The organism is Flavobacterium ranwuense (assembly GCF_004349315.1).
GTDB lineage: Bacteria > Bacteroidota > Bacteroidia > Flavobacteriales > Flavobacteriaceae > Flavobacterium > Flavobacterium ranwuense.
In genome coordinates, this window is record NZ_SMLH01000003.1 from 288358 (window position 1) to 346028 (window position 57671).

The 57671-nt window shown below is 33.9% G+C and carries 50 protein-coding genes (2 of these 50 only partly in view); 31 read left to right on the plus strand and 19 right to left on the minus strand.

Annotated features, from left to right (window positions below):
- The 5 genes from E0I61_RS07865 to mtaB all read left to right on the plus strand — a co-directional run.
- Positions 1-287, plus strand: partial view of a sigma-54-dependent transcriptional regulator gene (locus E0I61_RS07865; protein ID WP_131992298.1) — the final stretch only. Its footprint begins 877 nt before the window's first position; 287 of the gene's 1164 nt are visible here — the last part of the coding sequence; the start codon falls outside the window, past its left edge; its stop codon occupies positions 285-287.
- A 95-nt stretch (positions 288-382) separates the two neighbouring features.
- Positions 383-1090: a DEAD/DEAH box helicase gene (locus E0I61_RS07870; RefSeq protein WP_132070505.1), complete on the plus strand. Its 708-nt coding sequence runs from the start codon at positions 383-385 to the stop codon at positions 1088-1090.
- Between the two features lie 14 nt (positions 1091-1104).
- Positions 1105-1323, plus strand: a complete 219-nt coding sequence (locus tag E0I61_RS07875; RefSeq protein WP_131992304.1) for a putative signal transducing protein — start codon at positions 1105-1107, stop codon at positions 1321-1323.
- Positions 1324-1344: 21 nt separating this feature from the next.
- Positions 1345-2142, plus strand: a complete 798-nt coding sequence (locus E0I61_RS07880; protein WP_131992307.1) for a Cof-type HAD-IIB family hydrolase — start codon at positions 1345-1347, stop codon at positions 2140-2142.
- Between the two features lie 174 nt (positions 2143-2316).
- A complete protein-coding gene (gene mtaB / locus E0I61_RS07885; protein ID WP_131992310.1) occupies positions 2317-3645 on the plus strand; it encodes a tRNA (N(6)-L-threonylcarbamoyladenosine(37)-C(2))-methylthiotransferase MtaB in 1329 nt (442 codons plus the stop codon).
- Positions 3646-3790: 145 nt separating this feature from the next.
- Here mtaB and E0I61_RS07890 read toward each other — a convergent pair whose 3' ends face one another.
- Positions 3791-4507 (minus strand): 3-ketoacyl-ACP reductase, encoded by a 717-nt coding sequence (locus tag E0I61_RS07890; RefSeq protein ID WP_132070507.1) that lies wholly within the window; start codon positions 4505-4507, stop codon positions 3791-3793.
- A 150-nt stretch (positions 4508-4657) separates the two neighbouring features.
- On the minus strand, positions 4658-5494 hold the full coding sequence (locus E0I61_RS07895) for a DUF6929 family protein (RefSeq protein ID WP_132070509.1): 837 nt from the start codon (positions 5492-5494) through the stop codon (positions 4658-4660).
- 150 nt (positions 5495-5644) lie between these two features.
- On the opposite strand from E0I61_RS07895, the gene E0I61_RS07900 reads away from it, so the two are divergent.
- The gene (locus E0I61_RS07900; protein WP_132070511.1) at positions 5645-6523 is read left to right on the plus strand and encodes a PPK2 family polyphosphate kinase; all 879 of its coding nucleotides are present in this window, start codon (positions 5645-5647) and stop codon (positions 6521-6523) included.
- A gap of 55 nt (positions 6524-6578) precedes the next feature.
- Here the strand turns inward: E0I61_RS07900 and E0I61_RS07905 are convergent, their stop codons facing one another.
- On the minus strand, positions 6579-7133 hold the full coding sequence (locus E0I61_RS07905) for a hypothetical protein (RefSeq protein ID WP_132070513.1): 555 nt from the start codon (positions 7131-7133) through the stop codon (positions 6579-6581).
- A 226-nt stretch (positions 7134-7359) separates the two neighbouring features.
- On the opposite strand from E0I61_RS07905, the gene E0I61_RS07910 reads away from it, so the two are divergent.
- The 5 genes from E0I61_RS07910 to E0I61_RS07930 all read left to right on the plus strand — a co-directional run bounded on the left by E0I61_RS07910 (position 7360) and on the right by E0I61_RS07930 (position 11365).
- Positions 7360-8739 (plus strand): MATE family efflux transporter, encoded by a 1380-nt coding sequence (locus E0I61_RS07910; RefSeq protein WP_132070515.1) that lies wholly within the window; start codon positions 7360-7362, stop codon positions 8737-8739.
- Positions 8740-8814: 75 nt separating this feature from the next.
- On the plus strand, positions 8815-9723 hold the full coding sequence (locus E0I61_RS07915; protein WP_132070517.1) for a prohibitin family protein: 909 nt from the start codon (positions 8815-8817) through the stop codon (positions 9721-9723).
- 76 nt (positions 9724-9799) lie between these two features.
- A complete protein-coding gene (locus tag E0I61_RS07920) occupies positions 9800-10027 on the plus strand; it encodes a hypothetical protein (protein WP_091204000.1) in 228 nt (75 codons plus the stop codon).
- 19 nt (positions 10028-10046) lie between these two features.
- Entirely contained in the window at positions 10047-10286 is a 240-nt protein-coding gene (locus E0I61_RS07925; RefSeq protein ID WP_132070519.1) for a hypothetical protein, read from the plus strand.
- A 320-nt stretch (positions 10287-10606) separates the two neighbouring features.
- Complete coding sequence (locus E0I61_RS07930; RefSeq protein WP_132070521.1) at positions 10607-11365, plus strand: hypothetical protein; 759 nt, start codon at positions 10607-10609, stop codon at positions 11363-11365.
- 32 nt (positions 11366-11397) lie between these two features.
- On the opposite strand, the gene meaB is transcribed toward E0I61_RS07930, so the two are convergent.
- Positions 11398-12486: a methylmalonyl Co-A mutase-associated GTPase MeaB gene (gene meaB, locus E0I61_RS07935; RefSeq protein WP_165930195.1), complete on the minus strand. Its 1089-nt coding sequence runs from the start codon at positions 12484-12486 to the stop codon at positions 11398-11400.
- 469 nt (positions 12487-12955) lie between these two features.
- On the opposite strand from meaB, the gene E0I61_RS07945 reads away from it, so the two are divergent.
- The gene (locus E0I61_RS07945) at positions 12956-13870 is read left to right on the plus strand and encodes an AEC family transporter (protein ID WP_132070525.1); all 915 of its coding nucleotides are present in this window, start codon (positions 12956-12958) and stop codon (positions 13868-13870) included.
- A 54-nt stretch (positions 13871-13924) separates the two neighbouring features.
- Complete coding sequence (locus tag E0I61_RS07950; RefSeq protein WP_131917080.1) at positions 13925-15136, plus strand: MFS transporter; 1212 nt, start codon at positions 13925-13927, stop codon at positions 15134-15136.
- 201 nt (positions 15137-15337) lie between these two features.
- On the opposite strand, the gene E0I61_RS07955 is transcribed toward E0I61_RS07950, so the two are convergent.
- The 7 genes from E0I61_RS07955 to E0I61_RS07985 all read right to left on the minus strand — a co-directional run bounded on the left by E0I61_RS07955 (position 15338) and on the right by E0I61_RS07985 (position 23472).
- A complete protein-coding gene (locus E0I61_RS07955) occupies positions 15338-16219 on the minus strand; it encodes a DMT family transporter (RefSeq protein WP_132070527.1) in 882 nt (293 codons plus the stop codon).
- Positions 16219-16800, minus strand: coding sequence for a GDP-mannose pyrophosphatase NudK (nudK, locus tag E0I61_RS07960; RefSeq protein WP_132070529.1), 582 nt, complete (start codon positions 16798-16800; stop codon positions 16219-16221). Before nudK ends, E0I61_RS07955 begins: the two co-directional genes overlap by 1 nt.
- 61 nt (positions 16801-16861) lie before the next feature.
- Positions 16862-18133, minus strand: coding sequence for an adenylosuccinate synthase (locus tag E0I61_RS07965; protein WP_113665324.1), 1272 nt, complete (start codon positions 18131-18133; stop codon positions 16862-16864).
- Positions 18134-18191: 58 nt separating this feature from the next.
- On the minus strand, positions 18192-18647 hold the full coding sequence (locus E0I61_RS07970) for a Fur family transcriptional regulator (RefSeq protein ID WP_035670620.1): 456 nt from the start codon (positions 18645-18647) through the stop codon (positions 18192-18194).
- A 117-nt stretch (positions 18648-18764) separates the two neighbouring features.
- On the minus strand, positions 18765-20984 hold the full coding sequence (locus E0I61_RS07975; protein ID WP_131992349.1) for a RelA/SpoT family protein: 2220 nt from the start codon (positions 20982-20984) through the stop codon (positions 18765-18767).
- A 100-nt stretch (positions 20985-21084) separates the two neighbouring features.
- On the minus strand, positions 21085-22632 hold the full coding sequence (locus E0I61_RS07980; RefSeq protein WP_132070530.1) for a serine hydrolase: 1548 nt from the start codon (positions 22630-22632) through the stop codon (positions 21085-21087).
- Positions 22633-22686: 54 nt separating this feature from the next.
- Positions 22687-23472, minus strand: a complete 786-nt coding sequence (locus E0I61_RS07985; protein WP_131992355.1) for a TrmH family RNA methyltransferase — start codon at positions 23470-23472, stop codon at positions 22687-22689.
- Positions 23473-23679: 207 nt separating this feature from the next.
- Here E0I61_RS07985 and E0I61_RS07990 point away from each other — a divergent pair, with 207 nt between their 5' ends.
- Genes E0I61_RS07990 through E0I61_RS08005 form a run of 4 tightly spaced genes read left to right on the plus strand, consistent with a single transcriptional unit; the run spans position 23680 to position 27735 of the window.
- A complete protein-coding gene (locus E0I61_RS07990; RefSeq protein WP_131992357.1) occupies positions 23680-24282 on the plus strand; it encodes a trimeric intracellular cation channel family protein in 603 nt (200 codons plus the stop codon).
- A 35-nt stretch (positions 24283-24317) separates the two neighbouring features.
- Positions 24318-25316, plus strand: a complete 999-nt coding sequence (locus tag E0I61_RS07995) for a GNAT family N-acetyltransferase (protein WP_132070532.1) — start codon at positions 24318-24320, stop codon at positions 25314-25316.
- Positions 25317-26459, plus strand: coding sequence for a DegT/DnrJ/EryC1/StrS family aminotransferase (locus E0I61_RS08000; RefSeq protein ID WP_132070534.1), 1143 nt, complete (start codon positions 25317-25319; stop codon positions 26457-26459).
- 1 nt (position 26460) lies between these two features.
- Positions 26461-27735, plus strand: coding sequence for an O-antigen translocase (locus E0I61_RS08005; RefSeq protein ID WP_235832086.1), 1275 nt, complete (start codon positions 26461-26463; stop codon positions 27733-27735).
- A 15-nt stretch (positions 27736-27750) separates the two neighbouring features.
- Here the strand turns inward: E0I61_RS08005 and E0I61_RS08010 are convergent, their stop codons facing one another.
- On the minus strand, positions 27751-28893 hold the full coding sequence (locus tag E0I61_RS08010) for a glycosyltransferase family protein (RefSeq protein ID WP_132070536.1): 1143 nt from the start codon (positions 28891-28893) through the stop codon (positions 27751-27753).
- Positions 28894-28937: 44 nt separating this feature from the next.
- Here E0I61_RS08010 and E0I61_RS08015 point away from each other — a divergent pair, with 44 nt between their 5' ends.
- From E0I61_RS08015 to E0I61_RS08025, 3 genes are read left to right on the plus strand one after another with little or no spacing between them, the layout of a single operon-like run.
- A complete protein-coding gene (locus E0I61_RS08015; protein ID WP_165930196.1) occupies positions 28938-29762 on the plus strand; it encodes a glycosyltransferase in 825 nt (274 codons plus the stop codon).
- Positions 29759-30166, plus strand: coding sequence for a sugar 3,4-ketoisomerase (locus tag E0I61_RS08020; RefSeq protein ID WP_132070539.1), 408 nt, complete (start codon positions 29759-29761; stop codon positions 30164-30166). Before E0I61_RS08015 ends, E0I61_RS08020 begins: the two co-directional genes overlap by 4 nt.
- Positions 30163-31263, plus strand: a complete 1101-nt coding sequence (locus E0I61_RS08025) for a glycosyltransferase family 4 protein (protein WP_132070542.1) — start codon at positions 30163-30165, stop codon at positions 31261-31263. Before E0I61_RS08020 ends, E0I61_RS08025 begins: the two co-directional genes overlap by 4 nt.
- Here E0I61_RS08025 and E0I61_RS08030 read toward each other — a convergent pair.
- Both E0I61_RS08030 and E0I61_RS08035 read right to left on the minus strand, forming a co-directional pair.
- Positions 31260-32150 (minus strand): glycosyltransferase family 2 protein, encoded by an 891-nt coding sequence (locus E0I61_RS08030; RefSeq protein WP_132070544.1) that lies wholly within the window; start codon positions 32148-32150, stop codon positions 31260-31262. The genes E0I61_RS08025 and E0I61_RS08030 overlap by 4 nt on opposite strands.
- Complete coding sequence (locus E0I61_RS08035; protein ID WP_131992381.1) at positions 32150-32833, minus strand: cell division ATP-binding protein FtsE; 684 nt, start codon at positions 32831-32833, stop codon at positions 32150-32152. The genes E0I61_RS08030 and E0I61_RS08035 overlap by 1 nt, the downstream gene beginning before the upstream one ends.
- Positions 32834-33081: 248 nt before the next feature.
- On the opposite strand from E0I61_RS08035, the gene E0I61_RS08040 reads away from it, so the two are divergent.
- The 11 genes from E0I61_RS08040 (at position 33082) to E0I61_RS08090 (ending at position 52795) form a co-directional block, all read left to right on the plus strand.
- Positions 33082-36096 carry a tetratricopeptide repeat protein gene (locus tag E0I61_RS08040; RefSeq protein WP_132070546.1) on the plus strand — a complete coding sequence of 1005 codons (3015 nt, stop codon included), beginning with the start codon at positions 33082-33084 and terminating at the stop codon, positions 36094-36096.
- Between the two features lie 82 nt (positions 36097-36178).
- Positions 36179-37042, plus strand: coding sequence for a PhzF family phenazine biosynthesis protein (locus E0I61_RS08045; protein WP_132070548.1), 864 nt, complete (start codon positions 36179-36181; stop codon positions 37040-37042).
- 50 nt (positions 37043-37092) lie between these two features.
- Complete coding sequence (locus tag E0I61_RS08050) at positions 37093-38901, plus strand: TonB-dependent receptor (protein WP_165930197.1); 1809 nt, start codon at positions 37093-37095, stop codon at positions 38899-38901.
- 160 nt (positions 38902-39061) lie between these two features.
- A complete protein-coding gene (locus E0I61_RS08055; RefSeq protein WP_132070550.1) occupies positions 39062-39511 on the plus strand; it encodes a hypothetical protein in 450 nt (149 codons plus the stop codon).
- A gap of 80 nt (positions 39512-39591) precedes the next feature.
- The gene (locus E0I61_RS08060) at positions 39592-41217 is read left to right on the plus strand and encodes an amidohydrolase (protein WP_131992393.1); all 1626 of its coding nucleotides are present in this window, start codon (positions 39592-39594) and stop codon (positions 41215-41217) included.
- 195 nt (positions 41218-41412) lie between these two features.
- Positions 41413-43029: an asparagine synthase B gene (asnB, locus tag E0I61_RS08065; RefSeq protein WP_131992396.1), complete on the plus strand. Its 1617-nt coding sequence runs from the start codon at positions 41413-41415 to the stop codon at positions 43027-43029.
- A 396-nt stretch (positions 43030-43425) separates the two neighbouring features.
- Positions 43426-45369 (plus strand): DNA topoisomerase (ATP-hydrolyzing) subunit B, encoded by a 1944-nt coding sequence (gyrB, locus tag E0I61_RS08070; RefSeq protein ID WP_131992399.1) that lies wholly within the window; start codon positions 43426-43428, stop codon positions 45367-45369.
- A gap of 123 nt (positions 45370-45492) precedes the next feature.
- Positions 45493-46428, plus strand: a complete 936-nt coding sequence (mdh, locus tag E0I61_RS08075; RefSeq protein ID WP_132070552.1) for a malate dehydrogenase — start codon at positions 45493-45495, stop codon at positions 46426-46428.
- A gap of 226 nt (positions 46429-46654) precedes the next feature.
- Complete coding sequence (gene secDF / locus E0I61_RS08080; protein ID WP_131992405.1) at positions 46655-49627, plus strand: protein translocase subunit SecDF; 2973 nt, start codon at positions 46655-46657, stop codon at positions 49625-49627.
- A 135-nt stretch (positions 49628-49762) separates the two neighbouring features.
- A complete protein-coding gene (locus E0I61_RS08085; RefSeq protein WP_132070554.1) occupies positions 49763-50377 on the plus strand; it encodes an acyloxyacyl hydrolase in 615 nt (204 codons plus the stop codon).
- 141 nt (positions 50378-50518) lie between these two features.
- A complete protein-coding gene (locus tag E0I61_RS08090) occupies positions 50519-52795 on the plus strand; it encodes a T9SS type B sorting domain-containing protein (protein ID WP_132070556.1) in 2277 nt (758 codons plus the stop codon).
- Positions 52796-52851: 56 nt separating this feature from the next.
- On the opposite strand, the gene lgt is transcribed toward E0I61_RS08090, so the two are convergent.
- From lgt to E0I61_RS08115, 5 genes are all read right to left on the minus strand, one after another.
- Positions 52852-53778, minus strand: a complete 927-nt coding sequence (lgt, locus tag E0I61_RS08095; RefSeq protein ID WP_132070558.1) for a prolipoprotein diacylglyceryl transferase — start codon at positions 53776-53778, stop codon at positions 52852-52854.
- Between the two features lie 68 nt (positions 53779-53846).
- Complete coding sequence (gene yidD / locus E0I61_RS08100) at positions 53847-54095, minus strand: membrane protein insertion efficiency factor YidD (RefSeq protein WP_132070560.1); 249 nt, start codon at positions 54093-54095, stop codon at positions 53847-53849.
- Positions 54096-54176: 81 nt separating this feature from the next.
- Entirely contained in the window at positions 54177-55655 is a 1479-nt protein-coding gene (gene cysS, locus E0I61_RS08105; protein ID WP_131992420.1) for a cysteine--tRNA ligase, read from the minus strand.
- Between the two features lie 154 nt (positions 55656-55809).
- A complete protein-coding gene (gene folE, locus E0I61_RS08110; RefSeq protein WP_132070562.1) occupies positions 55810-56481 on the minus strand; it encodes a GTP cyclohydrolase I FolE in 672 nt (223 codons plus the stop codon).
- Positions 56482-56709: 228 nt separating this feature from the next.
- Positions 56710-57671, minus strand: the 3' portion of a protein-coding gene (locus E0I61_RS08115; protein WP_132070564.1) for a pyridoxal phosphate-dependent aminotransferase. It continues 241 nt past the right edge of the window; only the last 962 of its 1203 coding nucleotides appear in the window; its start codon lies off the right edge, out of view; the stop codon is at positions 56710-56712.

Sequence of the window (57671 nt, forward strand, 5' to 3'; positions counted from 1 at the left end):
GTTTCCGTGAGGATTTATACCATCGTTTGGCAGTAATTTTGATTAAAGTTCCATCATTGAATGATAGACGAGATGACATTCCGATGTTGATTTCACATTTTGCAGATAAAATTGCTTCTGAGCAAGGGAATGCAGTGAAAAAGTTCTCTGCGGCAGCGATTCATTTATTACAAGAATACGATTGGACAGGAAATATCCGTGAATTGCGAAATGTAGTGGAGCGCTTGATTATCCTTGGCGGAAGCGAAATTTCCGAGAATGATGTGAAGTTATTCGCATCGAAATAAAATTAATTTAATGATTTGAAAATTTAATGATTTAAAGATTTGGCAATAGTTTTAATCTTTTAATTTTTCAATTTTTAATCTTTCAATCATAAAAAATGAAACTAAAAAAAATAAACGAAGAGTTGCAACAAGCTCTGATTGAAAACGGTTTAACCGAGGCCAATGCAATGCAAAAAGAAACATTTTCAACAATGAAAAGTGGTTCAGATTGTATTATTATTGCACCAAAAGGAAGCGGGAAATCAACTACAATTGTGCTGAATGTAATTCAGAGATTGGCAGGCGCAACCGAAGAATCACCAAGGGCTTTGATTATTGTCGAAGACAAAGCCAAAGTGTTGGAAATGGAATCACTTTTTGAAAAATACGGAAAAAATTCTAATTTAGAAGTTTATGGTGTTCATGATAAAGGAGATATGGAATACGATAAAAATTATATTTCTAGCGGAGTAGACGTGTTGATTGGGACTCCAAATAAGTTAAGTGAAATGTTTACCACAGCTGGATTTAATGTAAACCGATTGAAAATGTTTATTTTGGATGATGCAGATCCAATCTTGAAATTGCGTCATGAAACAAAAATCATGCGTATTTCGAATAGCATTGTCAGAACCCAACGTGTTATTTTCTCGGAACAATTTACAGAACGTATAGAAGTCCTTGCTGAAAAAATGCTAGTAGAACCTTTTGAATTCGATTTTGATGGAGTCGAAGAAGATTTAGAAGAGGAAGAAAACTTTGAGGCAGATGGAGATGATGATTTTGAGGAATTAGAAGGTGATGAAGAAAGCGGTAATAAATAATAAAATACAATAAGATGGGATTAATGAAAGTGTTTTCGGGAAGTGAAATTTTAGCTTTAGCATTACAAGAAAGAATTGAAGCAATAGGAGTAGAAACCGTTTTAAAAAACAATATACAGTCTGCTCGATTAGGAGGATTTGGAGAATTAGGCCAAGCTGTGGAATTGTTTATTCAGGAAACAGAGTTTTCTAAAGCTAATCCTGTTATTGAAGAATTCAGAATGAGTATTTAACGCATTCGAAAAAAAAATAGTATGAAATATAAAATGTTGGTTTTGGACATGGATGACACTTTGTTGACTGATGATCATACCATTTCAAACGAGAATAAAGAGATGTTGTCTAAGGCGCAGGAACTTGGTGTTTATGTTATTCTGGCATCCGGAAGACCAACGCCTGCAATGACTGCTTATGCCAAAGAATTGCAATTAGATAATTCCTATATGATATCGTATAACGGCGCTGTCATTACAGATTTAAAGGAAGATAAAGTCATTTTTGAGCAAACGTTAACTCAAGAACAAATTCATGAATTGTATGATTACAGTTTAAAAAGTAATACACATATTATTACTTATCTTGATGGGAAAATTGTGAGCGAGACAAATTCTGAATTTATCGAAATCGAAAAAAACATCACAGGTTTAGCGCATAATAAAGTTGTGAGTTTTAAAGATGAGGTTCAGTCTTCAGCTGTAAAATGTATTTTATTAGAAGATCCAATTTATCTTAAAGAAGTAGAAAAAGACTTGAAAGTAGCTATGCCACACCTTAGTGTCAGCATGTCAAAACCCTTTTTTCTTGAAGTAGCACAAAATGGAATTGATAAAGGTGCCAGTATAAAATTTTTAGCTGAAAAACTGAATATTCTTCAAAGCGAGATTATAGCTGTAGGAAATGCTGGAAATGATTTAACCATGATCGAATATGCAGGATTGGGGGTTTGGGTCGATAATGTAGATCCTGAATTGAGAGATAAAGGAGATTTTATCGTAGCTTCAAATAATAATCATGGCGTGGCTGAGGTTGTGAGACGATTTATCTTGAACTAAGATTTTAATTCAAAAAATAATAATTTATTATCCGATACTTAATCTTCTAAAAGAGCCTGAGTGTCGGGTTTAGTTTTTAATTAAATGGGTGTTATCTGAAAATTTATAGATTTTAGTTCGTAAATTTGCGGACTTAAATTTTTTGACAACGATTTCATTAGTTTAAGACAAATTATGGAAAACAGAAAAAAAGTTGCTTTTTATACGCTGGGTTGCAAGCTGAATTTTTCAGAAACCTCTACTATTGCCCGTAATCTTCAAGATGAGGGTTTTGATCGTGTCGATTTTGAGGAAGTGGCTGATATGTATGTGATTAATACGTGTTCGGTGACGGAAAATGCAGATAAGCAGTTCAAGCAAGTCGTGCGAAAAGCGATGAAATTGAATGATAAGGCATTTGTTGCGGCAGTAGGTTGTTATGCACAATTGAAACCGGAGGAATTAGCAGCAGTTGATGGCGTGGATTTAGTTCTTGGTGCAACAGAAAAATTTAAGCTTGCTGATTATATTAATGATTTGTCCAAAAATGATTTTGGTGAAGTACATTCCTGTGAGATTGCCGAAGCTGATTTCTACGTAGGAAGTTATTCTATAGGTGACAGAACCCGAGCTTTCTTGAAAGTTCAGGACGGTTGTGATTACAAATGTACCTATTGTACCATTCCGTTAGCAAGAGGAATTTCGAGAAGTGATGAATTGGAGAATGTATTGAAAAACGCCTCTGAGATTTCGAAACAAAATATTAAAGAAATTGTTCTTACCGGAGTAAATATTGGCGATTACGGTAAAGGGGAATTTGGAAATAAAAAACACGAACATACTTTCTTAGAATTAATCCAGGAATTGGATAAAGTGGAAGGTATCGAAAGATTACGAATTTCGTCTATTGAACCGAATTTATTGAAAAATGAAACGATAGAATTTGTATCAAAAAGCAGAACATTTGTACCGCATTTTCACATTCCGTTGCAATCCGGAAGTAACGATATCCTCAAGTTGATGAAACGTCGCTACCAACGCGAAATATATACTGAAAGAGTGAATAAAATTAGGGAAGTGATGCCACACGCTTGTATTGGTGTGGATGTGATTGTTGGTTTTCCTGGCGAAACAGATGAACATTTTCTGGAAACTTATCATTTCTTGAATGATATGGATATTTCATATTTGCATGTTTTCACGTATTCAGAGCGTGATAATACCGAAGCTGCTGTGATGGAAGGTGTTGTTCCTGCTAATGTTCGTGCAAAACGCAGCAAAATGTTACGCGGTTTGTCGGTTAAAAAGCGCCGTGCTTTTTACGAAAGTCAATTGGGAACCAATAGAACCGTTTTATTTGAAAGTGAAAATAAAGAAGGGTACATTCACGGGTTTACCGAAAACTATGTGAAAGTAAAAACACCTTGGAATCCAGAATTAGTAAATACATTGCACGAGATCAATTTGACAAAAATCGATGAAGATGGAAGTGTTCGAATGGAATTTGCTTCAGCTGTGGTTTAGTTTTTAACATATAAGCCATATAAGTTTTTAAACCATTAAGAGATTAAGAAAATTAAGCGCAAAACTTAATGAACCTTGATTCCTTAATGGTTTTTATAGTACCTATCTTTCATTCGACTTTAAGACTTTTGACTTTCGACTACTATTAAGGATTCGTTGACCAAATACTACTATTTTTGATAAAAACGCGTCGGTTTAATTTGAGTTGCGCGATGATTAATTCGGCCATGTCTTCTGCTTGCATGACTTTTTCCGGATTTCCATCAGTCAGTTTTAGTTCTTTGGCCATGTCAGTCGCAACAGTGCTTGGCGTTAAAGCCGTAACACGAATATTATGTTTTCGCACTTCCTGCATCAACGATTCTGTTAATCCTAAAACAGCAAATTTAGAAGCACTATAAGCACTCGTTAAAGCATTTCCGCTTAATCCTGCTGTAGAAGAAATATTAATGATATCGCCCGTTTGTCTTTCTATCATATTTGGTAAAACGGCACGTGTTACATAATAGGTTCCCATAAGGTTTACTTGAATAATGCGTTCCCAATCCGTTGGTTCTAATTCTAAGAATTTTCCAAAAGCTGCTATTCCGGCATTGTTGATTAAAATATCAATAGTCCCAAATTCAGCCAATGCTTTGGCAACAGCAACATTTACCGAATTAATATCAGCAACATCAGCGGTTATTGCTAGTGCTTTTACTCTTAAAGAACGCACTTTTGCCGCTACACTGTCTATTTCTTCCTGTGTTCTGGCGACCAAAATTACATTTACGCCTTCTTTGGCTAAGGCCAAAGCGATTGCTTTACCAATTCCTTTTCCTGCGCCGGTGATTAGGGCATTTTTATTTTTTAAATCTGTCATTTTATGAGTTTTTTTTTATGCCAATAAAAGGCTAAGTTTCCTGTAAAAGTACCTCGTTTTACATTTGAAATCTATTTTGATTTTCTATTTAATCTAAATTTAACGTTCTGTTATTTTGGCTGAAACGAACATTTTTTAATCTAATGGACTTCACTTTAAATCCAAAGTCAATTTATAAATATCCGTTTCTAAAACTTCGGTGTCCTTGTCTTCACAAAGCAGGAACTCTATTTTTTCTTTTGAATTGGTGTATAAAGTCAATCCTTCGAATTTATGGGTGCTGCTAATTTTTTGAGTGAAATCGATTTTCATGGTTTTGAGGTTGATTCTCCCAATAAGACTTCCTAAAACTTCGCCGTCATCATAAGTAGATTCGGTATCTTCGGCTGTGGCCAAAAAATAAATGCTATTATCGACTAAAACTGCGTCTGTAAAACTGCTGCGTACTCCTTTTATTTTTGGGAGTTTGTAGGCGTTAGAAAGAATAGTAAAATCGTTGGTCAGGTTTTTTCCTTCGATGGTGAAAAGGACATTTTTATTGGAACTTCCGTTACCACGATTCAATAAAAACCAACTTTCTCCAGTATAGATGGCGCCTTCGATGTTGAAATCTTCGGGTTTTATTTCTCCAAAATTTTGCATTACTGCATACAAATCGGCTATATCATTTGTGGCAATTACCTTTTTATCGCTGGAGTTGAGTTGTATCATTTTATTCCTTTTTTCGGTGGAACCGGAGCCCAAAACATACAAACTATCACCAAAGTGGGTTATGGCTTCAAAATCAGCTTTGTCTTTTTTAAGGGTATTTTCTGTGGAATTTTCTAATAAGGGATGGCGTTTTAAATTCAGGGAATCCATGTGGTACTCGTAAAGAAAACCGCTGTTGTCACCAATAATCAGTAGGGAATTGTCTTTGTAAATAAGCCCTGATGCTGACCCAATGCCGATGATTTGAAAGAGTAATTCGAGTGTGAATTTTTCCATTGTATTTGTTTTGAAAACGAGAGTCTAGCCCTGATGGAAGCGGTATCCTTTTCCTTTTTTTCTTTTAAAAAGGAAAAGATACAAGTGTACAGCAGGAAATAGCTCCTTAATATTTATTATATTTGAGTTTGCAAAGATAAATTATTTCTTATGAAGTCTATAAATCCCAACGATTTTAAAGTGATTGACAAAATTGAATTGTCTAAAATCCCAACGAACTTGTTTAGCAAAGCTGATGATGAGGATAAAGAAGAAAAACTGGAGAAGGTGCAAGTAAAATTGAGTGAAATACAAGATGTGATGTATGCGCACAATCGCTATGGTGTTTTGGTTTGTTTACAAGGCATGGATACCTCGGGAAAGGATAGTTTGATTCGGGAAGTTTTTAAGGAATTTAACTCACGCGGTGTTGTAGTTCATAGTTTTAAAACACCTAATTCAAGCGAGTTAGAACATGATTATTTGTGGAGACATTATTTGGTTTTACCTGAGAAAGGAAAGTTTACGGTTTTTAACAGATCGCATTATGAGAACGTTTTGGTCACACGCGTGCATCCGGAATATATTATGAATGAAAATTTGCCAGGAATTGAAAAGGTAGACGATATTACGCCGCAATTTTGGGAAAATAGAATGCAGCAAATCAATAATTTTGAGAAGCACATTACGCAAAACGGGACTATTATGTTGAAATTCTTTTTACATATGAGTAAAGAAGAACAAAGACAACGCTTGTTACGCCGTTTAGAAGAACAAAAACACAACTGGAAATTTTCAACAGGTGATTTGAAAGAAAGAGAACGTTGGGATGATTATATGCATTATTACGAAGAAGCAATTAATAAAACATCCACAGCATATGCGCCCTGGTACATCATTCCTGCTGATGATAAAGAAATGGCCCGTTATATTGTAGCCGAAATTATTTGGGAAGAAATGCAAAAACATACTGATATTAAAGAACCTGAAATGGATGAAAAAATCAGAGGGAATATTGAATTGTATAAAGAAATATTGAAGAAAGAATAGACCAAAAAAAATGCGCTGAATTTCAGCGCATTTTTTTAACTAATTCAAAACAGTTTTATAGTTTGAAACCATAAGCAAGACGGACTCCAACTTGTCCTACACCTTTTCCTACTGAACCGTTATTGTTCACTTTTGCAAAGTCAGAATAGTGCTCATAATGTACGGATACGTCAATGTATTTTGAAGCATAACCAATACTTGGTGATAATAATAAAGAAGTTTTGTTGTAATCGTTAGTTACTGCAAAAGCAGCACCAGCTTCTCCCATTACATAAAATTGGTCATTCCATACGAAAGCTTTAAAACCTGCTTTAGCTGGAATAAATCCTAGATCTTCCCCGTCAGCCTTACTTACAAATAAGTTGCTGAAACCAGTTGTTAAAGTTAAAGAGTATCTTTTTGATAAATCGTATTGAACTCTTGCATCAGCTCCTAGTGCTAATTTGTAAGGGTCACTAGTTGAGTACCCTGCATTTGCACCAAATCCTAAACGGAATCCTTGATCGTAATTTGTCGCTGCTTTTGTCGCTTCTTGTGCTTGTACATTGCTAGCAAACATCATTGCTATTGCAAATACAAATACCGTTTTAATTTTTCCTGTCATTTTCATAATTCTATTGTTTTGGTTATTATTCTTTTGTCGTTACTTCTATTTGTTTCTAAACGACTTTACAAATGTATAGCCCTCATAAGCCTGTTTTGTTATAGAATTATTTGGTTTTGTTATAGAATTCCTTGTTGAGTGCAAATAAGCAGTAAAAAAGTAGTGTTATATATGCAATAGTATTGATGCAATTGAAAGCTTCTAATTATCTTTGCCATCAAAAAAACAAAAAGTGAATTTATCTCAATACTTCAAAGAGTTTTCTTATAATATTAAATTAGCCTATCCTGTAGTTTTAGGAATGCTAGGTCATACATTAATAGGTATCGTTGATAATTTCATGGTTGGCAAATTGGGGTCTACTGAATTAGCAGCCGTTTCACTGGGTAATAGCTTTATATTCATTGCTTTGTCTTTAGGGATAGGGTTTTCTACGGCAATCACACCGTTAGTCGCCGAGGCAGATGCCGAAAATGATGATCAAAAAATTCGTTCTACTTTTCATCACGGATTGCTTTTATGTACTGTTTTAGGAGTTGCATTATTTATTTTGACAGTGTTGTCAAAACAAATTATGTATTTGATGCATCAACCCAAAGAAGTGGCTGATATGGCCGCTCCTTATATTGATTGGGTTGCGTTTTCTTTGATTCCGGTGATCATATACCAAGGATACAAACAGTTTGCTGATGGTTTAGCCAAAACAAAATATTCAATGTATGCTATTTTCATGGCTAACGTTGTGCATATCTTTTTTAATTACGTACTGATTTACGGAATTTGGTTTTTTCCAAAATTAGGAATTCTGGGAGCTGCACTAGGAACTGTATTATCAAGGATAATGATGGTCGTTTTTATGCATTACCTGATGAAAAGAAATTTGGCATTGAAAAAATATTTCAAGAATTTCAGTTTCAAAGAAATACGAAAATCAATTTTGAAAAAAATTATCAATCTTGGTTTGCCTTCAGCAATGCAAATGTTGTTTGAAGTAACTTTGTTTACCGCTGCGATTTGGCTTTCAGGTTCTTTAGGAAAAAATAGCCAGGCTGCCAATCAGATTGCACTTATTTTGGCATCGTCAACTTTTATGGTAGCAATGGGTTTAAGCGTTACAGCAATGATCCGAGTGAGTCATACCAAAGGAATGAACGATTACAAAAATTTGATTACTGTAGCACGATCTATTTTTCTATTAGCAATTATACTTGAAACATTTTTTGCGATAATCTTTGTGGTATTTCATAATTTTTTACCGCATTTATTCTTGAATATGACGGATTCAGCTCAGATGATTGATAACGAAGAAATCATCATTATAACTTCAAAATTACTATTGATTGCAGCCATTTTCCAAATCTCGGATGGAATTCAAGTCGTTGTTTTGGGAGCTTTGCGAGGTTTGCAAGATGTAAAAATACCAATGTACATTACCTTTGTGGCATACTGGATTATTGGGTTTCCTATTTCCTATTATTTAGGGAAATATACCGAGCTGAAAGCCGTTGGAATCTGGATAGGACTTTTGGCAGGATTAACCGCTGCCGCTTTATTTTTGTATATTCGCTTTGCGAGATTAACAAGAAAATTAGTTTTAAAGAATCTTAAATAAATAATGTGTTACAATGTAACTTCTAATTTCTTTATTCGTATAATAAGCGTGTAAACCAAACTAATCTATCAAAAAATGATACTATTTATTATTCTTGGAATAATTTTATTAATTTTAAGTTTTACATTAAAAAGCAATGTAAATCCGTTTTCTAAATTTGCTAATGCTCTGAAAATCAGTGGAGGTTTACTAATCGCTTTGGGATTATTTTCTTCAATGTTTAAACAAATTGACGCGGGTAAAGTGGGAGTTCAATCGCTGTACGGAAGTGTACAGCCCGATGTTCTTGAAAGTGGTTTACATTTGATAAACCCATTATTGGATGTTACTGAATTTGATATTCAAACTCAAAACTACACCATGTCAGCAATTCATGGAGAAGGTGCTCAAGCAGGTGACGATGCTATTCGTGTTTTGTCAAATGACGGTCTGGAAGTGATCATTGATTTGACCGTTTTATTCCGTGTTTCTCCAGAATCAGCACCAAAAATTTTCAAACAAATTGGAGTTGATTATTCGGATAAAATTGTACGTCCCGTAACTAGAACACGTATTCGTGATAACGCGGTTTATTATGATGCAGTAGCCTTATATTCTACCAAAAGAAATGAATTTCAGCAACGAATTTTCAAAACTATTGAAACTGATTTTAAAACTAGAGGATTAGTTTTAGAGCAATTGTTAATTAGAAATATCAATCTTCCTACTTCTGTAAAAACAACTATTGAAAGTAAAATAAATGCCGAACAAGATGCACAAAAAATGACTTTTGTACTTCAAAAAGAAAAACAGGAAGCAGAACGAAAAAGAGTGGAAGCTCAAGGTATTGCGGATTATCAAAGAATTATTTCGACAGGTTTGTCAGATAAACAATTACAATACGAACAAATAAAAGCACAAAAAGAACTAGCGGCTTCTGCTAACACTAAAATTATTTTTATGAATGGTAGAGGGAATGCTCCAGTTATTCTTTCTGATAAATAGATTTTAAAAAAGTTTATTCGGTTATTTGTTTAATCGTTTAAGCGAATAACCAAAAACAACGATTAAACATAAAAAAATGGAATTACCAAAATTTTTACTAGGCGACAATACTGATTTTCCGGAAGATATTTTTATCATACACTTAGATTATCCAAGATTCATCATCAATCTAAAAGATGATGAGGTAGAGTTTATGGAGGAAGCAGAGGATCTTGACGAAGCAGAATTAAATGCTGAAATGGAAGGATTAATCGTTCTTGCCAATGAATTTTATGACCGAGAAATTAAACTTTACGAAGAGTAGGTTTTTAACATCAAGTTTTATGAAAAAAATATTTGTAGTGTTTTTGGCTTTATGTGGTGTCGGATTCGTTTTAAAAGGAATATTTGGTTTTTTTCCTTTGAATTTTAGGACAATTTCTGAAAATAATTATTCCTATGATTTAGGACATAATTTTGGTTATTTAATAGCTAAAGTTGCTAAAATTATTATTGGGGTGTTTTTAATTAAATACACTTATGATTGGTTTAGGGATGAAAATAAAATGCAAGAAAAAATATAAACTTAGGGTGAAAGGAAATAATTTGCTGTTTTACAGCAAATTGAAAAATGGATTAAAATAATTTTTTATAATCTAGGTACAGATTTAATAATTTTTGGGCGGCTGCAAAGGGTGAAATTTCATCATTTTGCACCGCCTTTTTGTTTTCCTTTTTTTAATTTTTTTGGATGATTGAAAATAAATTTTACATTTAAAGAAATTAGTGGTAATTTTAACAGGCTAGCTTTTAAGGTGTTAAAATCTAAAAAACAATAAAAATTTGGGTAACAAAAACTAACCTCTATTGATATACAACTATAAACCATTAAATCTAAACCGTCATGAAGAATGCAAAAACAATTTCAAAAGTCCTTCTCTTTATATTTTTATTGGCGCAAAATAGTTTTGCTCAATTAAAAAATTCAGACGGATCTAAAAAAGAGAAAAAGGCACAAACAGACAATTCTTTAAATGAAAAAAGCAATATAAATAGCATAAATGGGGGAATGCCAAATAGAATTTCGATGAATGTTACCGTTCCAAAACAGACTCAAGGGGCAACATTTGGCGAAAAAGTGAATGCGGGTAAAATAAATGTGATTTTAGTTGAAAGAGGTTGTGTCGTTTTATTTCCTTCAAATACAGGATATAGGGTCAATACCGCCAATAATAGTATTGTTGAATTGTCTAAAAATGAGAGTCTCGCTTTTGATGAAAAAGTAAATCAAAGGCTACATGCCGCTGGTGGAGCATTATCGCAAGGTGCTTCGTTATTGGGCGGTGCTTTACCGGGTGGCGCTATTATTTCGGCAGCAGTTTCAAGTGTGGGTAATTTAGCAGGAGGTGCTGGAGGAGGTGCAGCTTCAGCTTCGTATGCAAAAACTGGAAAACTGTTTTGGAAAATGGAAGATAACGATAACGATTCGATGCTGGAATTACAAGAAGGGGATTTCGAATTAGTATTTGTTATTGTTGAAAAACCGACTTCGGGTATAAAAGATACCTTAAAGACTCAGGTTCGCATTGGTTTTACCATAGAAAATAGTGTTTTAAAAACGAAACACGATACTGCTAAAAATTCAGTGGGAAATATTCGTTAAAAAAGGCTTTGTGAAATTGGAGTGATTCAGTACTAAACTTTAAAATACTTTTCTAATAATAGTTGAGCGGCTGCAAAGGGTGAAATTTCATCATTTTGCACCGCTTTTTTGTTTAGTTCCAATGATTTTTTAATTTCCGGATGGTTGTAAAAATTGGTCTTCAATTGTTCATTGATGGTCTCTAACATCCAATATTGATTCTGCTCTTTTCGTTTTGCAAAGAAATAGTTATTGCCTTTTGTCAGCTCCAGGAATTTTTGAATGGTTTCCCAAACATCGGGTATTCCTTGATGGGTAATGGCGCTACAAGCAGCCGTTGTAGGTGTCCAACCTGATTTTTTAGCAGGAAAAAGATGCAATGCTCTCTTGAACTCTAATTTAGCTAAATTTGCTTTTCTAATATTATCACCATCAGCTTTGTTGATGACAATAGCATCAGCCATTTCCATGATTCCGCGTTTAATACCCTGCAATTCATCACCCGCTCCTGAAATTTTTAATAGCAGAAAAAAATCAACCATACTGTGAACGGCGGTTTCGCTTTGTCCTACGCCAACGGTTTCTATGATTATGGTGTCAAAACCGGCAGCTTCACAAAGAGTAATTGTTTCGCGGGTTTTTCGAGCGACACCTCCCAGTGTTTCTCCCGAAGCTGATGGACGTATAAAAGCATTCTTGTCTTTAACTAATTCTTCCATTCGGGTTTTATCACCCAAAATACTTCCATGCGAAATCGTACTGCTGGGATCCACCGCCAAAACAGCTACTTTCTTTCCTAAACTAGTTAAGTATTTTCCAAAAGCTTCAATAAACGTGCTTTTTCCAACACCGGGAACTCCAGTAATTCCTATTCTGACAGATTTGTTAGCATAAGGCAAACAGGCATTTATGACTTCATTGGCTTTTGACAAATGGCTTACACTCGTACTTTCCACTAAAGTAATCGCACGGCTCAGAGCAGTTATATTTTCCGCTAAAATTCCTTCAACGAGTTCTTTTGCCGAAGGTTGTATTTTTCTAAATTGCTGAATATGGCCAACAGCCACAGCGCTGATAATTTCAGGAGGAGAAATACCGGGTTTTTCGTTTAAGGCGCTTGGATGATATTTTTTATTTGGCAAAATAATTTATTTGAAAAGTAAAAGTAGTGAAAACAAAAACAGTTTCAAAAAGCAACTGCCTTATGAAACTGTTTTATTGGTCCCAAAAATAGTTAAAACTTTGCACTTTAGTGCATTTCGCTTTCAGCTTCTAAAAATATTAACCGCAAATTCGCAAATTAAAAACATGAAATAACTAATCTGCGAATTTGCGGTTTAAGTTTTTTGGTTTGGCTTTTAGCCGTGTAGACTTTAAGTCTGCCAACCAAATCTATGGACTTTCAGCCCATAGTGGTTTATTTTATAAAATATACAGAATTAATACGCTGCTGTAAAACGACTTTGATGGTGTTTTGGGGTTTCAACTTCATCCGCAATAACAACTGCCAAATCTTCTACTGATAAAATGCTTCTCTGAATTTCATCAAAAACCGGATTTTCTACTTCTCAAAATAAATTTTAATGGTATTTTTGTATCCAATTCTTAATTATGAGTAACTTCATTCTAATCTTTGTCTTTTTATTTTTAGGCATTGTACTGCAAAATGTAAAAGCATTTCCCGTTGTAAATGTTTACAAGCTATTAAACAAGTTTGTTATTTATATCTGTCTTCCAGCTTTGGCTCTATATTATATTCCAAAAATTGAATGGAATAATAAGTTGCTGTATCCAATCGGCGTAACATGGATTGGTTTTATAGTTTCGTTTTTATTTTTTAGCTTTTTAGGAAATAGATTTGGATGGTCAAAAAAACTTACGGGTTGTTTGATTATAACTGCTGGTTTGGGAAATACTTCCTTTTTAGGTTTTCCAATTATCCAAGCTTTATATGGTGAAGAAGGTTTAAAAACTGCCATTTTAGTTGATCAGCCGGGAACTTTTGTTGTGCTTTCAACATTAGGGATTCTTGTGGCTACTTTATTTTCTACCGGAAGTCCAAGTGGATTTCATATCGCAAAAAAAATACTGATCTTTCCTCCATTTATTACTTTTCTGTTGGCTTGTTTAATGAATGTATTCGATTTTGATTTCTACCATTATATTCAGTTTGGTTTACAAAAAGTGGGAAGTGTAATGACACCTTTGGCAATGCTTTCTGTAGGATTGCAATTGCGATTTGATAAGAAAAGCCAACATTGGAAATTTTTGGGATTGGGACTTTTGTACAAATTAATATTGACTCCGGCTTTAATATATTTATTGTATGTCGTAATTTTAGGCCAAAATTCAAAAACGATTCAGGTATCCATCATGGAAGCTGCTATGGCTCCAATGATTACAGCTAGTATTTTAGCTTCTACTCACGGTTTAAAACCTCGTTTAAGTAGCATGATGATTGGTTTTGGAATTCCATTATCGTTTGTCACCTTGTTATTTTGGTATTTTGTAGTTCAGTTTGTTTAAGTTTTCTAAAACGAATTTGAACCAATAATTATTAATATCGTTTTATTTGAAAATATGAATTCATCTCTTGATAATGTATCAAAAATTGATACAACTCCTATTGCTCAGCAAACGGTTTACTCCGTATTATTCTCTATTGCATTCGCCCATTTATTGAATGATTTATTACAAGCTGTTATTCCGGCAGCGTATCCTATTTTAAAGGAAAATTTCAATTTAACGTTTACACAAATTGGGTTAATCACTTTGGCGTATCAATTGGCGGCCTCTATATTGCAACCTTTGGTTGGTTTGTATACGGACAAAAGACCAAAGCCTTTTTCTCAAATTTTCGGAATGCTGTTTACCTTATCCGGAATCGTATTTTTATCCTATGCTTCCAGTTTTTCGATGATTATAATTTCGGTTGTTTTGGTTGGGATTGGTTCTTCCATTTTTCATCCTGAAGCTTCCCGAATCTCCTTTTTGGCATCTGGCGGAAAGCGTGGTTTGGCACAATCCATTTTCCAATTGGGAGGCAATGCCGGAACAGCAATAGGACCTTTATTAGTCGCCTTAATTGTGGTTCCTAATTCACAATATTACATCATTTGGTTTGTGGTTGTAGCCATTATCGGATTGATTGTTTTGAGTAGAATAGCGCTGTGGTATCAAAACCATTTGAGTTTGAGAAGTACCAAGAAAGCTGTAATCGATTTGCCTAATTTGTCTCAAAAAACGATTGTAATCTCGGTGGGAATTTTGATGGTTTTGATATTTTCAAAATTCTTTTACATGGCCAGTATGTCCAGTTATTTTACGTTTTACTTAATCGAAAAATTTGGTTTATCGGTTCAGGAAGCACAATTCCATTTGGTTTTATTCTTAGCCTCTTGTGCTATTGGTACTTTAATCGGCGGGCCGCTAGGTGACAAATTCGGAAGAAAATATGTGATTTGGTTTTCGGTCTTGGGAGCCGCGCCTTTTACTTTATTATTGCCGTATGTTGATTTATTTTGGACAGGCGTTTTATCAGTCTTAATTGGAACCATAATCTCGTCTGCATTTCCTGCTATTTTGGTTTTTGCACAAGAATTACTGCCTAAAAAACTCGGAATGGTTTCTGGCCTTTTCTATGGTTTTGCCTTTGGAATGGGAGGTTTGGGTTCCGCTTTATTGGGGAATCTTGCAGATCACACCAGCATTACGTATGTGTATTATCTTTGTGCCTATTTGCCTTTGATTGGAATTATAGCGCTCTTTTTACCTAATTTAAAGAAAAAATAACACTTTTTTTAGGAGCTATATCCTGTTCTGTACTGTATCTTTTGTTTTTAAAGAAAAAAACAAAAGGATGCCGTTGCGATCAGGGCTAGGGCATTTGGTTTCCTAATTGCATTATTTTGCATTTTATAATTTCTTCAAATTTTCTCTTAGTCTCATTGTTGGAATTATTAATTGATTTAGCAGTAAAATAAAACTGAATAGTTACTTCTTATTGGTAATTAATAACCCGGAAATAATGATTCCCATGCTTATGATTTGGGTTAGTAAAATGGCTTGATTAAGAAAAAAATACGCCAGAATTCCACTGAATACGGGAATCAAATAATAAATTAATGCTGTTTTTGATGTGCCAATTAATCGAATGGCTTCGTTCCATAAATAAAAAGAAATTAAGGAAGCGCAGATGCCTACATAGATGGTTACCAAGACTGTTTTAGTGTCAAAAATCACTTTTTTATAATAAATATGTTCATACATATAAAAAGGGAACAGTAAAAGTGTACCAATTACAAAAACACTAAACAAAAATACTTTTGGGGTTAAATCATCCGGTTTTTGTCGGACTAGTATCGTGTAATAAGCAAAAAAGAAGCAAGCCACTAGCATTAATAAATCTCCAATGGTAAAGTTGATATGGAGTAATGCTTGTAATGAACCTTTGGAAATAAGCACTAGAACTCCTGTGATTATTGTTGCAATTCCCACTATTTTTATAGTAGAAACGTTCTCTTTAAAAATAATCCTGGAAAGTGCAACAATAAATAACGGAATCGAAATGGCGATTAACGATAAGTTGACTGCGCTCGTTGTTCTTCCTGCAAAGTAAATCAGCGTGTTAAAAATAGTGATGCCTAATACAGCCGTAAGCGTAAGATACCGAATGTGTTTCTTTACGATTTTGAAACTTTTATAAGTGCTTTTTATAGCAAATGGAGCCAAAACAATACAAGCAACTGTCCATCGCCAAAATGCCAATCCAATAGGAGGGATGTGACCTTTTATACCACTGGCAATTACCATATTTACTGACCAAAGCAAGGTAGCTAATAAGGCAAATAAACCCCCTTTAATCGTGTTATTCATTAAATAAGATTGTTAATTCTGGCATATTGTAATAACATAATGGTTTTTGCATCCTGCATTTGACCGGATTCAATCATAGAATATGCTTCGTCGAAAGGCATTTCTATAACATCAATATTTTCTTGTTCGTGTTCTACTCCACCACCTTCACTCACTTTCATGGATTCATCGTATTCGCCAACAAATAAATATAAAATTTCAGTTACTGCACCAGGTGACATATAGGTTTCCATTACTTTTTTTACTTTAGAAATGCGATATCCCGTTTCTTCCTCCGTTTCTCGAATGATACATTGTTCCGGATTATCTTGATCCAGAAGTCCAGCACAAACCTCAATCATCATTCCGGTTTCATTTCCGTTAAGGTACGTTGGCAAGCGAAACTGTCGTGTTAGAATAACTGTTTTTTGTTGTCTGTTATAAAGTAAAATGGCTGATCCGTTTCCTCGATCGTAGACTTCTCTTTTTTGGGTAATCCAAGAATCATCTTTTTTTTGATAGTCAAAAGTTACTTTGTTTAAAATGTACCAATTGTCAGAGAGTAATTCTGTTTTTTGTATTTTAATAGCTGGATTTTTCATTCGGTTGGATTGATTTTTTAACTAAAAAAAACGCTCTGAATTTTCAGAGCGTTTAGTAATCTTATTTTAGAATAGTTTGCTTTCTGTCTGGGCCTACAGAAACTATTTTGATAGGAACTTCCACTTCTTTTTCAATGAATGCAATGTATTCTTTTAACTCTGTCGGTAATTCATCATAGGTTGTCATACCCGTCAAATCTTGTTTCCATCCTTTGAAATCCTGATACACTGGAGTTACATTTTCTGGTTCGATGTTGTAAGGGAAATGAGAAATTTTCTCTCCTTTATAATTGTATTCCGTACATACTTTTAAAGTTTCAAATCCTGAAAGTACATCCCCTTTCATCATCATCAATTGCGTTACACCATTAACCTGAACAGCATATTTAAGTGCTACTAAGTCTAACCAACCACAACGTCTTTGTCTTCCGGTTACAGATCCAAATTCATTTCCTACACGTGCCATAGTTGCACCATCTTCGTCAAAAAGTTCAGTTGGGAATGGACCACTTCCTACACGTGTTACATAGGCTTTGAAAATTCCGTATACTTCCTTGATTTTATTTGGAGCAATCCCTAAACCAGTACAAGCACCAGCAGCAGTGGTATTTGATGAAGTTACAAATGGATAGGTTCCAAAATCAACGTCCAATAAAGAACCTTGAGCTCCTTCACATAATATTGATTTACCTGCTTTTTGAGCTTGGTGTAAATATTCTTCGCTGTCGATGAAATCTAATTTTTTTAGTTCTTCGATAGCTTCAAAAAATTCTTTTTCTAATTCCTCTAAATTGTATTGGATAGCAACATCGTAGAATTTAATCATTGCTTCATGCTTGTCAGCCAAAGCTCTGTAACGATCTGCAAAATCTTCTAATTCGATATCACCTACACGAATACCATTTCTTCCGGTTTTGTCCATATACGTAGGGCCAATTCCTTTTAATGTAGAACCAATTTTTGCTTTACCTTTAGAAGCCTCAGATGCTGCGTCTAATAAGCGGTGTGTTGGTAAAATTAAATGTGCTTTTCTTGAAATGATTAATTTGCTTTTGATGTCTAAATTAAATTTTTCAAGACCTTCGATTTCTTTTTGAAAAACTACAGGATCAATTACTACTCCATTTCCAATGATGTTTATTGCCGTTTTATGAAAAATACCAGAAGGAATAGTTCTAAGAACATGTTTTATTCCGTCAAATTCCAAAGTATGTCCTGCATTTGGACCTCCCTGAAAACGAGCGATAATATCATAATTTGAAGTTAGAACATCAACAATTTTTCCTTTTCCTTCATCTCCCCATTGTAATCCTAGTAATAAATCTACGGTCATTCTATCTGTTATTTGTAGTTAGTGTTATATTGAAGGGACAACTAATCAGTTATCCGTACTATTTTTGTTTTTTTATTCCATATAAATATAAGGAATGGTTGGTAATCTCTATGTCGAATATTTCTTCGATTGTTTTTTTGATACTTTGAATTCTTGGATCACAAAACTCAATTACTTCACCAGTATCCGTCATTATAATATGATCGTGCTGTTTGTCAAAATATGATTTTTCATAATGTGCCTGATTTTGTCCAAATTGATGTTTACGGACTAAAGCACAATCCAATAGCAATTCAATCGTGTTGTAAAGAGTTGCTCTACTCACACGATAGTTTTTATTTTTCATTTTGATATAAAGGTTTTCTACATCAAAATGTTCTTCGCTATCGTAAATTTCCTGAAGGATAGCATAACGTTCAGGTGTCTTGCGATGTCCTTTTTTTTCAAGATACATTGTAAAAACATTTTTTACAATTTCTTGGTTTTTGGTGTTATCTGTGGAAATGAGTGTCATATGCGGGCAAAGATAAATTTTTTAGTTTAAAGTATAAAGTTTAAGGTTTGTTTAGTTTCAAGTTTTTAGTTACAAATTGAACAAACTCAGATTTGAAAAGAAAAACTGGATTTTTTTCTATGTTTTATAAACCCTTGTTACTTTATCGATTCCGTCAATTTTTTTGATGTTATTGATCATTTTTTTCAAAATGGTATTGTTTTGAACAATTACCGCAACTTGACCATGAAAAATTCCTGCATCGGTACTCAAAGAAATACTCTGAATATTAACATGCATATTGTTTGAAATCACCTTTGTTAATTGGTTTGTTAGTCCTAAAACATCCATTCCGGTTATGTTTATAATTGCTTTGAATTCTTCTTGTGAAGAGTCAATCCATTTGGCTGTCATTATTCGGTAGGCATAATTAGATTGCATCCCAAGGGCGTTTGGACAATCTTTTTTATGCACTTTTATTCCTTCGTTGATGGTTACAAATCCAAATACGTCATCTCCAGGGATTGGATTGCAACAAGGCGATAATTTGTAATCCAGTTTGTCGTGTTCCTTGCCAAAAACAAGCATGTCGTAATTACTGCTTATGATTGGTTTATGAATGTCTTCGTCAGCAGTGCTTGGCGAACGTTTCATTTTATTTTTGAAAAAATTAATGAAAGTATTGCTTTTTTGTGCTGCGTAATCTTTGAGTTGCTGGTTTTCAATAGCGCCAATTCCTACTCTATAAAATAAGTCTAAACTCGTTTTTAGTTTGAAAAAGTTAACCAATTCGTTAACCACTGATTCGTTTAACGTTATTTTTAAATGCTTTAGTTTTCGAGTAAGGAGTTCTTTTCCTTCCTCGCCAATTTTCTTGGTGTTTTCGTTTAAAACATTTTTTATTTTCGTTTTGGCTCTGGAAGTAGTTACATAATCAAGCCAGTTGATTGTAGGTTTTTGATGTTGCGAGGTGATAACTTCAATTTGATCCCCACTTTTTAGTTCAAAATTCAAAGGAACTAACTTCCCATTGACGCGTGTTCCTCTGGTTCTAATTCCTATTTCTGAGTGAATACTGAAAGCAAAATCAAGAGAGGTGGCGCCTTTAGGCAACGATTTTATTTCTCCTTTTGGAGTAAATACAAAGATTTCTTTAGAATATAAATTCATTTTGAAATCTTCCACAAAATCTACTGCATTCGTTTCTGAACTTTCCAGGGCTTCTTTTAGTAAGTTTAGCCAAACATCGAGACCACTTTCTTCAGTAGCGCCATTTTTATATTTGTAGTGTGCTGCGTATCCTTTTTCGGCAATTTCGTCCATGCGTTCGCTTCGAACCTGCACTTCAACCCAGCGGCCTTTTGGCCCCATTACCGTGATATGTAGCGCTTCGTAACCCGTAGATTTTGGTGACGAAATCCAGTCACGCAAACGACTTGGGCTTGGTCTATAATGATCGGTTACGATAGAATATATCTTCCAGGCAATAAATTTTTCGTCATGAGGATTTGATTTGTAAACGATGCGCAAGGCAAACTTATCATACACTTCGTCGAAGCTTACGTTCTGCGCTTTCATTTTTCGACGAATAGAGTAGATAGATTTTGGACGACCTTTTATAATGTACTCAACTTCTTCTTCATCCAAAGCTGTTTTTAGAACTGCTGTAATATCAGCAATGTAGGCATCTTGCTCTTCTTTGGTTTCTTTTATTTTGCTTACAATATCATTATAAACTGCAGGTTCCGTATATTTTAATCCTAAATCTTCCAGCTTAGTTTTTATGTTATATAAACCCAATCGGTGCGCTAATGGGGCATATATATATAAAGTCTCCGATGCAATTTTGGTTTGTTTGTCTTCCTGCATCGATTCCATAGTTTGCATATTGTGCAAACGATCGGCTAGTTTTATCAGAATTACACGAACGTCATCATTCAGCGTAAGAATCATTTTCCGGAAATTCTCGGCTTGTAATGATGCATTCAAATCCTTTTGAACCAAGGATATTTTGGTCAAGCCTTCAACAAGTTGTGCTACTTTTGGATTAAACAAACGTTCGATATCCGGAACCGTCATTAGCGTGTCTTCGACAACATCATGCAATAACGCAGCGGCAATGGATGTGGCTCCCAAGCCTATTTCTGAGGCAACAATTTTTGCAACAGCAATAGGATGAAAGATATAGGCTTCTCCTGATTTTCTTCGTTGGTCTTTATGCGCATCTACTGCAACATCAAAAGCCTTACGAATAAGTTTTTTGCCTTCCGGAGTTAAGGTTTGGTAGCTTATGCGAAGTAATTCTTTGTATTCTTGAGCAATTGCTTTATTTTCTTTTTCTAAATCTATTTCTGTCATAACGGCATGGTTCAATTCCTAAAAATAACAATAAGTTGGGAGATATGCAAGTTAAAAAGGGATTCTAAATGTAAATCACAAAATTGATTTTTTAACAAGATTATTGCACTTTACTAAAACCCAAATCCTGAAAATCATAACTAAAATCAGTCAACTCAGAAATTGGTTTCATGGTTAATTTAACCACCTTTCCGGTTGCATCACATTCAAAAAACAGATGCGCATCTGCATGGAAATAGGCGTTATCCCATTTAACTACATAATTTGTGTCTTTGTAGAAAAAAACTTCACCGGAAAGTTGAGGAGAACGTTTTGAAGCAAAGTATAATTTTCCTTTTTTTTCCGAAAGTACTGCATCTCCAAACCAATTGTCTGTATAAGTTCCAACGAAACTTTTGAAGTCTATTTTGAATTTTTCTTTTTTGTTTTTGGCTACGGTTGCCCAAACATCATCCGTTATTTTATCAGCAGAGGCTACATTCGCTTTTATTCTATTGCTATAAATGGTAACGTAATCCTCCGATTGAATTCCCAAATAACTATCTTTTATCGTGTTGGTAATCGCTCTGAAAGCGGCCCCCGATTGCTGATTGGTCAATACAATTATCCCTAAATTTAATTCTGGTATCAAAGTCACTTGGGTAACAATTCCTTCTAATCCGCCAGTGTGAGTGACTTGTTTATACCCTTTTACATCACTTAAAAACCAACCTAGTCCATAGGAACTAAAATGGGTATTGTAAGGAGCTGTTGTGTTTGTTGGGATTATCGTTTGTGGAGACCACATCTCATTATGCTCTTTTTTAGAAAATAATTGTTTGTTCTCTGAGCCATATTTTCCATTGTTCATTTGCATAATCGTCCATTTGCTCAAATCATTTACGCTGGAATAAATTCCGGCGGCAGCATCAAAAAGTTGATTTTGGTAGCGTTTGATTACTTTTAGTTTTCCGTCAATAGGAACGTGAGGCGCAATGATATTTGTGGTGTCTTTCAGTCGTAAAAAAGAAGCGACGCTATTATTCATTTCTAAGGGCTTCATCATCCGTTGTTCTACAAAATCACACCAGCTCAAACCACTTGCTACGCGAATTACTTCTCCAGCAACAATGTACAGTAAATTGTCATAATCGTATTGCGTTCTAAATGCCGAAACCGGTTTTAAATACTGTAAATTCTGAATGATATCTTGTGTGGTAAAATCGCTTCCATCAGGCCAAATCATTAAATCTCCTGCGCCAAGACCTAATCCGCTGCGATGTGTCAATAAATCCCGAATCGTAAATTCATTCGTTACATAGTCATTATACATTTTGAAATTAGGAAGGTGTTTAATGACTTTGTCATCCCATTTTACTTTTCCTTCATCTACTAAAATCGCCAAAGCGGCGCTGGTAAATGCCTTACTATTGGATGCAATTCCAAAAAGGGTATTTGCATCTACTTTTTCGTTAGTTAAAATTGATTTAACTCCATACCCTTTGGAGTGGATTACTTTTCCGTCTTTTACAATGGCTACAGCAATTCCGGGAACATTGAATGTTTTTAGCGTACGATCTACTAATTCATCGACTTGAGTCGAACTGATTTGTGCAAAAGAAATAGTGGTTGAAATTAATGCTATTGCAACGAATAATTTATTTTTCATACTATAAATTTATTTTTTTTAAAAATCTGAAATCATTAATCTACAATCAAAAATCTAAAACCCTCTCTGTCTTTTGGCTTCAAAAATCAAGATGGCTGCTGCAACCGAAACATTCATAGAATCGATCTCGCCTTGCATTGGAATAATAATATTTTGAGTCGCTTCCTTTCTCCATTCTTCTGTCAATCCAGTGGCTTCCGTCCCTACGACCAAAGCGGTTGGCGTGGTGTAATCTTGCGTGTGATAGGAAGTGGAGTTTTGTAAAGTCGCACAATAAAAATTGATTTTCCTTTCTTTCAAAAAAGAAATAATTTCTGATGTTGTTCCGGTAGCAATTTGATTGGTAAACAAACAACCTACACTGGAGCGCACAATATTTGGATTGTATAAATCGCTTTTTGGATTGGCAATAATTACCGCATCAAGATTAGCAGCATCGGCAGTTCTTAATAAAGCGCCAATATTTCCTGGCTTTTCGGGGGCTTCAGCAACAAGAATCAATGGGTTTTCAGATAATTTTAAATCCGATAATTGCAACGATTTGGTTTTGGCTACAGCCAAAATACCCTCAGTAGTATCTCTATAAGCCAGTTTTTGATAGACTTCCTTATTGATTTCTATCAGTTCTGCATTTTTAGATAATTGACGGGCTTCGGCTTCGGAACAAATTTCAGGTAAAAATAACAGCGTTTCTATTTCATAACCTCCTTTGATGGCAATAGAAATTTCACGTTTTCCCTCAATTAAAAAAGTTCCGGATTGTTTACGTGCTTTTGCTTTTTCCTGCAATTGCACTAAAGATTTTATATATGGATTTTGTATCGAAGTGATTTGTTTCAAGAGGTACAACTATTTAATTTATAGGAAACAAAGATACATAGAGAAAATTCAGTTTTCTATATTTGAATTCGAATATTTATTTGGCAGGAATAGATTCATTAAATTGTGGGGGGTCAGGCTGGTTACACGAGTATTTTCTTTATTTTTGCCTGAATTATAGTCAATAGATAGCATTCTTATTATCCATTTTTAAATCCAAAAAACATCATGTTTTATTTATTAGACATCATCGGCACATTGGCTTTTGCCATGTCAGGCGCATTGACGGCAATGAATAAAAAGCTCGATCCATTTGGCGTGTTTATCATTGCTTTTGTTACGGCTGTGGGTGGAGGAACGTTGCGTGATGTGATGATTGGGCGAACGCCCGTGGGATGGATGCGTGATTTGAATTATGTTTATGTTATAATCATCGGGTTTGTATTGGCCTTAGTTTTCAGAAAAAAATTCGACAGATTGCGAACTTCTTTGTTTTTATTTGATACCATTGGGTTGGGCGTTTTTACTTTAATAGGTCTCGAAAAAGGAATAAATATTGGACTTCATCCGGTCATCTGCGTAGCTTTAGGAACTATGACAGCTTGTTTTGGAGGTGTAATCCGTGATATTTTATGTACTGAAATCCCTGTAATTTTCAGAAGGGAAATTTATGCTACGATTTGTATTTTGGGTGGAATTATTTTCTTCGTCCTTCGGGAATTTAATTTAGAAAATGATATTTTATACTTAGCGACATCCTTAGTTATCATTTCGGTACGCTTGATGGCAGTGAAATTCAAATGGTATTTATCCCCTTTAGAAAATAAATAAAAAATGCTTAATTTCACGAAGTCTAAAACCAAATAGTGAAAAATTATTCCGTCAAACAATACCAGAAAAGCGATTATACAAACTGGAATGCCTTTATTGGTCAAGCCAAAAACGCTACTTTTTTATTTCACCGTGATTTTATGGAATACCACAAAGATCGATTCGGGGATTTCTCCTTGATGATTTTTGAGAACGAAAAATTGGTTGCTGTTTTGCCGGCAAATAAAGTTGGGGAAATAGTTTATTCACATCAAGGCTTGACGTATGGCGGACTAGTTTCTAATGAACAATCCAAATTGACGACTATAATTAATGCTTTTAGGTCTGTTTTGTTGTTTTTGGAAGATAATAAGATAGAAAAACTGCATTTGAAAACAATTCCATCGATTTATCATACTAAACCTGCCGAAGAAATTCAATATGCTTTATTTTTGGCGGAAGCCAAATTAGTAAGACGAGATAGTTTGTCGGTGATTGATTTATCACAAAAATATGATTTTTCAAAAATCAGAAAAAGAGGCATTAAAAAAGGAATGACAAAAGGATTAGTTATTAAAGAAGAAACTAATTTTGAATCTTTTTGGGATGAAGTTTTGATTCCGAATTTAGAAGCCAGACATAATGCAAAACCGGTTCATTCCATTGCTGAAATGAATCTTTTAAAAAGCCGTTTTCCTAATAATATACGCCAGTTTAATGTGTATCATAACGATCAAATTGTGGCGGGAACTACTGTTTTCGAAAGTGAAGCGGTTGCGCATTGTCAATATATTTCTAAATATGAAAATGTGGAGAATCTTGGAAGTTTAGATTTTCTATATCATTTTTTGATAACAGATGTTTTTGTTGATAAACGATTTTTTGATTTTGGGATTTCCAATGAAACTCAAGGGAAATTATTGAATGATGGATTGTCTTATTGGAAAGAAAGTTTCGGAGCCAGTACAATAGTCCACGATTTTTATGAGGTAGAAACCGCTAATTATGTCAGACTAAATTCATTTTTAATTAAATCAAAAAAACATACTGACTAAATGATTCCATTTCTTGATTTAAAAAAAATAAACGAACCGTATGAAACCGCTTTTCAGGAAAAATTGAAAGTAGTTTTAGCCAATGGTTGGTATGTTTTAGGAAATGAAGTCAAGGAATTTGAAACCGGTTTTGCCAAGTATTGCGGTGCAAAATATTGCATCGGGACAGGAAATGGTTTAGACGCTTTAGTGTTGATTTTTAAAGGCTATATTCAACTTGGGAAATTGCAAAAAGGCGATGAAGTGATTGTTCCGGCAAATACTTACATTGCCAGTATTTTGGCTGTTTTACAAGCGGATTTAATTCCAGTTTTAGTCGAGCCAAATTTAGAAACCTACAACATCGATCCCGATTTAATTTCAGAAAAGATTACCCCAAAAACCAAAGCGATTCTGGCAGTTCATCTTTACGGACAATTGGCAGAAATGGATACGATAAATGAAATTGCTGTTGCAAATAATTTGTTGGTTGTCGAAGATGCGGCTCAGGCTCATGGTGCAATGAGAAATCAAGAATCCACACCCGAGACCGCAGATCGAACTGAAGAAGTACTCAAAAATCAAAAATCAAGCGTAGCGTATAGTTTTTATCCTGGGAAAAATCTAGGCGCATTGGGCGATGGGGGAGCAGTTACCACAAATGACTCGGAGTTAGCTAAAACCATTCAATCACTTCGTAATTATGGTTCGGAAACGAAATATTATAATGATTACATTGGAGTAAATTCAAGATTAGATGAATTGCAAGCGGCTTTTCTTAATGTGAAATTACCGTATTTAGATATTGAAAATGAACGACGTAGAGTAATTGCAAAACGCTATTTGTCTGAAATTAAAAACGATAAAATAATATTGCCAACTGTGACATTGCTCGGAAAGAAGCAATCTAATCATGTTTTTCATTTATTTGTCATTCGAACTCAGAATAGAATAGAGTTACAAGACTATTTACATCAAAATAATATTCAAACGGTAGTACATTATCCCGTTCCGCCTCACAATCAAAAAGCGTTATCAAACTGGAATCATTTATCTTTTCCAATAACCCAAAAAATTCATGACCAAGTGTTGAGTTTGCCTATAAGCCCAGTTTTGACAATGGATGAAGTGAGTTTTATTGTTGCAATTTTAAATAAATACTAAATTGGGATTTATTAGAAAAATTGCCCAAACACAACTGTTTAAGATTTCATCTTTAAATAGTTTAAGCGTTATTTTAAAGATTGGAATTGGGTTAATAACTTCAAAATTATTAGCAGTTTTTGTAGGGCCAAGCGGAATGGCTTTGGTTGGGAATTTGAGGAATTTTTTAACTTCATTAGAAAGCATTTCAACTTTAGGTTTTCAAAACGGAATTATAAAATATGTTGCTGAAAACGAAGAAAATGAAAATCAGCTTAAAAAAATAATTACCACAGTTTTTATTAGTTTGGTTTGTATTGCTACTGTTTTAAGTGGCGTTTTATACTTTTTTGCATCTTATTGGAACAGTCAAATATTTGGAAATGATTTCGAATATACTATTGTTTTTAAAGCACTGGCTTTGGCTTTGCCTTGGTATGCAATTTCTGTTTTTTTGTTATCTGTAATTAATGGTCTAGGGCAATTCAAAAGTGTAATTTGGGTTAATATAATAGGCAATGCCATTGGTTTATTAGTTTCTATCAGTATGATTTTGAATTATAAAACCTTGGGCGCTTTATTTTCCTTGGTGATTTCCCCAGCTTTGTTGTTTTTTGTGACATTTTATTATATAAATAAAGAAATTAATTTTTTTGAAACGATTCGGTTTCATCAGTTTGATTCTCAAGTTCTAAAAAAATTATCGTCATATTCTTTAATGGCTTTGGTTTCAACGGTTTTAGGACCTTTGGTGTATCTCTTAATAAGAAATCATGTTATTCAGAATGTTGGACTGGAACAAGCCGGTTTTTGGGAAACAATGACACGTATTTCGACGTATTATATGTTGTTTGTTACCACAATTTTGACTGTTTATTTTTTGCCAAAATTGGCTGTTGCCAAAAATAATCTGGAGACAAAACGTGTTTTTTGGAGTTACTTCAAAAGTATTTTACCCGTTTTCATAATTGTATTAACGGTGCTTTATTTTTTGCGTTTTTTTATTGTCAATTTGCTTTTTACCAATGCATTCCTACAAGTAACGACTTTGTTTGTTTGGCAGTTGGCAGGTGATGTTTTAAAAGTAGCTTCTTTGATTTTAGGGTATCAATTTTTTGCAAAAAAATTAACTGTAGCATTTATAGTTTCAGAGTTGTTTTCACTTCTTGTTTTGTATTTTTCAAGTGTTTATTTAATTAATTTATTTGGAATTCAAGGAGTTGTGATGGCTCAGGCTTTTGATAATTTTATTTACCTGGTGGTGTTGGTTGTTTACTTTAGAAAGAGTTTGTTTTAGTTTTTGGATAAAAATTTAAGCTTTATTCCAAGTTTCTAAGTATTGATTAGCGATTTTTATATAATCATGCTCTTTTTCGATAAATGCTCTGGCACGTTTTCCAATTGCTATAATGGCTTCAGGATTTTCGATCAAAAAAGACAATTCTTTTACTAAATAATTCACATCAGGCAAAGCATTTACAGCAACTCGTTCTGATACATTATAATGTTGTACAAACTCTTTCTCGGCACCAGTGAAAACGACTTTTCCTTTTGACATAGCTTCCAAGGCATTGTAACCCTGATCGTCAGCATAGATTTGATCTAATACGATTTGTGCGGTATTGTATAAATTTATATAATCGGCATAAGGAAGATTTTCGGTGATAATCACAGCTACTTTTTCAGCATATTTTTCCTGTATAATTTGCAATGCTTTTTCAAAATAAGTAATTCCTTTTTTGATGTAACTGGAGCGATTTATCCCAAGAAAAATAACGATTTTGTCATTGTTTTTTTGTTCTTGAAATTCAATTTTTAGGGTGTTAATTGGATTTGGAATGAAATGAACCGAATATCCCATTTTCTCCATCGGAATTTTATAATCTAAATCGGAGACAATTAGGTTTTGGCAGTTTTCGACCAACCAATCAAAGGTTTTTCGATAGTTTTTTGTGGCGTATTTTAATGGATATTCAAAATGTTTTTTTAACGAATTATCCTCGAAATAGGGAGTCAGAATGCTATAGTCAGACTCTTTTTTGAGCAAATAATCAATAATTGGGGTTTCATCACCACAGATTAATAAGCTCCGATTTTTAATTTTTTTGAATACCTTTTTATAGAGTATCCGAGAGAGAAAAGGAAACGTTTCAATTGCATCCGAATTAATGAGCTGTACGTGATCAAAGTTCTTTAATTGGGCTAATAAAAGGAAAAAACGAAGTCCTCTTTCTGCTTTCTCTAAATCGATACCCGTGAGTTTATAAAGGGCATTTTTGATTTTTAGAGGCAACCAATAATCAGATAAAAAGGCGGAATGAAAGGAATAATCAGTGTCGAATTTTTTGAAATGATCTCCCGATGACAACAAAATTACCTCATGTCCCAGCACTATCAATCCTTCTTTTAAAGAATTATGCAATCGACTGTATTCGCCCATCAAAAGTATTTTCATTTACAAAGCTGAATTATTTATATTTGTGTAAATATAATAACAAATTGATAAAAGAATTTAAAAAAGGAGATCTTGAAATAGTAATGGCTACGATGAATAGAGATTCTTTGGATTTTTTGATTCCTATGTTTCCCTTCTGTCATTTTTCAGAATTTTCAATTTTAATTATCAATCAAAGCCTAGAGAATAAACTATTAGTTTCAGAATTTCCTTCCATTAGAGTTATAAATTCATTTGAAAAAGGGTTGTCGAAAAGCAGGAATTTAGGTTTGCAAAATGCAAAAGGGAAAATTATCTTAATAGCGGATGACGATGAAATTTTCAAGGAAGATTTTGAAAGCAGTATTCTTGAAGCCCACAACAATTATCCTGAGGCAGCCAGTATTTGTTTTGCAATTGAAGATTCAAATGGCTTATTATTTAAAAAATATCCTTCTCAATCAAAATTGCAATTAAATAATCTAGATATTTTTAATATTTTATCGATTGAAATAAGTTTAAAAAAAGCGGTATTCGACCAACTGAAGATTAAGTTTGATACTAATTTTGGGCTTGGAAGTTCATTTAAGATGGGAGAAGAAGCTATTTTTTTGTCGGATTTGAAAAATCAAAATCAAAATATAATTATTGTGCCTAAGGTTATAACAAGTCATCCGTCGATTTCAACAGATGATAAATTAAATTTGGAGCAAAGATATTATGTACAAGGCGCTTTCTTGACCAGGGTTTCAAATGATGGTTACTTCAAAGGAGTTTTTATGAAACTTTTTTTTGATATTAAACAAAACAAAATTAAAATAAACCAAGTTTTTGTAGCACTAAAAAGCGCAAACAAAGGAAAAGAAGATTTTTTACAAATTACTAAATGAAAACAACCCTTAACGCCATACAATTACTAAAGATCCCTGTTGTGGAAGATATACGTGGGAATCTGGCATTTATTCAAGAGAATGTTTTGCCATTTGGATTCAAGCGAGTGTATTACCTTTTTGATGTGCCAAGCAATGCTTATAGAGGTGGACATTCGCATATTGCTCAGCAAGAAATCTTGATTGCTTTGAGCGGAAGTTTTGAAGTTGTTCTTAACGACGGAATCGAAAAAAAATCATTTTTCTTGAACAAACCAAATATTGGATTGTATATTCCAACGGGTATTTGGAGAGAATTGCAAAATTTTTCATCAGGAGCAGTTTGTTTGGTTTTGGCATCTGATGTGTTCAATGAAGAAGATTATATTCGGGATTTTGATGAATTTTTGATTTCAAAAAAATGAAACTTTTATACATTGTTCCTAACATAAATAACGAAGGCGGTGTAGCCAGAGTCCTTTCTGTAAAAGCCAATTACCTAATTGATAAATTAGGATATGAAGTTCATATTCTGACTCAAAACGAGGGTTTTTCTCCTTTGTTTTATTCTTTTGATTCCAATATTATTTTTCACGATATGAGACTGAAAGGCAATGTATTTCAGTTTTTTAATTCTTACAGGAACGCTTTAAAAACTAAAATTAAAGCAATTCAACCCGATGTTATTGTTGTTTGTGATAATGGTTTAAAAGCGTATTTTATTCCTTTTATTTTAAAAAACAAAGTTCCACTAGTTTTAGAAATGCACAGTTCAATGTTTATTGAAGAAAGAAAATTAAAGAATAATTTTTTGACGAAAGTTAGATCTGGTTTTTTTCATTTTTTTAAAAAAATTGGAATAAAGAAATACGATCGATTTGTTGTTGTGACGAGCGAAAGCATTGCAGAATGGAAGATAAATAATGCAATTGTTATTCCAAATCCCTTATGGTTCACTTCGGAAAAATCCAATGCTTTAGAAAATAAAAAAGTCATTGCTGTTGGTCGGCATACGTATGAAAAAGGATTTGACAGAATGTTGCAAATCTGGAAAAAAGTAGTTGCCAAATACCCGGAATGGATATTGGAAATTTATGGAAATTCATCTGAAAATATTAATTTAAAATTGTTGGCTGAAAATCTGAATATTTCAGATAATGTAGTTTTTTATGACGCAGTTCAGGATATTGATAAAAAATATTTAGAAGCTTCATTTTATTTGATGACGTCTCGATTTGAAGGTTTTGGAATGGTTTTGATTGAGGCGATGGCTTCCGGATTGCCTTGTATTGCTTATGATTGTCCGTGTGGACCAAGAGCAATAATTTCTCAAAACCAAGACGGATTTTTGATCGAAAATGGGAACGAATCAGATTATGTAAAAGCAGTCGAGACTTTAATCGAAAATGCGACATTAAGAAAAGAAATGGGTAAAAAGGCAAAATTATCCAGCGAAAAATACCATATCGATGCTATTATGGAAACTTGGGATCAATTATTTATTGAAATCAAAAAGAATTAATTTTTATAACTTATCGAGCACAAATAGCCAATCCGAAACCAATTAAAAAGGAATAAATTAGGATTGTTTCCAGTCAAATTTTGCAGTAGATATTTCTCAAAAACGTTATGTGTATTTGAAATGATAAAAGTAGACTTTGTTCTTTTTAAAAAATGATACAATTGAATCAGTCTTACAAATTCAATATCAATTTTTTCTTCTTCGTATAACGAAATCAAGTTTTCTAAAGATTCTTTGGTTTTGTTCAGATAAACCAAATTAGAGTCAATATCTCCGTGCTCAACAGGGTTTTCTATATGATTTACTTTAGATTTTAATAGACTCAATTGATACGAAAGTTGGGTGTCGTCATGACCGTATTTCTTTTTGTTTGTATCAAATTTTACTTTGTTGAAACAGTCTTTTTTAATTACGGTATTATTGAAAAGTAGCGATTGACAGGGTTTTTTCTTTCGGTTTTCTGCAGATTTGTCCTCAATAAATTTTCCGTATTTCCAACGTAGTTTTTGGTTATCGGAGGGACATTTTTCAGGATGCAATCTACCGCCATAAACAACATCAAAATCATGAAGATTATCAATGTATTTTTTTATGTAACGGGCATGAATAATAATAGAGTCGCCGTCGATGAAAAGCAAATATTCAAACTTTGCTTGTTCGGCAAGGGAATTTCTGTTTTTACGATGCGCCAGATTTTCTTTTAAGGAGACAAAACTGCAATTTGATAATGCATTTACATTTTCATTAAATGCATTGAAATTTGATTTTGAAGCGTCATCTTGACATAAAATTTCAAAATTGATTCCGCAATCCATACATTGTTTGTGTAACTCTAAAACAAGAGGATAAACATTGTAATTGTATATTGGAACAAGAATGGATAGCATTATGCCGTTCTCTGAACCACTTCAAATATTTTTGCATCTTCACATTTCAATGTTTTCGAAGGGAATTTCATCAATAATGCATAATCGTGGGTTGCCATAATAATGGTTTTCCCATTAGCATTAATATTTTTTAATACTTCTAAAACTTCGGCACTGGTTTGTGGATCAAGGTTCCCTGTTGGTTCGTCAGCAAGGATTAATTCGGGGTCGTTCAGTAAAGCTCTGGCTATGGCAACACGCTGTTGTTCACCACCTGAAAGTTGATGCGGCATTTTATTGCCAAATTCTTTCATGCCTACTTTGTCTAAAACTTCATCAATTTTTCGTTGCATTTCGTCATTGTCAATCCAGCCTGTAGCTTTTAGAACAAATAGCATATTGTCTTTTACCGTTCTGTCCGGTAGTAATTTGAAATCTTGAAAAACGATTCCAATCTTTCTTCTCAAAAACGGAATGTCATCTTCTTTCAGGGTTGCTAAATCAAAATCTACTATATGGCCTTCTCCTTCCGTTAAAGCTAAATCAGCATATAAAGTTTTCATTAAGCTACTTTTTCCAGAGCCTGTTTTTCCAATAATATAAAGGAATTCACCGTGTTTTACCTCCAAGTTTACCTCTGTTAAAATAGATTTCCCCTCTTGATAAATATTTACATTTTTTAAAGACAGTACGGATTGTGACATAATTTGCATTTGTTTATTGGGTAAAAGTAATAAGATAACGGTTCTATTCAAAATAAATTCTATTCAATTAGATAGAATTCTGATAATTATAAATAATACGTGAAAGTAGTTGAGTTTAGAGGGATGAATAATATAGTATTGAAAGTTAAATTCTATGGTGTTTAAAAAAATGTTCATAATAAAATCCAATAACGATTCGTTATAGACTTCAGAATATGATACATTTGAATTATTAAAATAAAATTACAATGCGTAAAATTTCTTGGCTCTTCTTTATTCCAATTTTCATTATAACTGCCACTATTTCGGCACAAAAATCAACCATTTACACGCACGATTCGAAAGATTTCAATAAAGCGGTTTCTTTGTTTAAAGACTCGCAATATGCATCGGCGCAAATTATTTTTAATAAAGTAAAGGAAACAGCTACTACTGAAGAGCTAAAATCAGATTGTGCGTATTATGCTGCGAATTGCGCCATTCGAACCAATCAATCGAATGCTGATGAATTGATGGAGCAATTTGTTGCTGATTATCCTACGAGCGTAAAACAAAATCAGGCATACATTGAAGTGGCACATTATCATTTTAATCAAGGAAATTTTCCGCAAGCGTTACAATGGTTTGATAAAGTGGACGAAAGCAGTTTAAGCAGAAATGACCAAGATAAATTCAATTTCCAAAAAGGCTATAGTTTTTTTAATGCCAAAAAGAAAAAAGAAGCCACCGTTTATTTGAATAAAGTCGTGAATTCTGCCGAATATGGTTCTCAAGCCAAATATTATTTAGGTTTTATGGCTTATGAAGGCGATGATTATAAGCAAGCCACAAAATATTTTGATGAAGTTTCAGGTGAAGAAAAGTACAAAGAAAAGCTTTCGTATTATCAGGCGGATATGAATTTTAAGTTGGGGAATTTCCAAAAAGCAATTGATTTAGGTCAGAAAGCAATGGCTAAATCAAATCCTTTAGAAAAATCTGAACTGAATAAAATCATTGGCGAAAGCTATTTCAATTTAAAAAAATACGACACAGCAATTCCATATTTAGTTGCTTATAAAGGAAAAAAAGGAAGATGGAATAATACGGATTTTTATCAATTAGGATACGCGTATTACAAACAAAAAGACTACGAAAACGCGATTTCTCAGTTTAATAAAATAATTGGAGGAAAAGATTTTGTAGCGCAAAATGCCTATTATCATTTGGGAGAAAGTTACCTGAATACCGATAAAAAACAACAAGCTTTGAACGCTTTTAAGAACGCTTCTGAAATGGAGTTTGATCTGGCCATTCAGGAAGACGCTGGTTTGAATTATGCAAAATTAAGTTATGAATTAGGAAACTCGTATCAAAGTGTACCCGCAGTTTTACAGGCTTTTTTGAAAAAATATCCAGATAACGCTAACCGTTCAGAGGTTGAAAAATTACTGATAGATTCTTATATTTCTTCTAAAAACTACAAAGAAGCCTTAGTTTTATTGGAAAAAAATAAATCACCAGAAAATAAATTAGCGTACCAAAAAGTGCTTTTTTATAGAGGTCTAGAATTATATACCGATGGGAATTATCCAGAAGCCTTGAAAATGTTCACAAAATCCATAAGTGAACAAAAAGATGCTGTTTTTACGGCTCGTGCTACTTTCTGGCAAGGAGAAACAGAATATGTTTTAAATGATTTTAAAAACGCTTTATTAAGTTTCAAGCAGTTCATTGGTTTGAACCAAGCAGCAACAACACCAGAATTTAAAAACAGTAATTACAATATTGCTTACACGTATTTCAAATTGAAAGAATACGATCAGGCAGGGAATTATTTCCAAAATCAAATAGAAAAAGCACCCGCCGACAAAGTACGTTTGAATGATGCGTATTTGCGTTTAGCGGATTGTCGTTTTGTGACTTCAAAATACGGTCCAGCTATGGATGCGTATGTTAAAGTGATAGAATCTAAAAGTGAGGACGCGGATTATGCCTATTTTCAAAAAGCAATTTGCTACGGATTTATTGCTAAAAATGACAAGAAAATAGAGGAATTAAACGCTTTTTTGCAATTGTATCCAAAATCAGAATACAGAGACGATGCGCTTTTTGAACTTGCCAATACCTATGTTGCCGAGAGCAAAAATGACCTTGCCGTAAAAACGTATGAACGATTAAATACTGAATTTAAAAAAGGATCTTTCACTTCCAGGTCAATTTTGCGTCAGGGATTAGTGTATTATAACACGGATAAAGACGATCAAGCATTGTTGAAATTTAAAAAAATTGCGGCTGATTTCCCTAGAACTCCGGAGGCTTTAGAAGCTGTAGCCACCGCCCGATTAATTTATGTGGATAATGGAAGAGTAGATGAATATGCAACTTGGGTTCGTACGTTGGATTTTGTCGCTGTAACAGATGCAGAACTTGATAATGATACGTATGAAGCTGCTGAAAAGCAATTTCAACAAAATAACAGCAAGCAGGCAATCGCAGGATTTAGTGGATACGTAAATCAATTTCCTCGAGGAATTCATGCTTTACAGGCTAATTATTATCTTGCTCAATTGTATTTTTCTGAAGGATCAGAGAGCAAATCTATTCCTAATTATGAATATGTAATTGCACAATCCAGTAGTGAATTTACAGAACAATCTTTGTCACGATTGGCTCAAATTTTTCTCAAAAATAAAGAGTATGACAAAGCAATACCGGTTTTATCCCGTTTAGAAAACGAAGCGGATCTTTCGCAGAATAAAACTTTTGCACAATCGAATTTGATGAAATCGTACTATGATAAAAAAGATTATCCAAATTCAGTTATTTATGCGGAGAAGGTTTTGATGAATCCTAAAACGGATGATAATGTAAAAAGTGATGCGCAAATCATCATTGCACGTGCGGCAATTGAAACGGGTGATGAAGCGAAAGCAAGAGTTGCCTACGCAAAATTAATGACGATTGCCAAAGGAGAATTAGCTGCGGAAGCTTTGTATTATGATGCTTATTTTAAGAACAAAGACGAAAAGTTTGAAGCTTCTAATACTGCGGTTCAAAAATTAGCGAAGAATTATGCCAGCTATAAATATTTTGGAGCCAAAGGATTAGTTTTAATGGCAAAAAATTTTTACGGACTGAAAGACAGCTACCAAGCAACTTATATTTTAGAAAATGTAATCCAAAATTTCACTGATTTTCCGGATGTAGTTTCAGATGCGCAAAGAGAATTGGATACTATAAAAGCAGAAGAATCCAAAACAAATTCATCGATTACTAAGTAAAGAAGTCGGGGAATTGGATTAAGAAAACAAGAAGAATCGGCATGAAATTTTTAAAATAATCGAAAGCCAAAAAACAAAGAGAATGAATTTATCTTTTTACATCGTTGATGTTTTTACAGAGAGAAAATATGCAGGCAATCAATTGGCTGTTTTTTTAGAGGCTGGTGTCTTAAGTGACGAACAGATGCAAAAAATTGCCCGTGAAATCAACTTTGCGGAAAGTACCTTTATAACTAAGCTTGAACCAAAAATTAGTGCTGCGGAAATCAGAATTTTTACTCCGGAGCACGAAATGAAGTTTGCGGGACATCCAATCATAGGAACTTCTTGGGTTCTCATGAATAAGATTTTTGAAAATCAATCTGAAAAAATTGCGTTATCGGTTCCAATTGGTGAAATTCCAGTTCATCAATCGGGAGATTTGGTTTGGCTACAGGCTGCTCAACCAGAATTTTTAGATACTTTTTCAGCAGAAGATTTTTTAACCTTCAGCAATTTAAGCAGTGCTGATTTTGATGATGCTTTTCCCATTCAGGAAGTGACCACCGGAAGCGCTTTTGTAATTGTTCCTGTCAAAAATAAAAAGGTATTGGAGAATTTAATTCTTGACAAAAATAAAATGGATGAATGGTTGCATGCTAATTGTAAAACAAATCATAGGGCCTTGTACTTTTATTGCTTAGAAGAAACAGAGCTCATCAGTAGAATGCTATGTATTGAGAACAATCAACTTATAGAAGATGCGGCTACTGGTAGTGCCAGTACTTGTTTGCAGGCTTTTCTTTTAAAATATTATTCACCTGAAATTCAAATTATCAATCATCAGGGAGATTTTATAAATAGATCTTCTCAAATTTATTTTGATGGAAAATTGACTGAAAATCATTTTGATATAAAAATCGGGGGGAAAACGCAATTCATTGCAAAAGGCGAATGGGAAGTATAAATGCAAGGTTAGAAGGGAAGAGTTATAAATAAGAAGTAAAAAAATAAAACATGACATTTAAAGATTTAAAGATAAAATCATTCACAAATAAGGCAGCAACGTTTTCGGCACCCTTCGCTTCGTGGAGGATTGGAGCGGGGATTTTGTTCTTCTTCGTTTTTCAATTTTCGTTTGCACAAAAAAAAGAACAAATAGGAACTGAGACCGTAAATGTTGTAAAACCTTATACGCCAAAAATTTCGGACGCTTTCAAAGTAAAAGAAATTCCGGAAATGGATGAAGAAGGAAATGCTAAAAAAGAAAAAATAAAATACACAATTTTCTCTTTTCCGGTGGCATCGACTTTTACACCATCCAAAGGAAAAGCTGAAGGAGTAGAGAAAGAAAAACAAGCGCATTTATTTAAAAATTACGCCACTTTTGGGGTGGGGAATTACGGAACCTTTATTGGGGAATTATTCGTAAATCATGATATTAATGACACAGATTATGTTGGCGGAATGTTTCGTCATCATTCGTCTGAAGGAGGAATCAAAAATGTGAAATTAGAGGATGGTTTTTATGATACATCGATTGACTTGATGTATGGTTCAAATCAAAAAGACGTGTCTTGGAATCTGGATTTAGGGTATCAAAACCAAATTTATAATTGGTACGGATTGCCTGCTAATTTTGGCAGCACTTTGACTCCTCAAGACAGAGCAACTTTGATCAACGGAATTAATCCTCAGCAAACTTACGGTACTATATCTTTAGGTGGAAATGTAGCATTTAACGGAAGTATTTTAAATAAAGCAAGTCTTAAATACAACCATTTTTCTGATGCTTCAGGATCTTCTGAAAATAGATTTTATGCAAAACCAACAGTGGAATTTGATATAATGGAAAGTGCTGTGAAAACGAATATAATTGTTGATTATGTTGGTGGTAGTTTCAAGAAAAATTATTCAAATACGAATACTGAGCGTGTAAAATATGGTTTTACAAATTTTGGAATTGTTCCCAGTTTTGTAATGCAGGAAGATGATTGGACGTTGAATATCGGAGTTGGTTTGTTTTATAGTTTGGATAATGAAAACAGCAATAATAAATTTTTAGTGTATCCGCAGTTCAATGCTTCTTACAAAGTTGTTGGTGATTTAATGATATTCTATGCTGGAGCCGAAGGAAATTTGGAACAAAACTCATATATGGATTTTGTCAATGAAAATCCGTTTTTATCGCCAACATTGAATATTGCACCAACAGACAAACAGTATGATATTTTTGCCGGATTAAAAGGGAAACTAACTAACAATGTGAGTTATAATATTAAAGCTTCGTATGCAAACGAAAGAAATAAAGCCTTGTTTAGAAGCAATGATTATAATGAAGATGCGGGTAACGATGATTATGCGTATGGAAATTCCTTTCAAGTGGTGTATGACGATATGAAAACATTGAGTTTTTACGGAGAATTAAAAGCTGATTTTTCTGAAGATGTATCTTTTGGAATCAACGGAACTTTCAGTAGTTATACCAATGATTTTCAGCAAGAAGCTTGGAATATGCCAACTATAAAAATAAATTCAAATCTTGATTTTAATATTACGGAGAAATGGTTTGCTGGCGCAAATGTGTTTTACGTAGGCGAGCGAAAAGATTTTCAGATAAATACTGGCTCCACGGCCAATTCTGCTGCTGAAACTTTAAAGTCTTATTTTGATGTAAATGCAAATGTTGGATTCAAATACAGCGAGCGATTGACTGCGTTTGCAAGAGCCAATAATATCACTAATAATGCCTACCAAAAATGGTTGAATTATCCAGTTCAGGGTTTTCAGGTGATTCTGGGAGTGAACTATAAATTTGATTTTTAAAACAGGTTAAAAAAGGCAGAGGTACAAAGAGATACAGGGGGCTCAAAGATAAAAAATTTATCTTTTTTAGTCAGATAACTCAAGACATCAAAACTTTTGCCTCTTTATCTCTTTGTACCTCTGCCTCTTTGTTTCTTTATAACTTTTCCTCTTTCAAAAAATGACTTTCAAACAAAAAACACATACTCATTATCTACAATTAGTTCAGGATAGAATCGATGTTTTCAAAGACATGATTGCCGCACTTACTGAAGATTCTAAGAACGACGCCAAGGGTTCTGCCGGAGACAAACATGAAACGGCATTGTCAATGATGCACCTTGAGCAGGAGAAACTCAATCGTAAATTGAGAGAAGTGATGGATCAAAAAATAGTTCTGGATAAAATTGACGCTGCTACAATTGCTGAAACTATCATTGTGGGAAGTTTGGTTAAGGCGAACGGAATCTATTTGTATCTGAGTGTGGCACTTCCAAAAATTACTATTGAAGGTGTCAATATTATTGCATTATCACCGCAATCCCCTTTGGGAAATAAATTAATGGGAAACAAAGTGGGATTTACTTTTGAAATCAATACTACAAAATATACTATAGAAGATATATTATAAGTTTCTTCTTTCTAAATTAATTCATAGTTTACTATTATTTGGGTTTCTTTTTTTATATTAGCTCAACTAAACTGTCTATTATGAAACGAATTACACTTCTTTTTGCTTTATTTTTATTGATTTCGTGTGATCAAAAAAATAAAATTTCCGTAGATACTATTATTACAGATGCGACTATTTACTCGGTCAATAACTCTTTTGAGACGGCTTCAGCTATGGCGATCAATAAGGGAAAAATTGTGGCTATTGGTACTAATGGTGAAATTGCCAAAAAATATGAATCTAAGAATACGATAGAAGCCGAAGGAAAATTCATTTATCCGGGTTTGATTGATGCGCATTGCCATTTTTATAGCTATGGATTAAGTTTGCAGGAAGTGGATTTACGCGAAACCAAAAGTATGGACGAAATAATTACACGTTTAAAGACTTTTCAAAAAGATAAAAATCCAACGTTTATTGTTGGGAATGGTTGGGATCAAAACGATTGGAAAGTAAAAAAGTATCCTACAAAAGCAGAATTAGATGCTGTATTTCCTAATATTCCAGTAGTATTGAATAGAATAGACGGGCATGCAATTATTGTAAACAGTAAAGCGTTGAAGTTAGCAGGAATTACAAAAGATACAAAAGCTGTTGGCGGTCAGATTGAAATTGCAAATGGTGAACCAACAGGAATTTTAGTAGATAATCCGATGGAATTAGTTTTTAAGATAATTCCGAAACCAACTCGTAAAATACAAATTGCCGCTTTGTTGGATGCCGAAAAAGTAATGTTTGATTATGGATTGACAACTGTAAATGATGCGGGATTAGATCCTGATATTATTCATTTAATGGATAGTTTGCAAAAAGCTAAAGTGATGAAGCTTAATGTATATGCTATGATTACAGCAAATCAAAAAAACATCGATTTATATCTAAAAAAAGGAATTTATAAAACGGATAATCTAAATGTACGTTCTTTTAAAATGTACGGAGACGGTGCTTTGGGCTCTCGTGGCGCTTGCATGCACAAACCATATTCTGACATGCCAAAACAGTATGGTGCTTTATTGTCATCTGTTTCGGAATTAAAAGCGGTTGCAAAACAAATTTCGGCTTCTAAATTTCAATTAAATTCACATGCTATTGGCGATTCGGCAAATACAGTTTTACTTAAAATATACGGCGAAGTTCTAGCAGGTACAAAAGACCGAAGATGGAAAATTGAGCACGCCCAAGTTTTGCGGGAACAAGATTTTGATTATTTCAAATTTGGGATAATTCCTTCTGTACAACCTACACATGCCACATCCGATATGTATTGGGCTGGCGATAGATTGGGGAAAGAAAGACTGAAAAACGCGTATGCTTATAAAAAAATACTTCAAAAAGCAGGGATGATAGCTTTAGGAACGGACTTCCCTGTAGAAGAAGTGAATCCGATGCTGACCTTTCATGCTGCTGTAGCCAGAAAAGACAGTAAAGGATATCCAAAAGGTGGTTTTCAAATGGAAAATGCTTTAACCAGAGCCGAAACTTTAAGAGGAATGACAATCTGGGCAGCCTATTCTAATTTCGAAGAAAAAGAAAAAGGAAGTCTGGAAGTTGGAAAATGGGCTGATTTTGTAATGTACGATCAGGATTTAATGAAAGTGGAAGAAAATAAAATGGTAAAAATGAAACCAACAAACACATATTTAAAAGGCAATAAAGTAAAATAATTGAATTGTCAGTCTTTGATAATTTACAATTGTAATCGAATGTTTTAATTTCCGGATGTTTAAATTACATTTTTGCTGTAAAAACGATTTTTTGGTTTTAAATTTAAACTAAATAGTATGTTTGTGTTTTGTATTTGTAACTGGTATCGCATCTTTGCCTTATCAAAATAAACAAAATATTTAAAATATATAGTTATGTGCGGAATATTAGCCATTATAGGAAAAGGAAAAGATGAAGAGTTAGTAAAAACACTTTCAAAAAGAATGTCACACCGTGGCCCTGATGAAAGTGATTTACACGTAACAGAAAACGGACATATTTTAAGTCATGAACGTTTGTCTATCATCGATTTGTATTCAGGAAGACAACCAATTCAAGGAACTTCAACTGCTTGGATGGTTCATAATGGCGAAGTTTACAATCATCAGGAATTAAGAGATGGTGTTTTGAAAGGACATACTTTTAGAACTAAATCAGATTCAGAAGTTATTGTGCATTTGTACGAAGAGTTTGGTTATGATTTTTGTAACATGTTGGATGGAGACTGGGCTTTTGTGGTAGTTGATGGTGATGATTTTATTGCCGGTAGGGATCCAATGGGAGTGAAGCCGTTATATTATGGTTTAGACGAAAGAGGAAGAATTTATTTCTCTTCTGAAATGAAACCTATTGCAGATCAATGTAAAACATTCTCTACATTTCCTCCGGGACATTTTTATACTCAAAAAACAGGTTTTGTAAAATATTACAAACCGGAATACGAAGATTATTTAAAAGCAGATCAGGATTTAGACTTGGATTTGATCAGAGAGACTTTGACTGAAGCGACTCGTAAAAGATTAATGAGTGATGTGCCAATTGGAGTATTGCTTTCAGGAGGATTAGATTCTTCATTGACATCAGCAATTGCCTCTAGATTATTGGCAGAAAGCGGTAAAAAATTACATTCGTTCTCTATTGGTTTAGACGCTGATGCTCCAGATGCAGCGGCAGCTAGAAAAGTAGCGGAGTATTTAGGAACAGAGCATCATGAAATCCACTTTACAATAGAAGAAGGGATTAAAATCTTAGATAAATTAATCTGGCATTTAGAAACTTACGATGTGACGTCGGTAAGAGCCAGTACGCCAATGTATTTCTTGTCTAAAGCGATTACTGATATGGGAATAAAAGTTGTGCTTTCTGGTGAAGGAGCCGATGAAATTTTTGGAGGGTATTTGTATTTTAGAAATGCACCTTCAACTGAAGATTTTCAAAAAGAAACCATCGAAAGAGTTCAAAAATTATTTACTGCCGATTTATTAAGAGCAGATAAATCGACTATGGCTCATGGATTAGAGGCTAGAGTTCCGTTTTTAGACAAAGCTTTCTTAGATATGGCAGTTCGTATTAAAGCAGAAGAAAAAATGCCTAAAACGTACGATGGAAAAGAAAAATATATTTTAAGAAAAGCATTTGATACTCCAGAAAACCCTTATCTTCCTGCAGAGGTTTTATGGAGACAAAAAGAACAGTTTTCTGATGGAGTTGGGTATAACTGGATCGATCAATTGATTGAGTATTGTTCTTCTCAAGTTACGGATGAACAATTAGCGGGAGCTGCAGTAGAGTTTCCATACAATGCGCCAACAACTAAAGAAGCGTACTTTTACAGATCAATATTTAATAAGTATTATCCGCAAGTAAGTGCGGCACAAACGGTTAGAAAATGGATTCCAAAATGGCAAGAAAACCAAGATCCAAGCGGAAGAGCCAATGCGGCACACGTTCAGGCAGATACAGAAATTGCTAAAACAGGAGTTACGGTTTAGAAAAAAATTAATTTCAATAGCAATATCAAAAAATCAATTTTAAAAGAATAATTTCAAGAAAAGATTAAATTTGAATTAGTTAGCAAATTTCCCGGAGCGACATTTTTAATGTTGTTTTTGGGATTTTGTTTTTTATGATAGGTTTGAAAAAAAACAAATCCAAAAATCAATTTCAAAAATCAATGCTAATGATAAATTAAAAATAATAATACGATTTTGCTTTTGGAGTTTGTCATTACCATTGATTTTTGAAATTGAAATTGATTTTTGCTATTACTATTGACATTTCTTTGTTAATAACTTAAGAGCTTAAAAAGGGATTTTAACGGTTATATAATTTGCGTTTTTATATATTTGCGTGTTAGACAAAAATTACATTTTTTTAGAATAAAATATATGAGCGAAGAAATCAAGAAGGACAATTATTCAGCGGATAGTATTCAGGCATTAGAAGGAATGGAGCACGTAAGAATGCGTCCATCAATGTATATTGGAGATGTAGGTGTTCGAGGACTGCATCATTTAGTTTATGAAGTTGTAGATAACTCGATTGATGAGGCAATGGGAGGCCATTGTGATACCATAATAGTTGATATTAATGAAGATGGATCTGTTTCTGTTGAAGATAATGGACGTGGTATTCCGGTTGGTATTCATAAAAAAGAAGGTGTTTCGGCATTGGAGGTTGTTATGACCAAAATTGGTGCTGGAGGAAAATTTGATAAAGATTCGTATAAAGTTTCTGGAGGACTTCACGGTGTTGGGGTTTCTGTGGTAAATGCTTTGTCCAATCATTTAAGAGCTACCGTTCATAGTAGTGATGGAAAAGTGTACGAACAAGAGTATGAAAAAGGAAAAGCGTTGTATCCAGTTAAACAAATTGGAGAAACGACTAAAAGAGGAACAATAGTTACTTTCTATCCTGACGAAACGATTTTTACTCAGTCTACAGAGTTTTCATATGACACATTGTCGGCACGTATGCGTGAATTGTCGTATTTGAATAAAGGAATCACAATCACGTTCACTGATAAAAGAGAATTAGATAAAGACGGAAAATTTGTTTCAGAAATTTTCCATTCAGATGAAGGTCTGAAAGAATATATCCGTTACTTAGATGGAAACCGTGAGCCAATTATTTCTCATGTTATCTCTATGGATAACGAAAAAGGAGAAATCCCTGTTGAGGTGGCATTGATTTACAATACCAGTTACACAGAGAATATTTTTTCTTATGTGAATAATATAAATACGCACGAAGGTGGAACGCATTTACAGGGTTTCAGAACCGGTCTAACCAGATCGTTAAAGAAATATGCGGATGCTTCAGGAATGTTGGATAAATTGAAGTTCGATATTTCAGGAGATGATTTCCGTGAAGGATTAACAGCAATTATTTCGGTAAAAGTAGCGGAACCACAATTTGAAGGACAAACCAAAACGAAACTTGGAAACAGGGAAGTTGTTTCGCCAGTAAGTCAGGCGGTTGGAGATATGATTGAAGCTTATTTGGAAGAAAATCCAAATGATGCCCGAATCATTGTTCAAAAAGTGATACTTGCAGCACAAGCCCGTCACGCTGCAAAGAAAGCACGTGAAATGGTACAACGCAAAACTGTAATGGGTGGCGGTGGATTACCAGGGAAATTATCAGATTGTTCGGAACAAGATCCTGCAAAATGCGAAGTGTATCTTGTCGAGGGAGATTCGGCAGGCGGAACTGCAAAGCAAGGTCGTGACCGTGCGTTTCAAGCTATTTTGCCATTACGTGGTAAGATTTTGAATGTTGAAAAAGCAATGGTTCACAAAGTTTTTGAAAACGAAGAGATTCGAAATATATTTACTGCTCTTGGAGTTACAATAGGAACTGCCGAGGATAGTAAAGCATTAAATATTGAAAAATTACGCTACCATAAAGTAATTATTATGTGTGATGCCGATGTCGATGGTAGTCACATTTCTACTTTAATTTTGACATTCTTCTTCCGATTCATGAAAGAATTAATCGAAGAAGGTCACGTGTATATTGCCGCACCACCTTTATATTTAGTTAAAAAAGGAAACAAGAAAGAATATGCTTGGAATGACGTGCAACGTGATCAAGCGAATGAAAGAATGGGTGGAAGCGCAGGAATTCAACGTTATAAAGGTCTTGGGGAGATGAATGCGGAGCAATTATGGGAAACTACAATGGATCCAAGTTTCAGAACTTTGCGTCAGGTAACTATTGACAGTTTGGCGGAAGCCGATAGAGTTTTCTCTATGTTAATGGGTGACGAAGTACCACCACGAAGAGAATTTATTGAGAAAAATGCAGTCTATGCAAATATTGATGCTTAATAAAGTTTAATCGTTTAGTTGGATAATTGTTTATTGTTTAGATAATCAATTATCCAACTAAACGATTAAATAAATAACCGATTAACCACAGAAATTAACTAATAACCGAATAAACTTTAAAATATGAAAGTTACCATTGTAGGAGCAGGAAATGTAGGTGCAACCTGTGCAGATGTAATTTCTTATAGAGGAATTGCCAGCGAAGTAGTCTTGTTGGATATCAGAGAAGGTTTTGCTGAGGGTAAAGCTCTAGATATTATGCAATGCGCTACCAATACGGGTTTTAATACCAAAGTATCAGGCGTTACCAATGATTATTCTAAAACAGCAGGAAGTGATGTAGTCGTTATTACATCAGGGATTCCAAGAAAACCAGGAATGACTCGTGAAGAATTAATAGGTATTAATGCAGGGATCGTGAAAACGGTTGCTGAAAATGTATTGAAACATTCACCGGATACTATTATAGTGGTAGTTTCTAATCCTATGGATACCATGACTTATTTAGCATTGAAATCTACGGGATTGCCAAAAAACAGAATAATAGGTATGGGAGGAGCACTGGATAGTTCTCGTTTCAGAACCTATTTATCTTTGGCTTTGGATAAACCTGCAAATGATATATCAGCAATGGTTATTGGTGGGCATGGTGATACTACTATGATTCCTTTAACACGTTTAGCTTCTTATAATGGAATTCCGGTTTCTCAATTTTTATCGGAAGAAGAATTGCAAAAAGTGGCTGCCGATACAATGATTGGTGGAGCTACACTTACGGGTCTTTTAGGAACGTCAGCTTGGTATGCTCCGGGAGCTTCAGTTGCTTTCTTGGTAGACAGTATTTTGAATGACCAAAAGAAAATGATCGCTTGTTCTGTTTTTGTAGAAGGAGAATACGGTCAAGATGATATCTGTATTGGTGTTCCTTGTATTATTGGTAAAAATGGAGTGGAAGAAATTCTTGACATTAAGCTCAATGAACAAGAAAAAGCCTTATTTGCTAAAAGTGCTGATGCTGTTAGACAAATGAATGATGCCTTAAAATCGATTTTAGTATAAAAAATTACATATATAATAAAGAAGACTGCACTTATGCAGTCTTTTTCTTGAGATTAATTAATAAATAAATTGGTTAATCTTAACGTTAATTATATATTTGCTCGGTTTAAAAAAATGATGTAGTTCGAGATATTCTTTTTTGGATTTAAAAAATTGATGTCAAGTCTTATTCTATAAGGTTTAAAGCAAAAATAAATAAATAAAAAATAATTAATTTTTAGTAATAATGCAGAATAAAGGACTTATTAAATTTTTCGCAATTCTATTTGCATTGGTAAGTATTTACCAACTTTCTTTCACTTTTGTTGCAAGCAAAGTAAAAAGTGATGCAAAATCTTTTGCTGGTGGAAATCCTGAAAAAGAAGTAAAATATTTGGATTCTATAGGTAAAGAGAAAGTGTTTAATCTTGGTTTTACCAATTTTACTTTCAATGAAGTTAGTGACAAACAAATCAATAAAGGTCTAGACCTAGAAGGAGGTATCAATGTGATACTTCAGATTTCTGTTAAGGACATATTAAAAGGATTGTCGAATAATTCTAAAAACCCAGTTTTCAATAAATCTTTGGCTGATGCTACTGCAGATTTACAAGGGAATAAATCGTATTTAGATAAGTTTTTTGATGCTTTTGAAGCAAATTCAAAAGGAACTGTAAAATTAGCGTCTCCGGATATTTTCGCAAACAGAAGTTTGCAAGGTGAAGGTGGGGTTGATTTTCAAATGACAGATGCGCAAGTAAAAAAGGTTATCTCTAGAAAAGTAGATGAGTCTGTAGAAAGTGCTTTTGGAGTTTTAAGAAAACGTATCGATCAATTTGGTGTAACTCAGCCTAATATTCAAAAATTAGGAAATTCAGGTCAAATTCTTGTTGAACTTCCTGGCGCAAAAGATGTAGATCGTGCTAAAAAATTATTATCAAGCACAGCTCAGTTGCAGTTTTGGGAAACGTATAAAATTGAAGAAATAGGTAATTTTTTAATGGCTGCTAATGAGTCATTGAAAAAAACTGAAATCAAAATTACTGAAGTAAAACCAGTTGTAAAAGATTCTTTAAGTGCTTTACTTACGGATGCTAAAGATTCAACTGCTACTAAAAAAGGAGAAAATCCTTTATTTGATAAAATTATTGGTCAAGGTGGAGGTCCAGTTTTAGGGCTTTTCTCTCCAAAAGATACTGCTGTTGTAAACGGATATTTGAAAAGAGCTGATATTAGAATTTTATTAGCAGGTGACCAACGTTATGCAAAATTTGTTTGGGGTAAACCAATGACAATTAAAGATGCTAAAGCAAAAGATATTGATGCTGTAGAATTATACGCTTTAAAAGGAAACAGAGACAATGTGCCTTCAATGAGTGGTGGTGTGGTTACAGATGCAAGCGATACATTTGACCAATCAGGTAAACCAGCTGTCTCTATGCAAATGAACGGTCAAGGTGCAAAAGCTTGGGAAGAATTAACAGGTAGAGCGTATACTCAAAAAAGTAATATCGCTATTGTTTTGGATGATGTAGTTTATTCTGCACCGGGAGTTTCTACTGGTCCAATTTCCGGAGGTAGATCTGAAATTTCAGGAGCTTTTGATATTACAGAAACTAAAGATTTAGCGAATGTGTTAAGAGCAGGTAAGCTTCCTGCTGCTGCAGATATTGTTCAATCTGAAGTTGTAGGTCCATCCTTAGGTCAAGAAGCAATTGAAAATGGTACTAACTCCGCTTTGATAGGATTGCTTTTAGTATCACTTTGGATGATGATCTATTATGGTAAAGCAGGTTGGTATGCTAATCTTGCATTAGCGGTTAACTTACTTTTCTTGTTCGGAATTTTAGCAAGTATCGGAGCAGTTCTTACATTGCCAGGTATTGCAGGTATCGTTTTAACAATGGGAACAGCAGTTGATGCGAATATCATTATTTACGAAAGAGCAAAAGAAGAATTACGTGCGGGTAAAACGCTAGAAGAAGCCATTAAAACTTCTTACAGTTGGAGAGGTGCGATGTCATCAATTACTGATGCTAACGTAACGCATATTTTAACTGGAGCTGTATTGTTTATTTTTGGTTCAGGACCAATTAAAGGTTTTGCTACTACATTATTAATAGGTATAGTAACTTCATTGTTTACCTCTATTTTTATTGCAAGAATCTTTATTGATTGGAATATAAGCAAAAAGAACAATTTGACGTTTGTTACTAAGTTCTCTAAAAACATGTTTAATAATTTTCATTTTGATTTCCTAGGTGTAAAAAAATGGACTTATTTATTCTCAAGTATAGTAGTAGTTATAAGTATTATCTCTTTAGCTACAAACGGACTTGATGAAGGAGTTGATTTTGTAGGAGGAAGAACATTCCAAGTACGTTTTGAAAAACCAATTGAAACTGAAACAGTAAAAGCAGAATTAGCTAAAGTTTTTGATGGTAGTGCTGAAGTAAAAGTTTTTGGTAGTGATAATCAATTAAAAATCACAACAAAATATAAAGTTCATGAGCCAGGAATCAAAGCTGATGAAGAAGTGAATAAATTGTTATTTGCTACTTTAAAACAGCATTTTTCAGCAGATATGACGTATGATAAATTTGTAAATTCTTACGATGGTAAAAAATTAGGTATTTTGCAAGCCTCTAAGGTTGGTCCAACTGTTGCAGAAGATATTAAGACTAATGCGTATTGGGCTGTTCTTGGAGCAATGGCTATCGTGTTTTTATACTTGATGATAAGTTACAGAAAATGGCAATATAGTTTAGGAGCTATTGCGGCTATAGCACATGATGTTATTTTTGTATTAGGAATTTACTCTTTGTGCTATAAATTTATGCCTTTTGGAATGGAAATCGATCAGCACTTTATCGCTGCAATTCTAACCGTTATTGGGTATTCTATGAATGATACTGTTATCGTATTTGACAGGGTTAGAGAGTATTTAGCGGGTAAAACAAAAGGTAGTTTTGCTGAGATTGTAAATCAATCTATTAATACAACGATGTCTAGAACAATCAATACTTCATTAACAATGATTGTGGTTTTATTAATCATGTTTGTTTTTGGTGGGGAATCTATCAGAGGATTTATATTTGCGATGTTGGTGGGTATCGTTGTAGGAACATATTCTTCATTGTTTATTGCAACTCCAGTACTTGTGGATACAATATCTAAAGAAGATAAAAGCAAGGTAGAAAAAGCACATCAGGAAAGTTAAAAGAGCTTTTACATAAATTCTTAAAAAAAAGATTCAGCGAAAGTTGAATCTTTTTTTTTAATCTATAATGACAATTTTAAGTTTTTATTTGTAATTTAATGGCAAGGAAATGTGTTGGCTTTAAAATAAAATTTTATGTGTAAAAAAATATTTTTTATTTTAATTATTGTCTTTAGTTCGATGACATTTTACGCTCAAGATAAATTGAGTAAAGTAAAATTGGGTTTTGATTATGGTTTTGGAAATGAATTAAAAAACAGCAATTATACGTATACCAACAGTTATTATAAACTACAATTTTACTATACAATAAAACAAACAAAAAGTTTTAAATATGAGGTTTTGTTGCAACCAGAACTAAACTTTGCGAAGCACCAACTGTTGAACTTTTATTTTGTAAAGCCTGATGATCCCAATTACATTGAAAAACGGGAAAGATATACCAAGTTAAAGGATATAAAAGAATATGTTTTGAATATTGGTTTTTTGATTCGAAAACCAATTTTTAATACAGCGAGCATTTATATTTTAGGAACTGTTGGGCCTATGATTATTGATACAGAGACAGAACGATTATCAAAAGGTTTTGCTTTTTCAGATGTATTAGCTATAGGTTTTACTTTCAAAATAAACAAAATTGCATTTGACATAAGACCCAATTTTCGTCATGTGTCCAATGCTGGATTGCAAAGTTCAAATTCAGGTTATAATACTAAAAATATTGATTTTGGCTTTTTATTTTCTTTATAGAATAACCATTCTGTTTTTCTATGTCTCTTATAATCAGTTAATATTTATAGACTTCTATATTATGAAAGTATAAAATTTATATATTTACTAAATATTTGTTAAAGCTTACTTTTTTTTGATGAAATTAAAACCTAACTAATAATGGAAAAATTTATTAAGTCTTTCGTTTTTATTTTTTTGATTACAATTTTATCTAATTCAATTCTTTTTGCTAAAAATGGAATCATTGGTCTTGAATGCAGGAGTGTTGGTTTGGGTAAGAATAGCTCATTTTTCACTTTAGAAAAAAGTTCTAATGCTAAGGATACTTTAATATTTCTTAATGATCGAAATAAAAATGTAAGTATTGCTTGTCCAGTTCCAACAGTGTCATCGCCAACTTATTACTGTCAAAATACTCCACCAACACCTTTGACGGCAACAGCATTGATGGGTAATACATTGATTTGGTATGGGACTGCAACAGGAGGAATTCCATCAGCTACGCCGCCAATTCCTTCAAGAGCGACTGTGGGTTCAACAACTTATTATGTAAGTCAAACTGATGGTGTTTGTGAAAGTGCTCGTGTTGCAATTGTTGTAAACATTGTTGCTGATAATGGAGCAACTATTCTTAATTTTAGATGTGATGCTTCACAGATTTTAGCAGCGGATAAAGCTTCTTCCGTATTTTTTGATTGGTCAAATAATCCTTTGATTTCTAATTCTTATAATTTTACATACACAATTCAAGGTAGTTCTCCTGTCACTGGAAATACAGGTGTTTCACATGTTCAAGTATTTGGGATGTTGCCAGGACAATCGGCTACATTGAAATTGTCATCAGCAACACACCCTTGTGTGCCTTCATTAACCATTACTTGTAGTGTGCCTTGTGGAGCTTCAACTACTACTCCTAATTTCCCTGCCATAGCTCCCTTTTGTTCAGGAACTACTGCACCTATATTGACTAATACTTCCCCAAATGGAATCACAGGGACATGGTCACCAGCATTAATAAACAATACAACTAGTGGGAGTTATGTATTTACTCCAAATCCAACTTTATTTCCCTGTGCTACAACACAAACTTTGAATGTTACGGTTAGACCATTGGTTACCCCGACTTTCACAGGTATTCCAGCTACTGTTTGTCAAAATGCGACTGCGCCAATCTTGCCAACAAGTTCTTCAAACGCAACACCAATAACTGGTACTTGGAGTCCGGCGACGGTTAATACGGCTGTTTTGGGGCCTGCTCCTTATACTTTTACCCCAAATTCGGGACAATGTGTTTCAAGCCCTACAACAACAATAACGATTACTGTTAACCCTAATATAACGCCAACTTTTACACAGGTTCCACCTATTTGTTCCGGTGCAGTCCTTTCGGCTTTGCCTACTACTTCTAATAATAACTTTACAGGGACTTGGTCTCCGGCATTGAATAATACGGCTACCACAACCTATACTTTTACGCCAACAGCGGGGCAATGTGCTACAACGACTACTATGACCATTACAGTTACGCCAAATGGTACTCCGAAATTTAATGCGGTTTCTCCAATTTGTACAGGTACGCCTTTGGCTCCTTTGCCTACAACTTCTAATAATAACTATACAGGTTCTTGGTCTCCGGCATTAAATAATACGGTTACTACAATTTATACCTTTACGCCTGATGCAGGTCAATGTGCCACAACGGCTACTTTGACGATTACGGTAAATCCTTTGCGAACACCGGTTTTTAACACTGTTCCAACTACTGTTTGTGAGAATGATCCCCCGCTGGTTCTACCAACGAGGTCTTCGGATACTCCTGCAATAACGGGAGCATGGAGTCCGCCAGCTGTTGATACCTCGATTTTAGGGGCAAGTGACTATACTTTTACTCCTGATGCAGGGCAATGTGCTGCAACAATTACAAAATCAATTACTGTGGCTCCTTCGAATACGCTTGTTGATGTGAGTTGGACCGTTACGGAGGCATTTGCTAAGAATCAAATAATCACTATTAATGCTACGGCAGCTGGAGATTATTTGTATCAATTAGATGATGGACCGTTTCAAGAAAGCCCAGTTTTTGAATATGTTTCTTTAGGAACGCATTCCATTACGGTTCAAGACAAAAATGGCTGTAGTCTTCCAATAACAAAAACTAATGTTTTAGTAATCAATTATCCTAAATTTTTCACACCTAATAATGATGGATATAATGATAGTTGGAATATTTTTGCTTTACAAGATCAGTCCAGTTCTAAAATTCTAATATTTGATCGTTATGGTAAATTTTTAAAAGAAATTTTTCCAAATGGTTCGGGTTGGGACGGAACGTATATTGGACAGCCAATGCCGGCAAATGATTATTGGTTCAGTATTGAATACACGGAACAAGATATTCCCAAGAAATTCAAATCCCATTTTTCATTAAAAAGATAAAACAAAAAAGCTTCCTGAATTGGGAAGCTTTTTTGTTTTATTAAGCAAATATGATATTATACTTTAAGAGGTTTTTCGGCAGTAAAAATAAAATACAGTCCAATTAAAATAAAAGGAATACTCAGCCATTGTCCGGTTGAAAATAATCCCAAAGCACTTTCAAATCCGCCTTGGCTTTCCTTAACAGATTCCACTACAAAACGCACAGAAAATAAAAGCACTAGAAACATACCAAATAGATATCCTGTTTTATTTCTTTTTTCAGTTTTCCAATACAAGAAAAATAAAATTGCAAAAACAAAAATGTAGCAAAATGCTTCGTACAATTGAGTAGGATGTTTTACCGGAACCTGCTCAAGCAATGACGTAAATTTGGGGTCAGTTGCTATTGCTGTATAGGCATCTTTAGGATTGGCTATTTGAGTTGCATTGACCGCATCTGTTGGACTGAAATGATCTTTGATGAATTTTATTCCAAATGCAGATGTGGTCTCATGGCCTATAATTTCTGAATTTAAAAAATTTCCTAATCTCACAAAAATAGCGCCGCTGGCTACGGGAATTACCACTCGGTCTAAAATCCACATTTGTGGTCTTTTGAGTATATTTTTACTGTAAAAATACATCGCAATGATGATAGAAATGGCTGCGCCATGGCTTGCTAAACCTTGATAACCGGTAAATTCAAAATTTGGAGAAAAGCGGAAAGGTAAAATGATCTCCAATAAATGATTGCGATAATATTCCCAATCATAAAAGAAAACGTGTCCTAAACGTGCACCAATCAAAGTGGCAAGTACAGTCCAGATGAACAAAGAATCTAATTTTTCTATGGATTCTCCTTCACGTTCAAATATGTTTTTCATAATGTACCAGCCTAATCCAAAAGCAATTACAAACATTAAGCTGTAATATCTAATTACAAAAAAGCCTAAATCGATTCCTTCTGATGGATTCCAAACTATGTTTAAAGCGTGTGTCATTTAGTGTTAAATTTGTTTATTAGCCGTAAAAATAAAGATTTAAAGTAAAATTTCGTATTTAAAAAAAGTTAATGTTTGTGATTACACATTTTTTTAGGAACAGGATCATAACCGGTTTTTCCCCAAGGATGGCAACTTAAAATACGTTTCATTCCTAAAAAACCACCATAAAACAAACCATGAGTTTGTAATGCTTCAATCATATAGGAAGAGCAAGTAGGTTCAAATCTACAAGCTGCAGGAGTAAAAGGGGAAATAGCAACTTGATAAAACCGAACCAACAGCAAAAATGGGTAAATAATTATTTTAGACAACATGACTTTAGTATTAGAATTTAAAACTTCACTTTTGTTAATCAAAATTATTTTACGGTATTAATCTGCAACTTGATATGGAAACTAAATACTAAAAGTAGTTCCTTCTTTTCCATCTTTTAACTGAATTCCTAATGCAATCAATTGATCTCTAATTTGGTCTGACAATGCAAAATTCTTATTGTCGCGGGCTTGTTTTCTCATTTCAATAAGCATGTTAACCATTCCTTCTAATTTGTCATTACTGCTATCAGAAACTTTTTCGTCTACCAATCCTAGAACGTCAAAAGCAAAATTGTGTATTGCTTTTACAAAAGATTTTAAATCCTCTGTATTCAACGTTTCTTTTTCATCTTTCAATAAATTGATAAACCGAACACCTTCAAATAACTGTGCGATTAAAATTGGAGTGTTGAAATCATCATTCATGGCATCATAACATAATTGTTTCCATGCCGGAATATCAATCGTGCTTTTTGTGCCTGCAACAATATCTTTTAACGAATTTATGGCTTCCATCAATCGTTTGTATCCTTTTTCGGCCGCAACAATTGCATCATCAGAAAAATCAAGAATGCTTCTGTAATGCGCCTGTAACATAAAAAATCGAGCTACCGATGCTGAAAAGGCTTTACTTAGGATAGTATTTTCTCCAGTCAATATTTCTCTTGGCAAAATATTATTGCCAGTAGATTTAGCCATTTTTTTGCCGTTTAAAGTCAGCATGTTGGCATGCATCCAGTAATTAACAGGAGTTTGTCCGGTACACGCTTCATTTTGAGCAATTTCACATTCATGATGAGGGAATTTTAAATCCATTCCACCTCCGTGAATGTCAAAATGATTGCCTAAATATTTTGTGCTCATTGCGGTACATTCAAGATGCCAGCCCGGAAATCCATCGCTCCATGGCGAAGGCCATCTCATGATATGTTGTGGTTCAGCTTTTTTCCAAAGCGCAAAATCCTGCGAATTTCTCTTGTCACTTTGACCGTCAAGATCACGGGTATTGGCAAGCATATCCTCTATGTTTCTACCGCTTAATCTACCGTAATGATTGGTTTCGTTGAACTTTACTACATCAAAATAAACAGAGCCATTGGCTTCATAACCAATTCCTTTGTCAATAATGGTTTTGATAATCTCAATTTGTTCAATAATATGACCTGTAGCTGTTGGCTCAATACTTGGCGGTAAAAAATTAAATTCATTCAAAATATCATGAAAATCTACCGTATAGCGTTGCACCACTTCCATAGGTTCCAGTTGTTCCAGACGCGCTTTTTTTGCAATTTTATCTTCACCTTCATCTACATCATCCACAATATGCCCCACATCAGTAATGTTTCGAACATAACGAACCTTGAAATCCAAATGCAAAAAATACCTGAAAATTACGTCAAAGGACATGAATGTTCGCACATTTCCAAGATGCACATTGCTGTAAACCGTTGGCCCGCAAACATACATTCCAATATTGCCTTCGTGAATGGGTGTGAAAATTTCTTTTTCTCCCGAAAGAGAATTGTATATTTTTAGATTTTGGCTACTGTATAATGGCATTTTGTGTTTTTTTATTTGTCATTGCGAGGAACGTGGCAATCAGGAGCTTTTCCTGCTTTACGTTTCAATCTTTTTTCGCTTAAAAAGCGAATAAAAGGATTTTCACTGCAATCAGGGCTAGGGCTTTATCGGTACTATGATTTTTTTTTCTATTTTAGAACTTTGTTTCTAATTTAATATAATCCAAAAATTCTCTTTTAGTTTGAGTATCTTTAAATTTCCCTCCAAATTCTGAGGTTACGGTACTACTTTCAATATCACCTATTCCTCTAGAATTTACACATAGATGTTTCGCATCAATAACGCAAGCGACATCTTCAGTGCCTAAAGCAATTTGTAATTCTTGAACAATTTGCATCGTTAAACGCTCTTGTACTTGAGGTCTTTTGGAATAATATTCTACAATTCTATTCATTTTAGAAAGTCCAATCACCCTTCCATTAGAAATATAAGCCACATGGGCTCTTCCTATAATTGGCAATAAATGATGTTCGCAGGTAGAGTAAACGATAATGTTTTTTTCAACTAACATTTCGCCATATTTGTAATTATTGTCAAAAGTAGAAGCTTTTGGCTTTTTGGCAGGATTTAGACCTCCAAAAATTTCTTTTACAAACATTTTGGCAACACGATTGGGTGTACCTTTTAAGCTGTCATCTGTCAAGTCCATTCCAAGTGTAATTAGAATATTTTCGACATCTTTTTTTATTTTGTCTATTTTTATTTCATCTGTAATGTCAAAAGCATCCTTTCGTACTGGATTTTCCGCATTGGTACTAATATGATTGTTTCCTATTTCGTCTTGAAATTCTTCGTTGTTTATCATTAAAAGCTACTATTATTGTGGGTGTAAATATTTAAGCCGTAAAGATAAATAATAAAAATTAAAGAATTTCTATAGCGCTTACTATTTAAGACGACTTTAGGGTCACAAAAGCATTGGTTTGTTCTAAACTGGTTGTAAAAACAAAGGCAGTAACTGTTACGTTACTGCCTTTTCATAAATTAGTTCTATTTTATGATACCAAAATGGTAGTGTTTTTTTATCTAATAATTATTTGGATTGAGTTGCATTATAAACTGGAATTGCTGCTTTCAAAATTGATACAGCACTAATTAAATCTTCTTTCTTTAATACATATGCAATTCGGACCTGATTTAATCCCATTCCTGGAGTGGAATAAAACCCGGCTGCAGGAGCTACCATTACTGTTTCACCATTCAAATCATAACTTTCTAAAAGCCATTGTGCAAAATTATCTGCATTGTCAATAGGAAGTTGTGCAATACAATAAAAAGCACCTTTTGGTTTTGATACTACAACACCTTCAATCTTATTCAACTCATTAATTAGCGTATCTCTACGCTCTCTATATTCTGAAATCACTTCGTCAAAATAACTTTTTGGAGTGTCCAGAGCAGCTTCACTTGCAATCTGTTCAATTGTTGGGGGGCTCAATCTTGCTTGCGCAAATTTCATAGCGGTAGCCATGACTTCTTTGTTTTTAGAAACAATACATCCTATTCTAGCACCACACATACTGTATCTTTTTGAAACAGAATCAATCATAATAGCATGTTCTTCAAGCCCGGGAACATTCATTACTGAATAATGAATATCACCATCATAGGTAAACTCACGATATACTTCATCAGATATCAAGAATAAATCATGTTTTTTGACCAAAGCCGCCAGTTGCATGATTTCTTCTTTCGAATATAAATATCCCGTCGGGTTTCCTGGGTTACAAATCAGGATAGCTTTTGTTTTTGCAGTAATCAGTTTTTCAAAATCTTCTACAGCCGGTAAAGCAAAACCTGTTTCAATAGTAGAAATTACAGGAACAACAGTAATGCCTGACGCTGTCGAAAATCCATTGTAATTAGCATAAAATGGCTCTGGAATAATGATTTCATCTCCTTGATCCATAGTGCTGCCCATCGCAAACATAAGTGCTTCTGATCCACCGGTAGTGATTATAATGTCTTCAATATTTACAGGAATACCTTGATTAG

Coding starts and splice junctions, on each gene's coding strand:
- E0I61_RS07870 (WP_132070505.1), top strand. CDS start 383: ATGAAACTAAAAAAAATAAACGAAGAGTTGCAACAAGCTCTGATTGAA.
- E0I61_RS07875 (WP_131992304.1), top strand. CDS start 1,105: ATGGGATTAATGAAAGTGTTTTCGGGAAGTGAAATTTTAGCTTTAGCA.
- E0I61_RS07880 (WP_131992307.1), top strand. CDS start 1,345: ATGAAATATAAAATGTTGGTTTTGGACATGGATGACACTTTGTTGACT.
- mtaB (WP_131992310.1), top strand. CDS start 2,317: ATGGAAAACAGAAAAAAAGTTGCTTTTTATACGCTGGGTTGCAAGCTG.
- E0I61_RS07890 (WP_132070507.1), bottom strand. CDS start 4,507: ATGACAGATTTAAAAAATAAAAATGCCCTAATCACCGGCGCAGGAAAA.
- E0I61_RS07895 (WP_132070509.1), bottom strand. CDS start 5,494: ATGGAAAAATTCACACTCGAATTACTCTTTCAAATCATCGGCATTGGG.
- E0I61_RS07900 (WP_132070511.1), top strand. CDS start 5,645: ATGAAGTCTATAAATCCCAACGATTTTAAAGTGATTGACAAAATTGAA.
- E0I61_RS07905 (WP_132070513.1), bottom strand. CDS start 7,133: ATGAAAATGACAGGAAAAATTAAAACGGTATTTGTATTTGCAATAGCA.
- E0I61_RS07915 (WP_132070517.1), top strand. CDS start 8,815: ATGATACTATTTATTATTCTTGGAATAATTTTATTAATTTTAAGTTTT.
- E0I61_RS07920 (WP_091204000.1), top strand. CDS start 9,800: ATGGAATTACCAAAATTTTTACTAGGCGACAATACTGATTTTCCGGAA.
- E0I61_RS07925 (WP_132070519.1), top strand. CDS start 10,047: ATGAAAAAAATATTTGTAGTGTTTTTGGCTTTATGTGGTGTCGGATTC.
- E0I61_RS07930 (WP_132070521.1), top strand. CDS start 10,607: ATGAAGAATGCAAAAACAATTTCAAAAGTCCTTCTCTTTATATTTTTA.
- E0I61_RS07945 (WP_132070525.1), top strand. CDS start 12,956: ATGAGTAACTTCATTCTAATCTTTGTCTTTTTATTTTTAGGCATTGTA.
- E0I61_RS07950 (WP_131917080.1), top strand. CDS start 13,925: ATGAATTCATCTCTTGATAATGTATCAAAAATTGATACAACTCCTATT.
- E0I61_RS07955 (WP_132070527.1), bottom strand. CDS start 16,219: ATGAATAACACGATTAAAGGGGGTTTATTTGCCTTATTAGCTACCTTG.
- nudK (WP_132070529.1), bottom strand. CDS start 16,800: ATGAAAAATCCAGCTATTAAAATACAAAAAACAGAATTACTCTCTGAC.
- E0I61_RS07965 (WP_113665324.1), bottom strand. CDS start 18,133: ATGACCGTAGATTTATTACTAGGATTACAATGGGGAGATGAAGGAAAA.
- E0I61_RS07970 (WP_035670620.1), bottom strand. CDS start 18,647: ATGACACTCATTTCCACAGATAACACCAAAAACCAAGAAATTGTAAAA.
- E0I61_RS07975 (WP_131992349.1), bottom strand. CDS start 20,984: ATGACAGAAATAGATTTAGAAAAAGAAAATAAAGCAATTGCTCAAGAA.
- E0I61_RS07980 (WP_132070530.1), bottom strand. CDS start 22,632: ATGAAAAATAAATTATTCGTTGCAATAGCATTAATTTCAACCACTATT.
- E0I61_RS07990 (WP_131992357.1), top strand. CDS start 23,680: ATGTTTTATTTATTAGACATCATCGGCACATTGGCTTTTGCCATGTCA.
- E0I61_RS08000 (WP_132070534.1), top strand. CDS start 25,317: ATGATTCCATTTCTTGATTTAAAAAAAATAAACGAACCGTATGAAACC.
- E0I61_RS08010 (WP_132070536.1), bottom strand. CDS start 28,893: ATGAAAATACTTTTGATGGGCGAATACAGTCGATTGCATAATTCTTTA.
- E0I61_RS08020 (WP_132070539.1), top strand. CDS start 29,759: ATGAAAACAACCCTTAACGCCATACAATTACTAAAGATCCCTGTTGTG.
- E0I61_RS08025 (WP_132070542.1), top strand. CDS start 30,163: ATGAAACTTTTATACATTGTTCCTAACATAAATAACGAAGGCGGTGTA.
- E0I61_RS08030 (WP_132070544.1), bottom strand. CDS start 32,150: ATGCTATCCATTCTTGTTCCAATATACAATTACAATGTTTATCCTCTT.
- E0I61_RS08035 (WP_131992381.1), bottom strand. CDS start 32,833: ATGTCACAATCCGTACTGTCTTTAAAAAATGTAAATATTTATCAAGAG.
- E0I61_RS08040 (WP_132070546.1), top strand. CDS start 33,082: ATGCGTAAAATTTCTTGGCTCTTCTTTATTCCAATTTTCATTATAACT.
- E0I61_RS08045 (WP_132070548.1), top strand. CDS start 36,179: ATGAATTTATCTTTTTACATCGTTGATGTTTTTACAGAGAGAAAATAT.
- E0I61_RS08050 (WP_165930197.1), top strand. CDS start 37,093: ATGACATTTAAAGATTTAAAGATAAAATCATTCACAAATAAGGCAGCA.
- E0I61_RS08055 (WP_132070550.1), top strand. CDS start 39,062: ATGACTTTCAAACAAAAAACACATACTCATTATCTACAATTAGTTCAG.
- E0I61_RS08060 (WP_131992393.1), top strand. CDS start 39,592: ATGAAACGAATTACACTTCTTTTTGCTTTATTTTTATTGATTTCGTGT.
- asnB (WP_131992396.1), top strand. CDS start 41,413: ATGTGCGGAATATTAGCCATTATAGGAAAAGGAAAAGATGAAGAGTTA.
- gyrB (WP_131992399.1), top strand. CDS start 43,426: ATGAGCGAAGAAATCAAGAAGGACAATTATTCAGCGGATAGTATTCAG.
- mdh (WP_132070552.1), top strand. CDS start 45,493: ATGAAAGTTACCATTGTAGGAGCAGGAAATGTAGGTGCAACCTGTGCA.
- secDF (WP_131992405.1), top strand. CDS start 46,655: ATGCAGAATAAAGGACTTATTAAATTTTTCGCAATTCTATTTGCATTG.
- E0I61_RS08085 (WP_132070554.1), top strand. CDS start 49,763: ATGTGTAAAAAAATATTTTTTATTTTAATTATTGTCTTTAGTTCGATG.
- E0I61_RS08090 (WP_132070556.1), top strand. CDS start 50,519: ATGGAAAAATTTATTAAGTCTTTCGTTTTTATTTTTTTGATTACAATT.
- lgt (WP_132070558.1), bottom strand. CDS start 53,778: ATGACACACGCTTTAAACATAGTTTGGAATCCATCAGAAGGAATCGAT.
- yidD (WP_132070560.1), bottom strand. CDS start 54,095: ATGTTGTCTAAAATAATTATTTACCCATTTTTGCTGTTGGTTCGGTTT.
- cysS (WP_131992420.1), bottom strand. CDS start 55,655: ATGCCATTATACAGTAGCCAAAATCTAAAAATATACAATTCTCTTTCG.
- folE (WP_132070562.1), bottom strand. CDS start 56,481: ATGATAAACAACGAAGAATTTCAAGACGAAATAGGAAACAATCATATT.